Source organism: Lysinibacillus sp. LK3 (assembly GCF_001043675.1).
Classification (GTDB): domain Bacteria; phylum Bacillota; class Bacilli; order Bacillales_A; family Planococcaceae; genus Lysinibacillus; species Lysinibacillus capsici.
The window spans coordinates 1-57,671 of the sequence record NZ_LDUJ01000003.1; the positions used below are offsets into that span (position 1 = coordinate 1).

At 36.9% G+C, this 57,671-nt stretch carries 41 protein-coding genes, 1 rRNA gene, 2 pseudogenes and 1 riboswitch (1 of these 45 running past the window's edge); of the genes and pseudogenes, 14 read left to right on the plus strand and 30 right to left on the minus strand.

Going from position 1 to position 57,671, the window contains the following annotated elements; all coding sequences use genetic code 11:
• The 9 genes from VK91_RS03080 to hutH form a co-directional block, all read right to left on the minus strand.
• Positions 1-300, minus strand: a 16S ribosomal RNA gene (locus VK91_RS03080); the annotation flags it as partial.
• A gap of 390 nt (positions 301-690) precedes the next feature.
• Complete coding sequence (locus VK91_RS03085; RefSeq protein ID WP_048390703.1) at positions 691-2,544, minus strand: SLC13 family permease; 1,854 nt, start codon at positions 2,542-2,544, stop codon at positions 691-693.
• Positions 2,545-2,713: 169 nt separating this feature from the next.
• On the minus strand, positions 2,714-3,328 hold the full coding sequence (gene nadD / locus VK91_RS03090) for a nicotinate-nucleotide adenylyltransferase (RefSeq protein WP_048390705.1): 615 nt from the start codon (positions 3,326-3,328) through the stop codon (positions 2,714-2,716).
• A 25-nt stretch (positions 3,329-3,353) separates the two neighbouring features.
• The gene (locus tag VK91_RS03095; RefSeq protein WP_048390708.1) at positions 3,354-4,811 is read right to left on the minus strand and encodes a nicotinate phosphoribosyltransferase; all 1,458 of its coding nucleotides are present in this window, start codon (positions 4,809-4,811) and stop codon (positions 3,354-3,356) included.
• A 19-nt stretch (positions 4,812-4,830) separates the two neighbouring features.
• Positions 4,831-5,385 carry a cysteine hydrolase family protein gene (locus VK91_RS03100; RefSeq protein WP_048390710.1) on the minus strand — a complete coding sequence of 185 codons (555 nt, stop codon included), beginning with the start codon at positions 5,383-5,385 and terminating at the stop codon, positions 4,831-4,833.
• Positions 5,386-5,465: 80 nt separating this feature from the next.
• Entirely contained in the window at positions 5,466-6,266 is an 801-nt protein-coding gene (locus VK91_RS03105) for an NUDIX domain-containing protein (protein ID WP_048390712.1), read from the minus strand.
• Between the two features lie 152 nt (positions 6,267-6,418).
• Positions 6,419-7,696, minus strand: coding sequence for an imidazolonepropionase (hutI, locus tag VK91_RS03110; protein WP_048390714.1), 1,278 nt, complete (start codon positions 7,694-7,696; stop codon positions 6,419-6,421).
• Positions 7,693-9,363 (minus strand): urocanate hydratase, encoded by a 1,671-nt coding sequence (gene hutU / locus VK91_RS03115; protein ID WP_004233805.1) that lies wholly within the window; start codon positions 9,361-9,363, stop codon positions 7,693-7,695. Before hutU ends, hutI begins: the two co-directional genes overlap by 4 nt.
• Before the next feature lie 166 nt (positions 9,364-9,529).
• The gene (gene hutH / locus VK91_RS03120; protein WP_048390715.1) at positions 9,530-11,044 is read right to left on the minus strand and encodes a histidine ammonia-lyase; all 1,515 of its coding nucleotides are present in this window, start codon (positions 11,042-11,044) and stop codon (positions 9,530-9,532) included.
• Between the two features lie 281 nt (positions 11,045-11,325).
• On the opposite strand from hutH, the gene VK91_RS03125 reads away from it, so the two are divergent.
• Both VK91_RS03125 and VK91_RS03130 read left to right on the plus strand, forming a co-directional pair.
• Positions 11,326-12,780, plus strand: coding sequence for a response regulator transcription factor (locus VK91_RS03125; protein WP_048390716.1), 1,455 nt, complete (start codon positions 11,326-11,328; stop codon positions 12,778-12,780).
• A gap of 287 nt (positions 12,781-13,067) precedes the next feature.
• Positions 13,068-14,573, plus strand: a complete 1,506-nt coding sequence (locus VK91_RS03130; protein ID WP_048390717.1) for a catalase — start codon at positions 13,068-13,070, stop codon at positions 14,571-14,573.
• A gap of 123 nt (positions 14,574-14,696) precedes the next feature.
• On the opposite strand, the gene thiC is transcribed toward VK91_RS03130, so the two are convergent.
• The 3 genes from thiC to VK91_RS03145 form a co-directional block, all read right to left on the minus strand.
• Entirely contained in the window at positions 14,697-16,475 is a 1,779-nt protein-coding gene (thiC, locus tag VK91_RS03135) for a phosphomethylpyrimidine synthase ThiC (protein WP_048390718.1), read from the minus strand.
• 140 nt (positions 16,476-16,615) lie between these two features.
• A riboswitch (TPP riboswitch) is annotated at positions 16,616-16,730 on the minus strand.
• Positions 16,731-16,790: 60 nt separating this feature from the next.
• The gene (locus VK91_RS03140; RefSeq protein ID WP_048390721.1) at positions 16,791-17,720 is read right to left on the minus strand and encodes an AEC family transporter; all 930 of its coding nucleotides are present in this window, start codon (positions 17,718-17,720) and stop codon (positions 16,791-16,793) included.
• A 110-nt stretch (positions 17,721-17,830) separates the two neighbouring features.
• A complete protein-coding gene (locus tag VK91_RS03145) occupies positions 17,831-19,930 on the minus strand; it encodes a methyl-accepting chemotaxis protein (protein ID WP_048390723.1) in 2,100 nt (699 codons plus the stop codon).
• Between the two features lie 255 nt (positions 19,931-20,185).
• On the opposite strand from VK91_RS03145, the gene VK91_RS03150 reads away from it, so the two are divergent.
• The gene (locus VK91_RS03150; protein ID WP_048390725.1) at positions 20,186-21,817 is read left to right on the plus strand and encodes an FIVAR domain-containing protein; all 1,632 of its coding nucleotides are present in this window, start codon (positions 20,186-20,188) and stop codon (positions 21,815-21,817) included.
• Between the two features lie 58 nt (positions 21,818-21,875).
• Here the strand turns inward: VK91_RS03150 and VK91_RS23000 are convergent, their stop codons facing one another.
• Both VK91_RS23000 and VK91_RS23005 read right to left on the minus strand, forming a co-directional pair.
• A complete protein-coding gene (locus VK91_RS23000) occupies positions 21,876-22,091 on the minus strand; it encodes a hypothetical protein (RefSeq protein WP_231595568.1) in 216 nt (71 codons plus the stop codon).
• Between the two features lie 56 nt (positions 22,092-22,147).
• Complete coding sequence (locus VK91_RS23005; RefSeq protein ID WP_048390729.1) at positions 22,148-22,495, minus strand: hypothetical protein; 348 nt, start codon at positions 22,493-22,495, stop codon at positions 22,148-22,150.
• 1,377 nt (positions 22,496-23,872) lie between these two features.
• On the opposite strand from VK91_RS23005, the gene VK91_RS03170 reads away from it, so the two are divergent.
• A complete protein-coding gene (locus VK91_RS03170) occupies positions 23,873-25,150 on the plus strand; it encodes a hypothetical protein (RefSeq protein WP_048390733.1) in 1,278 nt (425 codons plus the stop codon).
• 185 nt (positions 25,151-25,335) lie between these two features.
• Here the strand turns inward: VK91_RS03170 and VK91_RS03175 are convergent, their stop codons facing one another.
• From VK91_RS03175 to VK91_RS03185, 3 genes are all read right to left on the minus strand, one after another.
• Positions 25,336-27,258 (minus strand): AraC family transcriptional regulator, encoded by a 1,923-nt coding sequence (locus VK91_RS03175; protein WP_048390735.1) that lies wholly within the window; start codon positions 27,256-27,258, stop codon positions 25,336-25,338.
• Positions 27,259-27,437: 179 nt separating this feature from the next.
• A complete protein-coding gene (locus VK91_RS03180) occupies positions 27,438-28,382 on the minus strand; it encodes an ABC transporter substrate-binding protein (RefSeq protein ID WP_048390736.1) in 945 nt (314 codons plus the stop codon).
• Between the two features lie 101 nt (positions 28,383-28,483).
• Positions 28,484-30,049 carry an ABC transporter substrate-binding protein gene (locus VK91_RS03185; RefSeq protein ID WP_048390738.1) on the minus strand — a complete coding sequence of 522 codons (1,566 nt, stop codon included), beginning with the start codon at positions 30,047-30,049 and terminating at the stop codon, positions 28,484-28,486.
• Positions 30,050-30,148: 99 nt separating this feature from the next.
• On the opposite strand from VK91_RS03185, the gene VK91_RS03190 reads away from it, so the two are divergent.
• On the plus strand, positions 30,149-31,105 hold the full coding sequence (locus tag VK91_RS03190; RefSeq protein ID WP_048390741.1) for an ABC transporter substrate-binding protein: 957 nt from the start codon (positions 30,149-30,151) through the stop codon (positions 31,103-31,105).
• 37 nt (positions 31,106-31,142) lie between these two features.
• On the opposite strand, the pseudogene VK91_RS22345 reads toward VK91_RS03190, so the two are convergent.
• Positions 31,143-31,304 (minus strand): annotated as a pseudogene (locus VK91_RS22345) (helix-turn-helix domain-containing protein); the annotation flags it as partial.
• 97 nt (positions 31,305-31,401) lie between these two features.
• Positions 31,402-31,605 carry a hypothetical protein gene (locus VK91_RS22645; RefSeq protein WP_156181891.1) on the minus strand — a complete coding sequence of 68 codons (204 nt, stop codon included), beginning with the start codon at positions 31,603-31,605 and terminating at the stop codon, positions 31,402-31,404.
• 389 nt (positions 31,606-31,994) lie between these two features.
• Between VK91_RS22645 and VK91_RS03200 the strand changes: the two genes are divergently transcribed.
• From VK91_RS03200 to VK91_RS03220, 5 genes are all read left to right on the plus strand, one after another.
• Positions 31,995-32,951: an ABC transporter substrate-binding protein gene (locus VK91_RS03200; RefSeq protein WP_197078705.1), complete on the plus strand. Its 957-nt coding sequence runs from the start codon at positions 31,995-31,997 to the stop codon at positions 32,949-32,951.
• 97 nt (positions 32,952-33,048) lie between these two features.
• The gene (locus VK91_RS03205; protein ID WP_048390744.1) at positions 33,049-34,683 is read left to right on the plus strand and encodes a helix-turn-helix domain-containing protein; all 1,635 of its coding nucleotides are present in this window, start codon (positions 33,049-33,051) and stop codon (positions 34,681-34,683) included.
• A gap of 32 nt (positions 34,684-34,715) precedes the next feature.
• Positions 34,716-35,900 (plus strand): helix-turn-helix domain-containing protein, encoded by a 1,185-nt coding sequence (locus tag VK91_RS03210; protein WP_048390745.1) that lies wholly within the window; start codon positions 34,716-34,718, stop codon positions 35,898-35,900.
• Between the two features lie 45 nt (positions 35,901-35,945).
• The gene (locus VK91_RS03215) at positions 35,946-36,944 is read left to right on the plus strand and encodes an ABC transporter substrate-binding protein (protein WP_048390746.1); all 999 of its coding nucleotides are present in this window, start codon (positions 35,946-35,948) and stop codon (positions 36,942-36,944) included.
• The gene (locus VK91_RS03220; protein ID WP_048390747.1) at positions 36,941-37,753 is read left to right on the plus strand and encodes an alpha/beta hydrolase; all 813 of its coding nucleotides are present in this window, start codon (positions 36,941-36,943) and stop codon (positions 37,751-37,753) included. The genes VK91_RS03215 and VK91_RS03220 overlap by 4 nt, the downstream gene beginning before the upstream one ends.
• A gap of 63 nt (positions 37,754-37,816) precedes the next feature.
• Here VK91_RS03220 and VK91_RS03225 read toward each other — a convergent pair whose 3' ends face one another.
• The gene (locus VK91_RS03225) at positions 37,817-42,175 is read right to left on the minus strand and encodes an S-layer homology domain-containing protein (protein ID WP_048390748.1); all 4,359 of its coding nucleotides are present in this window, start codon (positions 42,173-42,175) and stop codon (positions 37,817-37,819) included.
• Positions 42,176-42,482: 307 nt separating this feature from the next.
• Positions 42,483-43,109: a nitroreductase family protein gene (locus VK91_RS03230; protein ID WP_048390749.1), complete on the minus strand. Its 627-nt coding sequence runs from the start codon at positions 43,107-43,109 to the stop codon at positions 42,483-42,485.
• Between the two features lie 125 nt (positions 43,110-43,234).
• Here VK91_RS03230 and VK91_RS03235 point away from each other — a divergent pair, with 125 nt between their 5' ends.
• Positions 43,235-43,591, plus strand: coding sequence for a helix-turn-helix domain-containing protein (locus tag VK91_RS03235; RefSeq protein ID WP_048390751.1), 357 nt, complete (start codon positions 43,235-43,237; stop codon positions 43,589-43,591).
• Positions 43,592-43,945: 354 nt separating this feature from the next.
• Here VK91_RS03235 and VK91_RS03240 read toward each other — a convergent pair whose 3' ends face one another.
• Positions 43,946-45,514, minus strand: a complete 1,569-nt coding sequence (locus VK91_RS03240) for a sensor domain-containing diguanylate cyclase (protein ID WP_048390753.1) — start codon at positions 45,512-45,514, stop codon at positions 43,946-43,948.
• Between the two features lie 507 nt (positions 45,515-46,021).
• Here VK91_RS03240 and VK91_RS03245 point away from each other — a divergent pair.
• The gene (locus VK91_RS03245) at positions 46,022-47,206 is read left to right on the plus strand and encodes a CaiB/BaiF CoA-transferase family protein (protein WP_048390754.1); all 1,185 of its coding nucleotides are present in this window, start codon (positions 46,022-46,024) and stop codon (positions 47,204-47,206) included.
• 39 nt (positions 47,207-47,245) lie between these two features.
• Here the strand turns inward: VK91_RS03245 and VK91_RS03250 are convergent, their stop codons facing one another.
• The 4 genes and pseudogenes from VK91_RS03250 to VK91_RS03265 form a co-directional block, all read right to left on the minus strand.
• Positions 47,246-48,721, minus strand: coding sequence for a hypothetical protein (locus VK91_RS03250; RefSeq protein ID WP_048390757.1), 1,476 nt, complete (start codon positions 48,719-48,721; stop codon positions 47,246-47,248).
• Positions 48,722-48,919: 198 nt separating this feature from the next.
• Positions 48,920-49,474 carry an HPP family protein gene (locus VK91_RS03255; RefSeq protein ID WP_048390759.1) on the minus strand — a complete coding sequence of 185 codons (555 nt, stop codon included), beginning with the start codon at positions 49,472-49,474 and terminating at the stop codon, positions 48,920-48,922.
• Between the two features lie 199 nt (positions 49,475-49,673).
• A pseudogene (locus tag VK91_RS03260) lies at positions 49,674-51,006 on the minus strand (acetamidase/formamidase family protein).
• Positions 51,007-51,102: 96 nt separating this feature from the next.
• Positions 51,103-51,717, minus strand: a complete 615-nt coding sequence (locus tag VK91_RS03265; RefSeq protein ID WP_048390761.1) for a PH domain-containing protein — start codon at positions 51,715-51,717, stop codon at positions 51,103-51,105.
• A gap of 215 nt (positions 51,718-51,932) precedes the next feature.
• Between VK91_RS03265 and VK91_RS03270 the strand changes: the two genes are divergently transcribed.
• Both VK91_RS03270 and VK91_RS03275 read left to right on the plus strand, forming a co-directional pair.
• A complete protein-coding gene (locus tag VK91_RS03270; protein ID WP_048390763.1) occupies positions 51,933-52,655 on the plus strand; it encodes a response regulator transcription factor in 723 nt (240 codons plus the stop codon).
• Positions 52,652-54,037, plus strand: coding sequence for a HAMP domain-containing sensor histidine kinase (locus VK91_RS03275; RefSeq protein ID WP_048390765.1), 1,386 nt, complete (start codon positions 52,652-52,654; stop codon positions 54,035-54,037). The genes VK91_RS03270 and VK91_RS03275 overlap by 4 nt, the downstream gene beginning before the upstream one ends.
• 107 nt (positions 54,038-54,144) lie before the next feature.
• On the opposite strand, the gene VK91_RS03280 is transcribed toward VK91_RS03275, so the two are convergent.
• From VK91_RS03280 to VK91_RS03295, 4 genes are all read right to left on the minus strand, one after another.
• Entirely contained in the window at positions 54,145-54,504 is a 360-nt protein-coding gene (locus VK91_RS03280; RefSeq protein WP_004233888.1) for a YxeA family protein, read from the minus strand.
• A 1-nt stretch (position 54,505) separates the two neighbouring features.
• On the minus strand, positions 54,506-56,374 hold the full coding sequence (locus VK91_RS03285; RefSeq protein ID WP_048390768.1) for an ABC transporter permease: 1,869 nt from the start codon (positions 56,372-56,374) through the stop codon (positions 54,506-54,508).
• Positions 56,361-57,128, minus strand: a complete 768-nt coding sequence (locus tag VK91_RS03290; protein ID WP_048390770.1) for an ABC transporter ATP-binding protein — start codon at positions 57,126-57,128, stop codon at positions 56,361-56,363. The genes VK91_RS03285 and VK91_RS03290 overlap by 14 nt, the downstream gene beginning before the upstream one ends.
• 151 nt (positions 57,129-57,279) lie before the next feature.
• Positions 57,280-57,671 carry the 3' portion of a glutathione peroxidase gene (locus tag VK91_RS03295; protein ID WP_048390772.1) on the minus strand. The gene runs 85 nt beyond the window's last position, so only the last 392 of its 477 coding nucleotides appear in the window; its start codon lies off the right edge, out of view; the stop codon is at positions 57,280-57,282.

Genomic DNA, 57,671 nt, shown 5'->3' on the forward strand with positions numbered 1-57,671 from the left:
CGGCTACGCATCGTCGCCTTGGTGAGCCGTTACCTCACCAACTAGCTAATGCGCCGCGGGCCCATCCTATAGCGACAGCCGAAACCGTCTTTCAGTCTTTCACCATGAAGCAAAAGAGATTATTCGGTATTAGCCCCGGTTTCCCGGAGTTATCCCAAACTATAGGGTAGGTTGCCCACGTGTTACTCACCCGTCCGCCGCTAACGTCAAAGGAGCAAGCTCCTTTTCTGTTCGCTCGACTTGCATGTATTAGGCACGCCGCCAGCGTTCGTCCTGAGCCAGGATCAAACTCTCCATAAAAGAAATTTGATTAGCTCAAATTGTTTTGCTGGCATCATGTTTGATGTCCAAAATTGTGTTTCGTTCACTAGCAAAACTAGCTACTTAAAACTTTATTGATTACGTTTTGCTTGTTCAGTTTTCAAGGTTCATGTTTTGCTTTATTTTAGCGTGTCACCCTGGCGACTTGTATAATACTACACCCTTATTTTTAAAAGGTCAACACTTTTTAATAAAAAACTTTATTATTTTTATTACCAAAGTAAAACTTCCTATATTAGTAACTATAAAATCTATTCACAAGCTAGTTCAATATTAGACCATGAACTAGAAAATAATTTTATCATAATTTCCTACAAAAAAATAATAGATCTTTAAAAAAACAAAAAACTCGGTAAAGAAACCGAGTTTTTAAAATGGGAAAAAGAACGGGATGGCTATCATCATCACAATAAACATAACAAGCTGTAACGGAACCCCTATTCTTACGAAATCCATAAATTTATAGCCCCCCGCCGTCATTACCAGTGCATTCGTAGGGGAAGCAATTGGCGTAGCAAATGCCATACTTGCTGCAACTGCGACTGCAATCATAAATGTTGTGGGACTAACCTCCATTGCAATGGCTGCACTCATGGCAATGGGTGCAAACAATACAGCAGTTGCCGTATTGCTAATAAATTGACCGAAAATAGCTGTCAAAATATAAACTCCTATGAGTACACCGTATGGTCCGAAACCACCTAAAGCATTAATAATACCATCAGATAAAATGGTCATGCCCCCTGTTTTTTCTAACGCTGTCGCCATTGGTAACATCGCAGCCACTAACACAATACTTTCAAAATTCATATTGCTATAGGCATCTTCCATGTTTCTCAAGCAGCCTGTTAAAATCATAAGTACAGCGCCAATCATCACAGAAATGACAGCAGGGAAAACTTCAAATGCCATCAAAATAATCATGAATAACATAATAATCCCCGCAATTCCAGCTTTGCCTGTAGCTGCTGCCACACTTGCGTGTTCTTTCGGCTGTCCTACAACCACGACATCTTGCGTTTCTCTTGCTAACAAAAGAATTTCATCCCATGCTCCCTGTACTAATATTGCGTCTCCAAATTTTAATTTGTGAGACACCATATCCTGAAGCTTGTAACCACCCTTACGATTAATACCAATGATATTTAGATTGTATTTTTCCCGGAACCCAAGGGAACTAACCGTTTCATTGATAAAGCTCGAATTTGGGGTAAGCAATACCTCTGCAATACCCAGATGCTTCGATACCAATTCATCGGCTTCTCCTTCAACTAATCCTTGCATCTCAAGATGATAATCCTCAACAAAACGCCGAATATCCTCTATTTCTCCTTGAACATATAACTCATCCTTGGCATGAATGACACTAGTTGGTCCTGCCATTTCTTGATAAGTCATCGGTAGTAAATTAATGCCCTCCTGTGATTTCCGATGAATTTTCATCATACAAAGCATATACTTAGCTGGTAGTTTTAATTCCGCTAACGATGTTTCAATAATAGGTGACTCCTCAGGAACGGAGATTTTAAATAGACGATTATTTAAATCATATTGTTTAATAATTTTTTTCGGCGAAAGTTTATAGCCTTCATTGGTCTGTGTACGGTTTTGATCCTTTGGTAATAAAATATTTCTTACAAGTACTAAATAGGAAATGCCAGCAATCATCCCCACGATACCAATAGGAGTTACTTCAAAAAAGCCAAGTTTGTTATAGCCTCGATCAACCAATAACTGACTGACAATTAAATTGGTTGGGGACGCAATCAGTGTCATCAGACCAGAAAGACTTGCTACATAGGAGAGTGGTAGTAGAAATTTAGAAGGGCTGACTTTCATGCTTATTGCTATACTTACAACGATTGGCATCATTAAGGCGACAGTACCCGTATTACTCATAAATGCACCAACCGATCCTACAATAATAAGCAGTAGCACAAATAACTTCAGCTCACTATTGCCTGACCATTTTAGTAATAGTTGCCCCGCCATGCCTGCCAGGCCCGTACGTAAAATCCCTGCACCCACGACAAATAACCCTGCAATCATTAAAACTACAGAGTTTGAAAAACCAGCTAATGCCTCCGCGGGCGTCAAAATATCCATAATGACAAATGCTAATAGTGACACAATTGCTACAAGATCTGCTCGTATTTTATTGGTCACAAATGCGAAAATTGTTGCTCCTAAAATAAGAAATGTTAATGTAAGCTGCACATTCATGAATTCCTTTCTAACATTAATCATTATTAAAAATTGACAGCAAAAAATTGTACTTCATTACTATTTTTATTATAGCTTACCCTGAGCTCTATATGATAAAATTCACCATCTTTTCAAAATTAAAATAAGTGTGGTAGTCATCCACACTTATAATGATAGCTTCACTATTTTATTTTTGGTAAAGATGATGTTCTTTAATATAGTTGTAACAAGCAGTAGGCAAGAGGTATCTCGGTTCTCCTCCCATTGCGAATTCTTCTCGAATATAGGTAGAGCTAATTTCCATCGCTAGCCCTTTATCTATAAGATGAAATCTTCCATCATCATTATTTCTTAAAATCGGAGAACGACTAATGGTTGATAGCATATCAATGCCATGTCGTGCCATTACAATAAATTTATTCTCCGCTACTAATGCGTCGCCCTTTTTCCATAAACCTGCACCAATATCCACTAGTAAATCAGCACCCATAATAAAATGCACCTCATCCTCTGGGTTCTTCTCTCTAAAGTATTTCATAGTGTCATATGTGTAGATATTCCAGCCTTCTTGATCCATCTCATAGGAATCTGCGATAAAACGATCATCCTTAGCAATAGCTAACTGAAGCATATTCCAACGATGTGTATCAGCTGTTTTGATGGTTTTATCTTTGCGTTTATTTGAACAAGGCAAAAAAATAACCTTATCTAACTTACACCGATGTGCTACAGTGCTTGCTGTCCAAAGATGGACATTGGTAATGGGATCAAATGATGAACCATAAATACCTATTCTCGCCATCGTATCTACCTCCTAGCAGTTACTTTTAAATACGTTGTGAAACCTTTTCTTTTATTGCCTGTATGCTTGCCATTTTATTGTCCCAACATACTTGACTTAAATCGACTGGATATTCTTCAGGATTCATTGTTCGTTTATACTCACACCACAATAAATGTAAGTTTTCCTGTACATATTTTTGTATTTCTTGAATAGTTGGCTCCTCATAAACAATATTTCCATTTTCTATAATACTTTCATGTAACTCTTTCGCCGTAAAATTTGTAACAAATTTACTAATATACGTATGAATAGGGTGGAACATTTTCAATCTTTCTTCTTGCTGTATGTTTTCATTATCTAACGCAATATAATCTCCTTCAGCATGACCATTCTCCGCATTAATAATACGGTAAACACGTTTACGTCCAGGTGTAGTCACTTTCTCAGGATTTGCTGAAATTTTAATGGTATCAACTAGTTCTCCACTTTCGTTTTCTATCGAAACTAATTTGTATACTCCTCCAAGAGCTGCTTGATCATAGGCTGTAATCAGCTTAGTTCCGATACCCCAAGCATCAATTTGCGCCCCTTGTGACTTTAAATGCATAATTGTATATTCATCCAAATCATTCGAAGCCATAATTTTAGTTGCAGTAAATCCTGCATCATCTAGCATTTTCCTTGCCTGTTTTGAGAGATAGGCTAAATCTCCACTGTCTAAACGGATACCAATAAAATTAATTTGATTCCCTAGCTCCTTCGCTACGCGGATAGCATTAGGAACACCAGAACGTAGTGTGTCATAAGTATCTACTAGGAAAACACAGTCTTTATGGGCTGCTGCGTATTTTTTAAACGCAGTATATTCATCTCGATAGGTTTGAATCATCGCATGGGCATGTGTTCCTGACACAGGAATACCAAATAATTTTCCTGCTCTTACATTGCTTGTTGCAGAGAATCCACCTATATAAGCAGCACGAGTTCCCCAAATAGCAGCATCAAATTCATGTGCGCGGCGGGTTCCAAATTCCATTACAACATCCTCACCCGTCACTTGTTTGATACGTGAAGCTTTTGTCGCAATCAGGGTTTGGTAATTAACGATATTTAACAACGGCGTTTCAATTAATTGAGCCTCTGCTAATGGTGCTTCAATTCGCAGGATAGGCTCGTTTGCAAAGACCAATTCTCCCTCTCTCATCCCCTTAATTGTCCCTGTAAATTTAAGTTCTTTTAGGTATTCAAGAAATTCCTCGGGATACTTCCCCTCTTCTCGTAAATATTGAATATCGCTTTGAGAGAAACCAAAGTTATTAATAAACTCAATCACTTTTTTCAATCCAGCGAAAACTCCATAGCCATTGCCAAATGGAAGCTTTCTAAAATATAGTTCGAAAACAGCTTTACGTTGATGAACACCATCTTGCCAATAAGTTTGAACCATATTAATTTGGTATAGGTCCGTGTGTAACATGAAACTATCATCTACATATTTCATATTTTCCCCTCCATTCATGTCAAATAATAGTCGCACCTAGAGTATGCTCGAAATGATTTAACGCCCACTCATGTCCAGCTTGATTAAAAGAGGCGACAGCATTTTTATGAATGACGATATCGAACCCTTTATTATAAGCATCTACTGCTGTATGAAGAACACAAATATCTGTACAAACGCCGATTAAATGCAGCTCAGCAATTCCTCTTTCACGCAATTTCAATTCTAAATCTGTTCCTGCAAAAGCAGAATAACGCGTTTTATCAATGTAATAGACGAAATCTTGGTCTTTATTTTCTTCATATAATGAGTTTAATGCACCATATAACTCTCTACCTTCTGTATGACGAATATTATGAGGTGGAAATAGCTTTGTTTCTGGATGATAAATATCTCCCTTTTCATGAAGATCTATCGCAAATACTGTAAAATCCCCCCTCTTAATAAACTCCTTTGTTAAATCAACATTTGCACGTTCGAGCAATTGCCCAGGCTCTCCGCAAGTAAGAGCCCCATCCGTCGCTACGAAATCCACTGTATAATCAATATTAATTAATGCACGCTTTTTCATCATTTCATCACTCCAGTTTTTAATTAGTAATACTTAAATTACAAATTACTTTCTTTAAAATAATCAGGAAAGACGGATCTTTCCTAATGATAGATAGACTCTACCATTTCGAAATCATTAAATGTATAGAGCTGGGAAGGCCGGAACGAATTTCTTTTTGTTTTCTTTGGTTTTCCTTCTTCATCCAATGCTTTTTCGATAAATGGTAATTTAGGTGCTTTTGTAAAGAATACGGAATCGTTAGAGATTCGTGGATCTTCTCCAACTGTTAGAAGTACTCGTTGCAATTCTGATAATGTAAACTCTTGTGGTAAAAAGTTTTTAGCAACAGTTGTCTGAATCATATCCCTTTTAATAAAATGCAACGCATCGGAAATGATTTTTCGGTGATCGAAAGCTAATGGAAGCGTAAATACACTTTCTATATCAAACAGTTCTACATCGTCTGCATCATCATTCGCTTGACGTTGCTCAATATATGTCTCAGGAACAATGGCATAAAATGCATTTGAAATCATCCAACCACGTGGATCTCGATCGATCTCATCATAAACACCAAAATGTTGAACATGTAAACCTTCTACATTTGTTTCTTCTTTTAATTCTCTCTTTGCTGCGATAAAGGCAGTTTCTTTTTGATTTGCATCTACAAAGCCCCCAGGAAGTGCCCATTTTCCTCCTTCAATATTGGGATTTCCTTCAGCATCCCTAGTAGCACGCTTAATTAACATAATCTTTAGCGTCATGTTTGGCGGTGCTTTTTCCTCTGTTTTCTCTGAGGTAATTGTAAAAATAGCAATATCTGCGGTATATCCATCGGGTGTTTGATATTTTGAAGAATCATAATGTGCAAGCACTTCTTCTTCGGTACGAAATTTTGTCATTGTATAACCCCTTCTATAATTACAAGGTTCAGGTAATTTGTAATTCGTTAATTACTATTTATTAGAATTATAATCTTTCATCAAAGCATTTGCAACTAATTTATAAAAAAAGCATAAATAAAGCTACTCCGCCTTATTTATGCCCATTATTATTATTGATCTTTCAGCAGAATTCCGTTTTGTACAACAACTTGCCCATTTTTGATTACTGTATGTGTATGATTCATGCCGTAGAAATATTGCAGTTGCTTGTAATTAGCAACATCAAGGATAAGTACGTCAGCTTTTTTATGTGCTTCAAGGGAACCAATTTGCTCGCCTCGATTTAGGGCATATGCTGCATTAATTGTTGTTGCCGTTAATACTTCCTCCAATGTCATACCCATATGCATGCAAGCTAAATTCATAATGAAGGGTAGGCTCATTGTTGGGGATGACCCAGGGTTAAAGTCTGTTGATATCGCCACAGGCACTCCCTCGTCAATCATTAGACGCCCTCTTGCAAAAGGTGCACGTAAAAAGAATGCAGTACCTGGCAGCAATACAGCAATTGTACCCGCTTCAGCCATTTTTCGAATTCCCTTATCAGAAGCAACTAACAAATGCTCCGCAGAAATGGCCTCTACTTCCGCAGCCAGCTCGGCGCCTTGATAAGGTTCGATTTCATCCGCATGTATTTTTGGGGTTAAGCCTAGTGCTTTTCCAGCCTCTAAAATGCGTCGGGATTGTTCGGGTGTAAAGACGCCTTTTTCACAAAATACATCATTAAATTCAGCCAACTCTAGTTCTGCTACTTTTGGCAGCATCTCATGGACCACCACATCCACAAATTCATCCTCACGCCCCTTATAATCACGAGGAACTGCATGGGCTCCCATAAACGTGCTAATGACATCAATGTGATGTGCAGCTTGTAATTCTTTTGCGACCTCTAGCTGTTTCTTTTCCGTTTCCCAGTCCAAGCCATACCCTGATTTTGCTTCAACTGTTGTTACGCCATGCTTTAAAAATACATCTAAATGCTGCATCGTTTTTTCATATAATTCATCAAAGCTTGTTTCTCGTGTATGCTTTGTTGTAGCATGAATGCCACCGCCTGCATTCATGATTTCCATATAGGTAGAACCATTTAATCTCATATTAAACTCTTGCTCGCGTGTTCCACCATGCACTAAATGTGTATGACAATCCACTAAGCCAGGCATAACAATCTTACCAGTAGCATCAATCGTTTCTGCCTTCTTTATTAATTCTGGGAAGTCAGCTTCTAATTGCTCATACGCTCCTACTGCTACAATACGCTCTTCTTCAATTAGAACACTGCCATATTCTATTACTGCAATTTCCTGCATTTGTTCTTTTGTACGTGGTCCTTGTACATTACTTTTCAAGGTAATTACTTCATTTGCATTTTTTATTAGAATGGTCACTTCACATCACCCTTTAACATTGGTATATGGACACCTTTGTTTTTTGCTGTATTGATAGCAATATCGTAGCCTGCATCAGCATGACGAGCAACGCCCATTCCAGGGTCTGAAACCAATACACGTGCAATTTTTTCAGCGGCAAGCTCTGATCCATCTGCTACTAAGACTTGACCTGCATGCTGTGAATAACCCATTCCTACACCACCACCATGGTGTACGCTTACCCAGCTTGCACCACTCGCAGTATTAACAAGAGCATTTAAAATTGGCCAATCCGATACCGCATCCGAACCATCTAGCATTCCTTCTGTTTCACGATTTGGTGATGCTACAGAACCTGAATCTAAGTGATCGCGACCAAAGACAATTGGTGCTGATAATTCACCATTTGCAACCATTTCATTGACCTTTAATGCAAAACGATGACGATCACCATAACCCAACCAGCAAATGCGTGCAGGTAGCCCTTGCCATTTCACCATTTTTTGTGCCATATCAATCCAATTGACTAGACCCTCATCTTCAGCAAACATCTCTTTTGCCAGTGCATCTGTTTTATATATATCCTCAGGGTTTCCTGAAAGCGCCGCCCAACGGAATGGGCCCTTTCCTTCACAGAATAACGGACGAATATACGCTGGTACAAAGCCTGGGAAATCAAAGGCATTTGTCACACCCATTTCTTTGGCATAGGCACGAATGTTATTCCCATAATCAAATACTTCTGCGCCTGCCTCTTGGAACTCTAGCATTGTACGAACATGCTCTGCCATTGTTTCTTTTGCTTTACGCTCATATGTTTTTACATCCTCTTTGCGAAGTTTTAGCGCTTCTTCAAAGGTCATGCCATTAGGTACATAACCATTAATCGGATCATGTGCAGATGTTTGGTCTGTCACAAAATCTGGAATAATTCCACGATTCAACAACTCACGATTAACATCAGCACAGTTACCAACAAGGCCAATGGATGCTGGCTCATTTTGGTCACGTAATTTATTAACTAATGCAATTGCTTCATCTACAGTTTCTACAATATAATCACAGTAACCTTCTTTGATTTTACGTTCAATGCGAGCACGTTCAACTTCAACAACTAAGATTACAGCCCCAGCCATTTTCCCTGCTAATGGCTGTGCACCACTCATACCGCCCATACCACCTGTAAGGATGAATTTACCACGTAAATCAGCAGTGCCAAATACCTTTTTGCCTGCTTCTACAAAGGACAGATAAGTTCCTTGTAAAATTCCTTGAGCACCAATATAAATCCAACTCCCAGCAGTCATTTGGCCATACATCATTAAGTCTCTTTCTTCTAATTCATAAAAGTGATCCCAATTTGCCCATGCTGGTACAAGGTTTGAGTTGGCAATCAACACTCGAGGGGAATGCTCATGTGTACGGAATACAGCTACGGGCTTTCCAGATTGGATTAATAGAGTCTCATCATTCTCTAATTCTTTCAAAGATGCAATGATTTGTTCATAGCTTTCCCAGTTACGAGCAGCCTTACCAATACCCCCATAAACTATCAGTTCATCTGGATTCTCTGCTACCTCTGGGTCAAGATTGTTCATTAACATACGCATTGCTGCTTCCTGTGTCCATCCCTTACATGTTAGTTCATTTCCACGTGGTGCACGAATATCTGTCTTAAATACCATTAAAAACACGCTCCTTTTCCTATTAAAAAAATGTGAATGTTGCTGTCTAAAGCTATTAATAACTGAATATTCAGACTTAAATACATATAAATATTTTCAAAGCAGAGGCTACTCGGTGTATAACCGAGCGACGCCTTTGCTCTTTCATATCAAAATTTAAACTAATTTACACATACTCATTTACTAAATCATTACTTGATAGTAAATATTTCGCCAATGCTTCAATTTCATCGCCAATTGGTTGATCGGCTAATAATGGTGGGCAAAATTCTCGCACTTTCTTTAAGAATTTACTTGTAGTAGGAGATAATTGCTCTTCTGCCTTGTCTAAATGAATAGCCTGTGATGCACAAATCAATTCGATAGCTATAACGCGAGCAGCGTTGTGAACAATCTGACGTACTTGACGTGCCGAAGTTGTTCCCATACTTACATGATCCTCTTGGTTACCTGATGTAGGAATAGAATCCACACTCGAAGGATGTGCTAAAACTTTATTTTCTGAGACAATAGAGGCTGCTGTATATTGAGCAATCATAAGCCCACATTCAATCCCAGGGTTTGTTGCTAGAAACGGTGGCAGCCCTTCATTAAGTTGAGGGTTTACCATACGTTCTGTACGTCGTTCTGAAATATTGGCCCACTCACATACACCTATTTTCAAAAAGTCCATTGCCAAGGCTATTGGCTGTCCATGGAAATGCCCACCCGATAAAACCTCCCCGCTTTCTAAAACGATTGGATTATCAGTTGTTGCATTCATTTCAGTTTGAACACGGTCCTGTGCGTAGAAAAATGACTGCCAAGAAGCACCATGTACTTGCGGTATACAACGTAGTGAATAAGCATCCTGCATGCGAATTTCACCCTGCTTTGTCACACGTTTACTGCCATCGAGCCACTTACGAATACGCCCGCCCACTAGTTCTAACTCTGGATGTGGTCTTACTGCTAAAAGTGCTGGATCAAATGCCGAGGTAATGCCCTTTAAAGCTTCCAGTGTTAAGCTAGCAGCCATATCCGCTGCAAGACCGATTCGTTCAGCTTCATTGACCGTTAATACACCTATACCCGTCATAGCTTGTGTACCGTTAACTAATGCTAGCCCCTCTTTAGCTTGAAGTCTAACAGGGGTTAATCCTGCTTGCTTTAGCGCGTCACTACCACTCATGATTTCTCCGTTAAACTCAGCCTTTCCTTCTCCCACTAACACTAATGCCAAATGTGATAAAGGCGCTAAATCACCACTTGCTCCTACTGAACCTTGTGACGGAACAATTGGATGAACACCTTTATTAATAAGATTCAACAATAGTTGGACAGTTTCCTCACGAATGCCAGAAAATCCTCTGGCCAAAGCATTGGCACGTAACACCATCATTGCACGTACAACATCTGTTGGGAATGGTTCACCAACACCGGTTGCATCTGATCGTAATAAATTTAGCTGCAATAGCTCAATGTCTTCTTCTTCAATTTTTATATTGCTGAGTTTACCAAACCCTGTATTCACACCATAAATTGTTTGGCCTTCAGCTAAACGCTTTTCGATACGCTCTCTACTTAAACGAATACGTTCCAAACTCTCTGTAGCAAGCGCAACTGTTGCTTGCCCCTTCACGATTTCCTCTATTTGTTGTCTTGATAATGTATTGCCATCAAGCTCGATGATTGACTTCACATGACATCCCCCTATTCCCTATATGGCTATGTAAATAAATTATCTTCATTCATATTTTCGTAATATGAAAACATCAGTCTCAAACTTTTTAAGCGTTTTCATAACAAAAGTTGGCTTCTGCTGATGATCAATTACTCTATTTACATTGTACTAACTACCTTTTTCAGAATATAGAGAATTTTAATAGAGAAAACAAGACTTTTTTCAGATTACTATGTTATTTTTATTAATATAACCGTACTTTTATATGAAACTAGAATATTTTAAGAAGGGCTGATGGTATGAAGCTGTTATTAATTGATCGCGATCCAACCGACCTAGCAGGAATAAAGTGGTTTTTACATACATATTTCCCTGGAGATGTTTTTATTGAAATGTGTACAAGTATTTCAGAGGTGTCTCATAGCATTAGACAATTTGAACCTGATGCCATACTGTTAAATATCGATATATTTCCTAATAATCGCCTAGCAGCTCTTTATCGCGATATACAAAAGCTTTCTGGTGCCATTTTAGCAATGACAACTGAGCCATTATTTAAAAATGCTTTGAAGGCAATTGATTTACAAGTGGCTCATCTTTTTGTGAAGCCTATTGATTTAGAGCTATTAAAGAAAAAACTCACAACCATTTCTCTTCGCACACCACAGATTACAGAAGATGCTCAAGAGACTACAAACGATTCCTTTTATAATCAATTATTTTTAGATAATAAATCAAGTTCAATTGAGACAACATTACATTTCACAATGATTGAACCCGAGCATACTGAAACCTTCAATAAGCTTTACAATTGGCTTCAACAAACACCGATTCACTTTCATATGAAAACCTACCCTCTATCTAATAGAATCGTATGTCTTTTTCAAACAAATGATATAAGGATTGTGGAAAAAGATGTACGTACACTTATGAAGGAATGGCGTTTGATTAGTAATAGTTCTTTAAATATCGGCATATATGATGGAACACCTACAACCATTAAAACTATGTATACATTAACAAAGCGTGCACTACATCAAAGTTTTTATGAGGGCTTTGGCCATATTTTTTATGCGAGCAAACAATATGAAACTCAGCCCTTTGATCCCTTACTGACACCAGAAGAGCAACAATTACTAATAAGTAGTTTGGAAGATGGAAACCTAGAGGCCGTTAAAACATTTTTATATCGGCTTTCTAATGAAGGCATATATTATGAGCAAGACGATTTACGCATTCATTTGACGAGTGTCTTAGCACAAATTAGACGCTTTATGCTGAAATATAAATTACATGAAAAAGCGGTTATCGAACAACACTACCGTCAGCTATTTCATTTAATCATTGAGCATCCTATATTTTATACGATACTCAATGGGATTATTTCTTTCACGCAGACATTAATTGAGTTAGCAAGGGAAGCTCGAATAGAGAAACGAGCTGATTATGTTGAACTAGCTATAGAAATAATTGATCAACAATTTAAAGATAGCGCACTGTCTCTTCCCTTTGTCGCTCATAAGCTTGGAATAAGCCCCAATTATTTAAGTACAATTTTCTCAAGAAAACAAGGCTTGCCATTTAAGCGCTATTTACAGCAAGTAAGAATTCATCATGCCACAAAAATGCTGCGAGAAACAGATTTTGCTATTAGCGAAATCGCTCATTTAAACGGTTTTGATGATCCAAATTATTTCATAAAATTATTTAAGCAACAAATTGGTATTACGCCTAACCGATATAGAAAAAATTAAAAGATTAATTTTCAATTAGTTGATTTTATTTTCAATAAAGATTTTATCATGATGTCATTATCTTGATCTTAATATGACAATTATCTATAAAATTGAGATTAAATAAAATAAATTTAAGTTAAAAACTATGTATAAACCCTATGTCTAGCGCATATATTTATAGTTTATACTTAAATACAAAAATTCTTTAACGATAATTATTATAATGTACTAGCAATTCTATTTTGTATTTGTTATAGTTATAGACGAAGAGTTTGACTCACATTTTTTTCAGGAGGTAAACTAATATGACAAACGCAAATGATCGTAGCCGTCGCTTTACAACAGCAGGTGGTGCTCCAGTAGTAAGTAACCATGACTCTATGTCAGCAGGTCCACGTGGCCCTCTTTTACTTCAGGATGTATGGTTAGTTGAAAAACTAGCAAATTTCAACCGTGAAGTGATTCCAGAACGTCGTATGCACGCAAAGGGCTCAGGTGCATTTGGTACTTTTACTGTAACGCATGATATTTCACAATATACTAAAGCGAAAATCTTCTCAGAGATCGGCAAGAAAACTGAAATGTTCGCACGTTTCTCTACAGTAGCGGGTGAGCGTGGTGCAGCAGATGCAGAGCGAGATATTCGTGGCTTCGCCCTTAAATTCTATACAGAAGATGGAAACTGGGATTTAGTAGGGAACAATACACCTGTATTCTTCTTCCGTGACCCGTTACACTTTACAGATTTAAACCATGTGGTAAAACGGGACCCACGTACAAATATGAAAAATGCCAACTCTAACTGGGATTTCTGGACTTCATTACCTGAAGCACTTCACCAAGTGACAATTGTTATGTCTGACCGTGGTATTCCAGCTGGTTACCGTAATATGCACGGATTTGGTTCTCATACGTATAGCTTTATCAATGCTAATAATGAACGTGTTTGGGTTAAATTCCACTTCCGTACAGAGCAAGGCATTAAGAACTTAACTGGTGCCGAGGCTAATGAGATTATTGGTCAAGACCGCGAATCTTCACAACGTGATTTATATGAAGCAATTGAAAAAGGCGATTTCCCTAAATGGAAAATGTACATTCAGGTAATGACAGAGGAACAAGCTCGTGAGCTACCATACAACCCATTTGATTTAACAAAGGTATGGTATAAAAAAGACTTCCCATTAATTCCTGTAGGTGAATTCGAGTTAAACAAAAATCCAGACAACTACTTTGCAGAAGTTGAACAAGCTGCATTCGCACCATCTAACATTGTTCCTGGCATCAGCTTCTCACCAGATAAAATGTTACAAGGTCGTATCTTTGCATATGCGGATGCCCAACGCTATCGTCTTGGTGTAAACCACTATATGCTTCCTGTCAACGCACCAAAATGTCCATTCCGTACTTTCCACCGAGATGGAGCAATGCGCTTTGATGGCAATCTTGGTTCGACATTAAGCTATGAACCAAATAGCTATGGTGAGTGGGAGCATAATTTAGACCATAAAGAGCCTGAATTACGTATTGATGGTCATGCAGGTATTCATGATTTCCGTGAAGACGATAATAATTACTTTGAACAACCAGGTAAACTATTCCGTCTATTGACTTCGGAAGAGCAGCAACGCTTATTTGAAAATACCGCGAACGATATGGCTTCTGTTGAAGAATTCATCAAACGCCGTCACATCCTTCACTGCTATCTAGCTGACCCAGCATATGGTGAAGGTGTCGCTAAAGCGATGGGTCTTTCCTTAGAAGGTATGGACCTTACAAATCCATATGTAAAACAACCAACAAACGTTTAATATTCCACTTTATTATTGATATCCAAATCCAACTTTTACTCCATGTGAATCCACTATTCACATGGAGTTTTTTTATTAAGAAAAGGCCTATGTCTATTTTTTTGACATAAGCCTTTTCTTTCATTATTGATAAATTTGACTGCCTGCTTTTTTAAACTCCTCAGCCTTTTCTTTCATACCTTGATGGATCGCTTCAGTCGTATTCAAATCCTTATCTTTCGCATAATTACGAATATCCTGTGAAATTCTCATGCTACAGAATTTAGGCCCACACATAGAACAAAAGTGTGCTGTTTTTGCTCCCTCTGCTGGCAGTGTCTCATCATGATATTCCACTGCACGCTCGGGATCTAGTGACAGATTGAATTGATCACGCCAACGGAACTCAAAGCGCGCTTTAGACAGTGCATCGTCTCGTTGTTGTGCACCTGGATGACCTTTTGCTAAATCAGCAGCATGTGCAGCAATTTTATAAGTGATAACGCCCACACGAACGTCCTCGCGATTCGGTAAACCAAGATGCTCTTTCGGTGTCACATAACAAAGCATCGCTGTACCAAACCAGCCAATCATGGCTGCCCCAATGGCTGATGTAATGTGGTCATAACCTGGAGCAATATCTGTTGTGAGTGGTCCTAATGTATAGAAGGGAGCTTCCTTACAAACCTCTAATTGCTTGTCCATGTTTTCTTTAATCAAATGCATTGGTACATGACCTGGTCCCTCAACCATTACCTGAACATCATGCTGCCAAGCAATCTGTGTTAGCTCGCCTAGTGTTTCAAGCTCTGCAAATTGTGCCTCATCATTGGCATCTGCAATTGAGCCTGGGCGTAAACCATCACCTAAGGAAAAAGCAACATCATAGGCTTTCATAATTTCACAGATTTCCTCAAAGTGTGTATACAGGAAATTCTCTTGATGATGATATAAACACCACTGTGCCATTATAGAGCCACCTCGAGATACAATACCTGTCACACGATTTGCTGTTAGTGGTACATAGCGTAAAAGGACACCTGCATGAATGGTGAAGTAATCCACACCCTGCTCAGCTTGTTCAATGAGAGTATCACGATAAACCTCCCACGTTAAATCCTCTGCTACACCATTTACCTTTTCTAAAGCCTGATAAATTGGCACTGTTCCCACTGGCACTGCCGCATTTCGAATAATCCATTCTCTAGTTGTATGAATATGTTTACCAGTCGATAAATCCATAATATTATCTGCGCCCCATCGAGTTGCCCAGGTCATTTTCTCAACTTCTTCTGCAATGGAAGAAGATACAGCAGAATTCCCGATATTCGCATTGATCTTTACATGAAAATTACGCCCAATAATCATTGGCTCTGCCTCAGGGTGATTAATATTAGAAGGCATTATAGCACGCCCAGCTGCAATTTCTGAACGTACAAATTCAGGATCCATATTTTCACGAATCGCTACAAACTCCATTTCAGGCGTTATAATTCCCTTTCGTGCATAGTGAAGCTGTGTCACATTTTTACCTTTTTTAGCACGCAAAGGCTTTCTCGCCAACTCAGGGAAGACATTTTCTTGAATACGCGGGTCATCAACATGACGAAAGCCATTATCCTCCGGTTTAATGGAGCGTCCCTCATATGCTTCTACATCCCCTCGCTCTTGAATCCATGCATTTCGTAAGGCAGGTAAACCTTTCGTAATATCTACTTGGTAGGCTGGATCTGTATAGGGCCCACTCGTATCATATACTCGAATAGGAGCATTTTCTTCATTTCCAAAACTGCCTGTTGTCGGACTTAATGCAATTTCTCGCATAGGTACTAGAATATCTGGGCGTGATCCTTCCACATATACTTTTTTGCTTCCTTCAAAGCTGGACATAATGGTAATATTCTTTTCACTAATTGCTGACATGAGCTACTTCTCTCCCTTAAATTTATTTTGATATAAGGACCGATTCTAGCTCACCCCAACAATCCAAAAAATAAAGGCCGAATCCAAAATAATTATTTGGATCCGGCCACGAATGTAAAGGTCTATTGATTGCATACTCTGCAATAGCTTCTTAACTTTCCCACGCTGGTATGAGCCAGATCAGGTCCAAAGGGTCAAGAAACTTCGTAGCGTTTCCCTCTCAGCCTGACTCATCAGACTCCCCTAGTTAATACTATTTAGTTTGATGCTAGTGTAGCAGATAATACTAAGAGATGGAAGTTATTTTTTATCTTACTAGGTAAATAATACTTCTGCAAAATAGATCACAATGGTTACAGTTATACAGCTTACAATGGTTGAAAATAAAACAGCTTGCGCGGCTGTTGCTGATTCTACATCATATTCCAATGCTAGACTAGAACTATTGCGGGATGTTGGAAAAGCACTAGCTATAAACAGTGATTGTGCGACGACTCCATCTAATCCCAATATATAAATAATGGCCAATGCAACAGATGGTCCAATAATTAATCGCGTAAAACAGCTGATAAAGACGGTTTTATTAAACATTGATTTCATCTCTAATTGTGATAATTGCGCACCTAAAGTAATTAGAGCCACAGCAATAAATCCATCTGCCACATGTTCTACTGGTATTTTGATAAACTGTGGAATACCGATATCAAAATAATTCATAGCGACACCTATAATAAGCGCATGAATAATAGGCATTTTAAAGAAATCCTTGATGATTGTCATACCTGACTTTGTAGAAGAAATTAAATTGTATAAACCATATGTATACGTAGTCATATTTTGAAAGATTACGAGCATGACCTGAATGGCTACTCCAATAGGTTGCGTGGCAAATATCATTTGAGCCACTGGAATACCGTAATTACCCGAGTTAATGAGCACAACACTATTTTTAAAGACAGCTGCCTCTGTTCTAGCTAAACCTAACCCTTTTGCCATAAAGTGACTGAGTATCATTTGACTACCGATAAAGAGTACAATAAATAATCCGACCTCTCCCAGTACAGTTAATTCCACATGTGTTTCATATAAATTTACAAAAACAGCTGCTGGCATAAAGCAATATGTAATAAGCTGAGACAATGCTTTTAAATTAAAGCGAAATTTCTTTTGTAGTATAGCGCCTATTACAAGTAACACTAAAATAGGTACAACAATTTGAAAGAAAATCATTCCGAGATACATCATATCAATGTCCCCCTTCCAGTGTTAATAGTAGTGTTGAATTCCTTCTAGGTCAATTTCTCCGGCTTTCACCATAAAGAAGACTGCCTCTATATTGAAGGCAGCCTTTCTTTTTAAGCAAGCTTAAATCGGTTTACAACTTCTTGTAGCTCGTTTGAAATATCGTTCATATTTTGAATAGACTCTGCTACTTTTTGTAATTCTACTTGTTGATCCATTGCAGAAGCACTTACTTGTTCCGCAGAGGCTGCTGTTTGCTCTGAAATAGCCGAAATACTTTGGATAGCCATGATTGCCTGATTTTTATGCTCTAACATGCTAGATAGTTTATTCATTAAATCACTAATAGAATTTGCAATTGAACCCGACAAATCACTGCTATCTTTAAATGCTAGTTGCGTGCTTTGTACGGACTCATTTTGAGATTGCATTAAATCTGCATTAGATGCAATCACAGCAACCGTCTGCTGAGAATTTTCAAGAATACTTTCTACTGTACTCTTAATAATTTCTGTTTCATTCTTAGATTGTTCTGCTAGCTTTCTAACTTCCTCTGCAACTACAGCAAATCCTTTACCATGTTCACCAGCACGTGCAGCCTCAATACTTGCATTTAAAGCTAGCAGATTAGTCTGCTCGGTAATGCTTTGAATCGAAGCAATAATCTGATTAATATTGGCAATATTAGAAGCTAATGATTCCATTTGCTGCTGGATACGCCCATTCATTTCATTTGTCTCCATATTACGTTCTCTTAAACTTTCAACCTCATGCAATCCTTTTTCCGTTGTTACACCTGTTTTATGAGATAGCTCATCCATTTCATTAGAAAGAGCCGTAATAGCATCAATCTGATCTGATAAATCCATCATTCGATAATTTGTTTCTTCTGTATCCTCTGATTGCTTCGAAGCTCCTTGTGCAATCTCGTTGATAGCTACGGAAACCTCCTGACTAGAAGCAACTACCTCATTAAATGCCTCATTTACCTGATTAGAAGATTGGTTCAATAACCTCGTGGAATTTAGTACAGTTTGAATCGCACTATTGGTTTTATCTAACATATTATTATAGGCCACAGCAACTGCACCAATTTCATCAGGCTTAATATATCGCTCTTCTACCTTTTGTGTTAAATCCCCTTCGGCTGCAGTTTCAATCGATGCACGTAAAAATTTAAGTGGTTTTAATTGTTTATAGATGAATAACACACTTGCAGCTGTCATCAAAACCACCATAATAATGGAAGCAATAATCGTAAATACAAATACATGATTATATGTTTCTAGAATCTTTGATTCAGCTAACACGACTTGAACAGTCCATGTTTCGTCAATACCCTCTAAAATCATTGGAGCAAAAACATTATAGGCCTTTTCCTTCAGTTGATTAGAGTCAACGTACATACTTGTTAGTTCACCATTTTCCATTGTCTTACTAATACTTGTCCAAGTAGGATCCTCTTGCATATTGCGCCCAACTAGCTCATCACCAAAACTGTTAGCTGTTAGCACACCTTTATTCGTAATAATTGCCGCATAACCGCCTTCTGGGGCATTCGATTTTGTTAAATCATTTAAAAAATCTATTGATACATCGGCAGTCAATACACCGAAAAATGTCCCGGAAGCATTGATTAATGGCACTGAAATGGTTGTCATTAATACGGATTGGCCGTTTACATTATAATCATAGGGCTCTGTCAAAACTGCACGTCTCTCTTCTTTTGGTACCCAATACCATTCAGAAATACTCTTATCATCAATACCTTCGATTAGAGCAGTCGAGATATCATTTCCGTTCTTACTTAAATAAGGGATAAAACGTTTTTTAGTATCTACTAAAGCAGCTTCAGTTGGTTCTAAAATAATAGAATCTTGCTCAAAGATTGCTCCTACTCCAAGAATGTCATTATTGCTAGCTAAATTGTTTTCCATTACGTCTATGACACCCTTGGTAGACAACGTATTATTCTTCTCCATGCTTTCTATGATACGCTTTGTTGTTTGTAATGTCGTATTGGCTTTCTTAAATCTTTCACTCATAATAGCTGCAGAAGATTCAGCCGATTGTAATGTTCCATGCTCTGCGTCTTCAACACTTTGCTTTTTTATAATAATCCCCGTTATGACAGTATAGGATAAAAATAAAATAAGAAATAATCCTATTATAAGGGAAGAAAGTTTTAAGGCAATTCCTCTTGATTTTTTCATAACTAACACCCCCACTTTTATACTAATAATAATGGATGGATGATTGTATCACAATAAAATATTTAGCGAATAAAGTAGAAAATTTACAGAATTATAGAGAAAAATACCGATACTTCACCAAACATTTATTTTTCAATATAAAGGACTAATGACTTATTTGAATGGAGATTCATAGTAAAACATCCTCTTCTAATTCTAAATTATAGAAAAATATGATATATTAACTATTAAATAGAATGATTGGAGTGACTTAAATTGAAAAATAAAGCGCTATCAACATTAATGGTCACGGCTATTACAGCGACACTAGTATTACCAATGTCTACGGCAAGTGCCACAACATCTCAAATACAATCAAATTTATATGAGACACAGGTGGCAGCAGCCAAAAAGGTAATAGGTGAATCCGTAACGATCAAAAATATAACAAAAGATACTGTGATAACATCTAACGGTACATTTAGAATTCAATCTGCATTAAAGCCCCTATTCAATACATCAAATAAAACAGCATTATCCAATGCCCGAGCAACTATTGTCGTGAGAAACGGACAAATTACCGACGTTACAGCATTAATATTAAACAAAGCAGGTACCAGCAAAAAATCTGTTTATTTTGATGGAGGTAACGCACAAATCTCTGGAGACCTCACTGTTAACGCGGACTATGTAAAAGTTCAAAACGTTAGTGTGGATGGTCAGCTTATCATTACAAACAGAGTAAAAAAAGCTGTTACACTTGATGATGTAGTAGTAAGTGAAACAATTACACTAAAACCAATTGTAACGAAAAAGGTAAGTTGGCTATACGTTACTTTAATCGATATGAAATCATCAAACATCAATTTAGCCCGTACTAAAGTCAACGTATCGTCTGATCAACTTCTTTCCAAAGTAGAGGTAGTAGGCAAAGTAGAATCCTTTGGAGCAATGGCTAATATTGAAAAACTTACAATTGATGTAACAAAAGATTTCAACCTTTATGGAGAAGGTAAAATTGAGCAAATCGTTGTAAAAGGTGGAGCTAAAGTAGCTTTAGATTCAGGGCATCTAGTAAATAATGTACAGGTGAACGATAGCCGTATCTCAGTAACGCTCCCTGTCATTGATAAAAAAGAACTTAATGCACTAATTGCATCCCCGCCATATGTACAAGTATCTGTAAACGGCTATGATATATTAAATACGGATAAATGGACAACACATACAGACCGTGCAGTATTTGATTCTGCTGTAGTGACTGCAAGAGCTGTAGCGAACAATAATAGCGCCTCTCAAGAACAAGTGAAGAACGCCATCATTCAATATAAAAATGCACTGGTAGTCTACCAGGCTGCACAAAAGAATGGCACAAAGTATGGCTACGGTGATAAGGCATCACTACAGTCTTTAATTAATTCTATTCAATATGTTACAGTGTCTTGGGATGGATCGAATATTCCATATAATTCTCAATGGACTACTCAATCAGAGAAAAACGCAATTGATTCTGCTGTTTCATCTGCTCAAGCAGTCGTAAATAATTATTATGCTACTCAAGCAGATATTGCCAATGCTATCAATAATTTAAATAATGCTATTTGGACTTATAAGAATGCCTATAAACCTGGAAATAGTGGACAATATGTTGATAAAACTTATCTACAATCACTTGTAAATCATGCAAAAGATATGTACGTGATGGTTTCAGAAAATGGGATAGGTATACCATCAACTACTAATTGGACAACATACAATGAGTGGTATATTTTTAACTCAGCCATTTCACACGCTGAATCACTTTTAGTTAATAGCAATTCGACTCAATCGGATGTGTCATATGCGGTAGATCAATTAAATAGTGCGATTTCTACCTACACGGGACAGTATAAGCCAGGTAAAAATTAGGCTGTTTGAAGTTAAAAACAGGACTCTGAAAGCTACAGAGTCCTGTTTAAAAAACTATCTAGTTAAAAGCATCTACTTGTATTATAGCATTTGCCTGCTTCCATCTACGATACCAAACCTCAACCTCCTCACTTAGTTCCACTGCCAAGTGCTCTTGAAGCATCTTTTTTAACAGCCAGTATTGCTCCTCAACGGCAGCTGAATTACTCAGTAGCTCATAAAGCTTCATTAAAGTAAAATAGTTATCTTCTGCATCAACGTATAGTTCTTGCACTTTTTCCTGCACCTTTATAGCAGCATTGTAACTTTCATTTCTTATGTAAAATTCGCTTAGTCGCTGAGCATGGTGCAACCACAGTCTCCTAAATAATCACCCGTATACATCTGGAATACTTGTTCATATTCATCGACTGTTGTCTGCTGTATTGAAGGTAATGATTTTAAGCGAGATAGCCATTGTTCTACTTCCACTACAATATTTTCAACTACTAGTTTGTAGCCAGAACTCAGCAATGGACTTAAAATCTTCACGCCCTCAACCCAATAGTTTTTTAATGTTTTCCGTATGGTATAAGTGGCTGTATAAAGCTGTTTTGATGCTTTATCAACATCAGACTCTGGCCAAAATAACTCTAGAAGCGTATCACGGAAAATCATTTCATTTTTATGCTCTAGCATGTAAGCAAAGGATGCTCCTATAAATAGACCTGTTACATATTATTTTACGCTAAATACCACCGAAAGCGACATTATTATGGCATTCATGCCAATCACTATATACAAGGTGGCTTTAATAGAGAAATAATTTTAGGAGATTTACTGACAATGGAATGCACCACAAACTTTTCCAAAGGAACTCAATTAGCAGTATGCTTAGTTTTTCTATTTTTATTCCTACCTGAATTGATGAAGGAAAATATGCGAATTCAAACCATTGATCTGTGCTACCTATTATTATTTATTTTAGCTGCTCCGATCCGTTTTTTCTTTAATACACCGAATTCTATTATTTCCTAACATGGTGTTGATAATGAGAGAAGATGGAGGAATTGTTACTCGCCTTTAGTGATTATCTATAAATGAGCTTTGATTTTAGAATGTCGATTTAACTGTACCAATTGACTACGAATTAAAACTTGACGCGCCTATAGAACAAATACGCTTTGGTGACAGAGTACAAATCATATAGGACGTACCCCCAAAAATAAAGCTATTTGTTCCTCCATTGTCGATACAAACTCTTGTGAAAAATGCTATTCAGCATAGCATTTTACTATTACAAGAAGGAGGCTCATTCCAATAAGCTGATTTTTGAATTAGGATAATATTCATTTTTAGTAACCAAAAAAGACTAGGCTTACAAAAAAGCCAAGTCTTTCTCGGTTAATTTAAGATTTAAGACATTGACAAGATTACAAATAATAGCTTACTACACTTTTCTAAACAAATCCTGAACAAGTTAAGTAATTCAATAAATCAGCCACCATACCAACATAACTTACTTGTAGATATCGTTCATATTATTAAAAAATAAAAGAACTAGATAATAGCATATCTAGTTCTTCTTCAAATTGTACGCTATGATTCTCACAATAATCACAACAATAAAAAATTAACATAACCTCCTCAACAATTTCTAAACATTAACAAGCACCTCTTGCCACTAATATTTAATATTTTGAAAGCTGTTCTGTCACATCTTGATAAAATAAAAGTGAGAATTTGTGGCCTCCTCACACACCCGCTCTCAAACATACGGTTCATCACCACAACTGCTTGGCTTGTGTTAAGGATGCATTTGGTTTGAAGCTATCATCATCTAAGCCCTTAATGAAACTGGCTGTACGATTTGTTTCAACAAGTCACAATGAGTATTTCACTTAGAGTCGAAAGATAGGCAAAAAAACTATCAACTATCTACCTATTCATCTAAAAATGCTTAAAAATATCCTAGGCTATGATAAAATTAAAACAACACCATATATTGGATAAACCTCTGCGAACCGAGGCCAATTTTATCTATAATAATTATGGAAATAGGAGGTTTCTCATCATATGAAAAATAAAAAAAAATTAGTATTACTGTCTTTAGTGGCAGTACCCTCCCTTCTTTACAGCGCACCAGCATCGGCTACCGAAATTTCAAAGCCAGCCTACATACTTGCTAGCTACAATGCTAACGTGGCAAATGTTGTACAACTAATTAACAACATTAACAATACAACTGCTACTTTCCAAACAAATTTAGAGGCAGCTTTGAAGGCTTACAATGCTTTAACGGAAACAGAAAAACAGTATGTTACGAACTACTCCACATTGTCAGCACATCAGCAGACAAGAATTGCTTATCGTAAGCTTGCAGCACAAATTGAAGAGAAATTGTATTCTGTGGATTCTACGTCCTCTAATTATTATCAAAATGTTATTGAAACAAAAGATTGGTATAATACCCTGAATGCAGCGCAAAAAACCTTTGTAAGTGCATCTGCGCAAAAAATTCTAACTTCCTATATCGCGCCAAATACATCTGTTGACAAGGTGGTTAATAAAATTCAATTGATTAATTCATCTCGTCTCTCGTTCCATAAAGATGTAGCCAATGCCCGAGCAGAGCTTAATGCATTACGTAGGTTTTCAAATATTTCTTTACCTGTAGGTATCGAGCAACAATTACTTGATGCAGAACAGCTGGTTGTAAAGGATAAGGCAGCAGCTAAAGAAGTTGAAAACGCTATTGCAGCTTTATCACCAAAAACATCGACAGCTCAGGATGTGCAGGCAGTCAAAACTTCTTTTGAAGCATTAACACCTGTTCAACAGCAACTCGTCCCAAATGTATGGACTTTAGTGGATTTTGTACAAGGAAAACACACACTTCCTACAAAAGATAACATCCCTAAAACACCTGTTTTATCTGATGCAGCAGCTGTCCCAGGGAAAACTACAGCTATGACAAAAAATAAAAATATCTATAAAGCCAAAATTAATGTAGCCGCATCAGAAAATGACACGGAACGTTTTATTCTAACAACAAAAGACAAAATGACCATTATCATTCCTCCACTTTATACACTTGTCAATGAAGATGAAGGGGTGATGGACATTCAAGTTACAAAAAGGGGCAATCGCATTACACTTATAGCAACATTAAACAAGGAACCAGTAACTTTTGATGCTAATATGGAAATCATTATAGAAGGCTTACCAGCCAATTCTTCCTTCAATCGCTCAAATGGTTTTGGCAAGCAAGTTCCAGCTGACTTTATCATCAGTGGAAATCGTCATATTATCCAAACTACTACTCCTGGCACGTTCCAAATCATAAGAAATTAAATTAAAGCACTAAAGAAACAATGTTGGTTTCTTTAGTGCTTTCTTTTTGGAAAATAATCTCTATTATTACAAGTGCACTTCGAAGTCAAATAATCAAATTTATCTCATCGTAAATAAAAATATAACCGCTCCATAAATGTTATGTATCAATAAACATTTATGAGGTAAACCATTCTTATTTTAACTTATTTAGTTGTAGCAACTAGTTGATCCACAATGAAATCTAGCTGTTTTGATAATGAATAAATGTCGTTGTAGTAACAAAAACCAAAATCCATTTCGATAAGCCTTCCTTCTTTAATGGCAGGAATGTTAGCCCAAACTGGATGATCTGTTAAATCTACCATTCCTTCATAAGATGAGCGGAACACATAATCTCCTGCATAATTTGTTAATACTTCTAATGAAACATCGATTGCCTCATTGGTGTTGTTTTTATCATCTATTTTCTTTTGAATAATATCTGGTGCTTTTATTCCTAAATACTCATAAATAGCTTGAGAACCACGTCCAAAGGTATAACTTGTTACAACAGACATTTTTCCTTTGCCGCCTTCCATAATACTAACCGTTCTATCTGAAATACCTGCCTCTTCTAGCTTCTCTTGGCTATCCTCTACTTTTGTATAGAAATTAGCTAAAAGCTCTTTTGCTTCTTTCTCTTTCCCTAGTACTTCACCAATCTTTGTTAAACGTTCATCTAGAGAGGTTGAGAAATCGATCATGACAGTAGGTGCAATTTTCTCCATTTGATCGTAAAGCTCATTCTTACTTGGGATAATGATGACATCAGGTTTTAATTGGATTACTGCCTCGACATTTGGTTCAAACCATTCACCTAAACTTTCAACTGTTTTTAATTCTTCCTCAAATGCTGCTCCCTCTTGTATTTTAGAAGAACCCACTGGTGTCACATCAAATGCTAGTACATCACCTGTATAATACATCACCACTACTCGCTCAGGGTTAACAGGTATTTCTACGTCTCCTTTCATAGTAGAGACAGTTTTTGTTTGTGATTCGCTTACTGTTTGAGTGGTAGAGGCTTGTTTTTCCCCGCCCTGTGTACTGGTTGATGCCCCACTACTGCAAGCACTTAATAAAAGCGTCAGACATAGAAAGAGTGTTGTAAAAGCTGATAATCCTCTTTTATTCATTGGTTCATACTTCCTTTCATTATATTGATAACCATTCTCAATATAATCTTGGAAGCTCCAATCGACAATGGAGTATCTTTCAGACATTGAAGGACTATCTTTTATCAGATCACTTACTTTTTGCTTTTGACGGAATTTTGTAGGAGAAACGCCTACTCTCTTTTTGAAAAGTCTACTAAAATAATAGACATCACTATAGCCCACACCCATAGCGATATCGCGTAAGCTAGCATTTGTCTTCTCAAGCAAAATAGAAGCTTTTTCAATCCGTAGCTGAATTAAATATTCAATCGGGCTGCAACCTAATTGTTGCTTGAATTGAATGGATAAATGAGATGGACTATAGCGCAATGCCTTCGCAATGGATTCTAAGGTCAATGGCTGTGCATAATTTTGCTCTAGGTAGGCTTTAATTTGACTAGAGACATTTAGTTTTTGAATGTCGACACTGTCCTGATCTAACTGCATGAAAATTTCATTTAATAATTGATAGAATAGCGATTTAACAGTAAATTTGCTGAGGCTATTGGCATTTTCCCACTTCTTATACATAAAATATATTTTTTCAAACATTGTAATAGGTGAGTTAGGAACAAGACTGTATTGATAGTTGAAAGGATTATTTGTTTGTAAAGCCCTTGCTATCATTTTATTTAAGGTTAAAGGAATGGAAGCTCGATAAAATATTAAAAAATATTCAAAGCCTTTGTCTGTAGCCATTATTTGTAGTGTGGTGCCCTTTCCACCGTGAATAAGATGAAAGCTCTCTAGTGTATAGTTTATTAAATCGATTTGAACTTCCGCACCACCACCTGTGGCATAAAGAAACATATTTGCAGGCAATTTATATGATTTTCCGATTTCCTCAGGTTTGAATAGCTCATATCTTATATCGAGCACTTTGATCGTTGCGTGATTCCAAAGAAATAGAAACTCCTCTTTTGGTAGCATCCTACATCATTCCTTCCAATTCTTCACTACCTACAAGTTTATTATAATTGATAATCGTTCTCAATATAAACCTGTATAAGCATAGAAAAATCACTCAAACAATCCAATGCCTGAGTGATTTTATGGAATTTCATTTAATTTTATTTAGTATGTTGTACTAGCATTTTCAATTATTTAGCTTATTTTTTATTCGTGAGCCAGTTTGTTAATTCCTCTACCTGAGCCAACACGGCTGTTGGGTCATAATACCATGAACGCTCCTCAGGCCAAACATAAAGATGATCATTTTTTACTGCTGGCAAGCTACCCCATATTGGATCTTTCTTAAAATCTTCAACTGTACGATCATCTGAAGTCAAAATAATGTAGTCTCCTGCATAATCTGCCAGCACCTCTTCGGAAATTTCAGCCCACTGCTTTTCCATCATTTCATCTGCTACTTTAGCAGGTGGTTTGCGACCAAGTGCCTGATAGACTGGTTGCCCACCACGTCCAAAATTATCACCATATGCATAATACGTTTTGCCTGCGTCCTCCATAATAGAGAAGCTTGCATCCTTTGGAATAATCGCATCTACCTGTGCTTTGGCATCGGCAATCTTTTGATCATATTGCGCCAGCCAATCCTTAGCTTCTTGCTCTTTGCCAAGCAACTCACCGAAATAAGTAAGTTCTTCGTGCGCATCCTTTAATTCACCATAGGGAATGACAACTGTAGGAGCAATTTTACTTAAAGCATCATAATTTTCCCCATTGCCAGTAATAATCAAGTCAGGTTTGAGCGCGATAATCTTCTCAATCGACGGTTTCCCATAGTCACCGATTTCTTCTACATCTTTTAATGCATCCTTTAAATAATAGTTTTCAAGTGCCAACCCAGGAGCTCCCACAGGTTTCACATCTAATACAAGCAAACTTGCAATATACTCCTCTGCTACAATACGCTGAGGACTAGTCGGAATAACAACCTCACCATTTGTCGTCTGAACAGTTTTTGCCTCTGCTTCTTTTGTATCTTGCACTGTAGTCGGACTAGAATTTTTCTCCTTTTCTCCACAAGCCGTTAACAGAAGTAATATTAAAAGAAATAGTGGCGCTATGAATTTTCTATTTTGTGTCAGCAATTTTTTCCCTCCATACATACCAGTTGATAACCATTCTCACAAATTGTAGAAGATTGTAAAATAACTGTCTATGTATGAAAGTGATTTGTTGCTCTGTATATTTATGATGTTAATACTTCCATTAATTTTTGTAATTGCATAGCTGTAGATAATGGGTCATAGCCATAAAATAATTCATACTGATTCAAAAAGTACACCTGTTTCTTTTGAACCGCTGTAAGTGACTGCCATTTTTCCGAATGTAATACCCTCAAGAGATGCTCTTTTCCAAAATCTTTTGTAGGAAGAGCAGTGACGAATATATAATCAGCTTGAAAATAAGCAATATCTTCAATATCTACTGTTAAGTAACCTGTTTGTTCAATATTTCGTGTGACAATCGCAGCTGGTCGACTAAAGCCCAAATCTTCGTACAGTATATGACTCCCTCTTCCATGACTACTATTTAAACAATATGCTTGATGACTACCTATTTCCCAAACAATAGCAGTCCCTCTTGCTCCATGTTGTTGGTCAAGAATATCGTTACACTGAGCTATCTGTTCATCATATTGCTGGAGCCAGCTCTTACATACTTCTTGTCTATCAACGATATGGGCAATCAACCCAAATTGCTCTCGCCAGCTTAATTCTCTACATGGTAGCTCGAATATAGGAGCTACTGACAGTAATAATGGTTTTTCATCACCACCACTGTAGTTAATAATGATATCAGGACAGGCTGCGGTGATTGCCTGATAATTTGAAGCAATATCATACTCATAGCCTTTCAGTTTATGCGTATTATGGACAGGCTTGATACCCTCTAGAAATGGAGAGTATACACCCAACACCGGCGTAATACCAAGAGCTAGTAAGCATGCTGTATGATTGGTATTGAGTGCAAGGACACGCTTCGATTTCTGATAATAGACTGTTGGTGATACACCTACTTTTTCTTTAAATTTCCGACTTAAATAAGTTCCTTCATTGTAGCCAACTTCCTCGGCAAGCTCATCTAATTTAGGCATTGTAAACAATAGCCTTTTCTGTGATTCTCGTATTCTTAGCCATGTTATATATTCACTATATGTATAGCCTGTGTGCTTATGAAACGTACGAGAAAAATGCTCTGGACTTACTTGTGCTTTTTTGGCCATCTGCTCTCTTGTTAATTCTTCACGGAAATGTAGATGAATACAATGAAGTACTTTATCAATCCATAGTCCTTCTTTTTTTTGATTATTTTCACGTAAAAGGCTGTATAGCACTTCTAGCATTTCACCAAATAATTTTTGTAAACGAAATGGATTATTGCTCTCAGTGTTTGCTTCTTTTTCTACTTCTTTAGCTAATTTCATCAGTCGATAGGAGCATTGCTCAATTAAGATAGAAGCTTGCAATAAACGATCAATTTTGTAGCCATAAACACGATATTGAATGATGATCCCTCTGCTTTCACATGTTTCTAGAAGATGAAAATCGTCAGTATTATCTAAAAGCATAACAGAATTTGAACTAAGCCTAATGTGCCTACCTTGAAGCGTACACTCTATATATCCCTCATATACTATGACCATAAATGGGTAGGTGAATTGTGTTTCTATGTCACTTAACATTTCATTTAATTTCACTATTTGTATAGGTTGATAAAAAATATGGGACAGTAGTTGATTGTCTTTGTACATTTAAACGCTATCTCCTAAACATCAAATTGATATTGATTATCATTTTCATTATAATGAAATAGAATAATAGAAATCAATTGAAATAGGAGGCTTATAGCTTTGAAAAAATTTATAAAAAAGAATGCCTTTTTAACTGGCATTTTAATTATTTCCATCCTTTTGACTGCATGCGGAACTCAATCTTCTTCCACAATAGAGAAGGCAAAGGAAGAAAACTCCAATCGAGTATTAACAGATTCAATAGCACATGAAGTGACCATTCCTAAAAATCCCCAACGCATCATAGCTCCTTATCTAGAAGATCACCTTGTAGCATTAGGTTTAAAGCCCGTTGCACAATGGTCCGTAAAGGGTGGGACTTCTATCCAAGACTATCTCCAGGATTCATTAAAGGATATTCCAACAATTGAATTCGATCTTCCCTATGAAGCTGTGACAAGCTTTAATCCAGATTTTATTGTAATCGGTTCTCCTGAAATTGCTGAAGGTGAAAAATATAAGCAATATAGCAAAATTGCACCTACGTATGTGATGGGAACGGAGGATAATAATTGGCGCAATAAACTATTAAAAATGGGCGAAATTTTTGGTCAAACAGATAAGGCAAAGGAAGTTCTAGCAGATTATGATCAATTCGCTAAAGAAGCAAAAGAAGAAATTCACAACAAAGTCGGGAAGCCTTCAGCCACTGTGATCTGGAATATCAATAATTCAATCTATATGGTCAGTGACACAGCTTCTAGCGGTGTTGTTCTTTATGAGGATCTTGGGTTACAAACGCCAAGCCTTGTGAAAGAGATGTCAGCTTCTGCTGCTGGTGATTGGTCGCAAGTTTCTTTAGAAAAATTCGTTCAAATAGATGCTGACTATCTTTTTGTTATTAACAGTGATAGTGCAGGTAGCTCTGAATTGCTAAGCGATCCTCTGCTAGCTAATATACCTGCCATTAAAAATGGTCATGTTTATGAATTCGAATCAAGTTCGAGCTGGTTATATTCAGGTGCTATAGCCAATCGTCAAATTATTGAAAATGTATTGGATAGCATAGTGAAATAAAAAAATCCCTTCAGCTTTGTTTAAAAGCTGAAGGGTATTATTGTGATCTGTATCTGATAAAGTCTCGAGGATTCAGCCCATATTTCTCCTTAAAAACCGCAGCAAAATGGCTCGGATTAGAATAGCCAACAGCATTCGCTACTTCCATAACATTCATTGTCCCGCTTTGTAATAAATAACATGCCTTCTCCAAACGTTGTTTTTCTGTATAGAACTTGGTTGCTTAATTGTACAAAACGCTAACAATACGACGATTAGTGTCAAAACCGCGAAAATTAGCCATGCTCCTCTCCAACCTAACTCAGAAGTTGATGAAGCAAGAAAGGTACCATCAAACCTGTTAAAAGCATTCCTATCCCGGCTCCACGCATTAACAGTCCCATGACAGTACCTCGTTTCTTAGGATACAGGTTAATGGCTATCGATAGTAGTGGCGTATAGACAAGTGCACTCCCAGCAAGCAAGGAACAATGTGATGGTTGCCCTCCAGAAATTTGCAACAAACACCAGTCCTATTAACCCTAACTAAGTAACCAGATTGAGTGGTCGTGAAATTCATTCCCTCCTGCATAAACGGCAATATAACTCCATATGCCATGCGACCAAATCCCGTAGTTGTAACAATTAATAGCATTCCTGTTATGACAAACATCCAACAATTTTTCATTTTTTACCCCCTTTCATTACACACGAATCTTAGTCCAATGAAAGGTCCATTCTCCACCAATGGAAGGATACTTATACGGTAAAACAGATTTTATTTTAAAGTTACAGTTAGATTTTTGGATAAACCTTAATGGCCCTTTTTCATTTTATCCATTGTTCTAGGCCATTGACTAATTTATGCTAACCTATATCGATAATGATTATCATTTACGGAGGAAGAGACATGAAAAAATTAAAGCGACATATGCTCATTTATAGCCTATTATTACTGGTTAGTATCATACTAGCTGCTTGTGGTTCTACCAATGAAGAAACGAAGAAGGAAGAGACAACAACATCAGCATCAACCACTCGTGTTTATAAGGATTATTTAGGTCATGAGGTTGAAATTCCTGTAGATCCTGAGAGAGTGGTTTATCATGGAGAAGGATACGGTGATTTACTTGCATTGAATATCAAAACAGTTGGTGCTGGCTTCTCTTGGATTACAAATTACGCTTGGGAAGATCGCGTAAAAGATGTGGAGGACGTTGGTTTTCCTATTAATGTGGAAAAAACATTGTCATTAAAGCCTGATCTTATCATTATTGGTACTTCAGATGAAAAAACATATTCACAGCTTTCTAAAATCGCCCCTACTATCGTGTTTGATACTTTTGCACCCTTAAACCAACGTTTAACAGAGCTGGGCGATATACTTAATAAAAAAGAAGAAGCAACTCAATGGATGGATGCTTATACAGAAAAAGCGGATAAAATGTGGGAGTCGCTTGTAGCTGATGACATCATTAAACCAGATGAAACGGCATCGGTTTTAACATATTATCCAGGAGATCGATTATTTGTCATGGCACGTGCTGGACTTTCTCAAGTTTTATACGATTCAAATGTGCTTAAGCCTGGCGACAAAATACAAAAAATTCTTGATGATGGAACAGGCTTTGCTGAAATCTCCACAGAACTTCTTCCTGAATATGCTGGTGATCGAATTTTCATCCTCACACCAGTCGATGATGAAGCAAAACAATCGACAAAAGAAATGATGGAAAGTCCAATTTGGAAGAACCTACCGGCAGTGAAGAACGGTCATGTCTACACATTTGATATTGAAAAAAGTGATAGCGATGCCTCAACAAGAGAATGGCTGTTATCACAATTACCTACTATGTTAAAAAAATAACTAACAAGAGACATTTCATCTTTGTTGAAATGTCTCTTTACTTTTTATACAATACAGTTAATTGATAATCATTTTCATTTACTAAGGAAGTGAACAGATGGAAGACAATAAATCAGCTTCTATTAACAATGATTTACTATTTCATTTAGAAGATATTGACTGTATTTCGCAGAGCTATCCGTTTATCTCGACTTCTCATCATACGATGATACTTTTTACAAATGGCTGTGGGACATTAACGATTGATGATATACCCTATTTGGTTACGAAAGGAAAAATTTTTCTTGTTCAGCCCCATTCTATGATTGATTTATCGGATATAAATCATGGTTACCGTTTCTATAAAATTGCCTTTTCAGCCTTTCAGCTAAAACATAAGCACCCTTCCCCACATCTAGGATCTATTTTTTCTGATGAAGTGGAATATACAATTTATCCGTATACACGATTAATTCGTCTTAGCGAAGATCTGTATAATTTAAATCCTAAATTGGATTTTCTTAAACAACAAGGAGTCTTGTATGAACTCTTAAATTTATTATTTGAACATCAGCTTCATATGAACTACCAGTTGACAATGACAAAGGCGGTTGAAGAAACTATCGACTATATACATAACTATTTTCAACAGCCTTTAACAGTGAAAAAGCTAGCGGAACTCGCTCGTATAGCTCAATGGCAATATAGTACGATCTTCCAAACCTTAACTGGGAAGAAACCGCTTGATTATATTACAGATTTACGTCTTACAAATGCCAAGGAATTATTACTACAAACAAATGAGCCATTAAAAGATATTGCGCAGCAAGTGGGATTTGATGATGAATATTATTTTAATCGCCGCTTCCGACAGGTAATTGGAATACCTCCAAAACAGTTTGCACGACAATATAAACAAAAAACTGTTGTAAAAGATTGGACAGGACACGAGGTAGCCATTCCTCGTTCACCGCATCGTGTTATTTATCATGGAGAAACGTTTGGGGATATGTTGATTTTTGATGTGCAGCCAATAGGTGGTAACAAAAACTCTATTAGTAAATCCTTCTATAAAAACCATGTTCCTTATATTCAAGATGTTGCCTTTCCAATCAATCTTGAAAAATCTTCGAAGCTGAACCCTGATTTAATTATCTTTACAAATAATGACGAGCAGCAATATCAAGCACTATCTTCTATTGCACCAACAGTTACCCTAAATTCCTGGGATTCATTGGAGGAACGCGTTCTTTTATTAGGGCAGTGGCTTAGCCAACAACAGCGTGCAGAAGATTGGCTAGAATATTTTAAAATCCAAGAAAATACTATGTGGCAGCAGCTACAAACAGTGATAGAGCCTGGCGAAACAGCATCTGTTTTGACTTTTGATCATGGCAAACGCCTTTTTATTATGGGCTGTACAGGTCTATCCCCTGCTCTTTTTCATCCAGATGGTTTTCAACCTCACCCACAAGTCAAAAAGCTACTTCAAGCAGGCGAAGGGTATAGAGAAATACCAATAGATCACTTACCTCAGTATGCTGGTGACCGTATCTTTATGTTGTTATCTGATAAACCCGAATCGCAAATGGCTACGATGGAATTGATTAATAGCGATATGTGGAAAGGACTTCCTGCTGTACAAACTAACCATGCTTATTTAGTGGATGCAACAAAGTGGAATTACGGAGATGCCTTTACAAGAGAGAAGTTACTCGGTGCATTACCAAAACTATTGGTTACTGCCAAGTAATTCTCATACTTATAATAAGGGGTGACATTTATATGGAAACGGGAAGTATAACAGATACGACAACTCAAATATCATTAAAGGATATTCGAGATTATATTGCTAAAAACCATCATCAACCTCTCACGATTAAGCATCTAGCACTCATTTCGGGTCTGAGTTCCAGTTACTTTGGAGAGGCATTTAAAAAGGCATTCGGTCAAAGTGCCACAGATTATTTAACGGCGCTACGTATCGGACATGCCAAGCAATTACTGCGTGATACCGATTTATTACTTCGTGAGATTGCTAGAAAAGTAGGTTACAGTGACGAATTTTATTTTAGCCGAAAATTTAAAAAGGAAGTTGGGATTTCACCTTCTGCTTATAGTGAGATGGCTCGCCAGCGTATTTCTACTTTTTCCGTCTCCGCTACTGGAAATTTATTAGCGCTTGGTATCATACCAGTTGCGGCTCCGCTGAATGCTAAATGGAGTCCTTATTATTACAATCATTATCAAGAGAAAATTCCCGTGCATGTTAATATATTTGATACAGAATCAGAGGATAACTTCAAAAAATTAGCCTCCGCTAAGCCAGATATTCATATTTTTCAAGAGGAACCCTCCCTCTCCATGCTTAATTGGCTTCAAACTATTGGCATCAAAAGTGTCTTTATACAAGCGAAGGATTGGCGAACACAGCTGAGAGAAATAGCTGTAGCTGTTAAAAAGCAAAGCGTAGGTGAGCACTTCATTCAAACATATGAACAAAAGGTATTACAGGCGAGATTAGAAATTAATCAAGTTGCTGAAAATGATACGTTTGCTGTTCTTCGTTTATGCGGTGATCAATTATTTATGTATTGTAATAAAGGGATTCAGGATGTACTGTATACAGATTTACAGCTTCGCTCTGTCGATACTCACCAACAAACATATAATGAGCATATTACACTTGATCAGCTAGTAAATATAGACCCTGACCGTTTGCTATTTATCATTTGTCCCGATTCACCAACCCGAAATTATTGGCTTACTCTACAATACCTTGATCGTTGGAAAGAGCTCCGTGCTGTAAAAAATGGACATGTCTATGTTTTACCTTCGAATCCTTGGTTCGAATACTCAGCTATTGCTATAAACCGAATGCTAGATGAAATGTTACTTATGCTAACCGGAAAAAATCCAAATCCTTTTCCTGTCCCCGTCCATGGTAACGTATCAGACAGTGATTTATAATTCTATTTGAGAATGATTATCACCGGAAGGAGACTTTGATGAACAATGAAACAAAATTGTCCTATTCAATGTCATACAATTATAAAATCTGCCTATTTATCAGCGATGTTTTTGCTTACTATCGGCATACTTTCCGCCTGCAATACCCAATCAAGCAATAAAGTGGAACAGGTAGAATTGCAGGCATCCTCAGAAAGTACAAAGGAGCAAAGTATTTATCCATTAACACTAAAAGATGAGGTTGGTAATGAGGTAACACTACCAGCTAAGCCTACTAAAATTTTTGCACCTGTCATGGAGGATTCTTTACTAGCTCTTGGTATCAAGCCTACTATGCAATGGTCTAATGGTGTTAAGCCACAGCTTTATTTACAAGATCAGCTACAGGGTATACCAGAAATTAGCTTTGCAAGCGGTCCCCCATCAGCCGAAGCCATTATGGCAGATAAACCAGACTTAATTATTTTGCACAATTCATTTTATGTGGAAAATGGCACCTATGAAAAATATGCAAAAATCGCACCAACCTATGTTTTTAATAATGCTGCAAGTGATTTAGAAGGCTCTATTAAAGTTTTAGGGCAACTACTTGATGAAACAGACAAGGCTGAGCAAGCCATACAGGATTATCAAGAAAAAGTAGATGTAGCAAAAACAAAGCTATCCTCTATAACAGAGGGTAAAAAAATTGCGTTAATTCGCTTTAATGCAAAAGGTATGTTTTTCATGACAGATGAGTATTTTAGTGGGTATGTCTTAACACATGAATTAGGATTTGAACAAAGCAGCTACGTGAAAAATGGTGCCTTCGAAGTATCATTGGAGATTCTACCTGAACTGGATGCCGATTATATTTTCCTAATCAATGATGGTAATCTTGGGGATGAATTTTTAAATGAGTTGAAGAACAGTAAAATTTGGCAAAGTACAGCAGCCTTCAAAAACAATCAAGTATTTGAGACATCCGCGGATTACTGGCTAAATGGCGGTATTCATGCTCAAGGAAAAGTGATAGAAGATGTATTGGAGTTTTTAGCGCCATGATAACAATGACAAAGAAACCTTATACATCAGAAAACTACTTTGAAGTTGCCATGACATCTCGTCAACAGCTAGATTATCGCATTTTAATTGCAAGCCCAACAGATGAACCACCAGCAGATGGGTATACGGTCATCTACGCCTTAGATGGGGACGCCCTTTTTCCAACACTTGCAGAGGCAGTGAAATTACAAACACGTAAACCAAAAGGCTATGATCCTATTCTTGTTATTGGCATCGGTTATCCCTCAAAGGAACCTTTTGATATGGAGCGACGCTGTCTCGATTTTACACTACCTGTTACCAAAGAACATCTGCCACCACGTCCAGATGGAACGCCTTGGCCTCCAAATGGCAAAGCTAATGAGTTCTTAGATTTTATTGAACATGAGCTAATGCCTGCTATAGCAAAGGAATGGCCTATCAATAAAAAGAAGCAAGCGATTGTTGGTCATTCCTTAGGCGGTCTTTTCACACTATATGCTTTATGTGCAAAACCTCACTTATTCAGTCACATTGTAGCTGGCAGTCCCTCTGTTTGGTGGGCTGACAATGCAGTACTAAAAGTAATAGACAGATGTTTTGATGATTGGAACGGTCAGCATGCTATCAATCTCTTACTCACAATAGGTGCTAACGAGTTGCCAGATATGTTAGAGGGAGCTGATCTAGCGGCTGAACGACTGAAGCGTTTAAGCGACCAAAACATTCATACTAATTATGTGAAGTTTGATGAGGTGGACCATGTGAGTGTCCTACCTTGTATGCTTGGCCGCCTTCCACGGTTTTTGGATTCTAACTCAAGGAAATAAAGAGAAATTAATAATAAACAAAAACCAAGTAGACTTGTATAAATCTACTTGGTTTTTTAATAATTATTGTATTGAAGGGTCTTTATAACCAACCTTTGCATAGAACTTATGGAAATTACCATACTTGTCTTCTAATACAATTGTCACCCAGTCTCCGTTGAAGAATTTGGCTGGATGTGTTAGTTCTTTTGTAACACGAGCAACATTAGTAGCAACTGTTCCTGTTCCCTTTGCTAAAGAACTGTCTGTACCATGTACAACCGCTTGAATCACTTGTGAAGGTGTTCTATTAGCAATAACTGTTTCATTTGTTCCTGCAGTATCGGATAAATAATAGTACTTCAGTGATTCGCCATTCTCATAGAATTGTTGAGCAGAACCTAGTAAATCAAATGTCGCTTGAACTTTTCTATCGTCACCCAATGTATTCAGGTAGCCGAGTTTAATTTCCATAAACTTCGCATCCAATGTTCTGTATAAGTATTGTGCCTTATCAACGAACTTATGGCCTTCATAGCCTGGAATCACAAAGTCTCGAGTACTATCTTTCATTGTAACTGTTATTGTTTGATTTGCGTCATTAGATGTTTTCGATTTAATAATGAGCTTACTAGCTTTCGTTGTATCTGTTCCAGTAGTATAAGTAACAGGGGCATATTTAGCTGTCACATCAATCTCATTACCATTGGAATCTTTTGTCGTAATCGTCATAATATCTGCTAAATTAACAACAACTGTATCACCTGTACTTACAAGTTTAGACTTACCATTTTCATCACGCATAATTGTTTCACTAAAAGTAATGGTAAATGTATCGTCGCTGTTACGATAAATAAGACCTGGATAATATTTGTTATCCAATGGGGAAACCATGCCAATGCTTGGTGGTGTTCCATCAGAGTAGAAATCTTGTTTCATTAATCCTGTTGAAGTTCTATCGTGATCATTATATGGAACATTAGCTTTATAAATTGTAAAGTTTCCAGGTGTGTCCTCTGCTCCAACATAAACCACATATTCAGTATGTGGCTTTAAAGTAACGCCTCTGGCATCAACCGTCCCTGACAGACCTTTTCCAATCTTTTCAACAGATGGACTACTTTTGAGTTTTGTTTCTAAATATTTTTCATCTGCTGGAGCGGTTAAATTAGCATCAGGATTATCAATTAATATACCATCCTTATCTTTAATTCTTTTTTCCACAAACCAGTAATGAACTTTTGCTGTTTCATTTGTCTCAAAGCTAATAGTTGCTTTTGTATCATCATTCTCTTTTGGCTTAATCTCTAAATTACGAATTAAAGGTGCCTTAGTATCTTCGAATACTGTCTTAGGACCTGCGATTTTAGAAAGTTCTCCTCCACGATCTCTTAGTACCATGTAAATAGAATAGCTATTAAACGGATCGAGTTTATTTTGTTCCACAGATACAGGGAATTTTTGCGTAGCTGTTTCTAAATCTGCTGTCCCTGAGCCACGTTGAATATATATATCTTTTCCACCAATTTGGAAATAACCAGATTTACCAGTGTCACCTGCAAATTCATTAATGAAATCTCGTTCAGTAATTTTATGATCTGTTAAATATTGTTGGAAGGTCTTCGTTTCGCCATTATCTATTACTGTATTAGGTAGTATCATATAGTAATACGTTCCCGCTTTATTAGGCTCAAATTCGATTTCAGCTCTACGGAAACCATCAGATTCATCCGCTTTATTCACTGGATCTTTTATTGTTATCTTTGGTTCCACAGTGTCTTCATGTTTATACTCAGCATAGTTACGAACCGGGTCACCTGGCTTCACTGTGCCAGTATTTTCAAACGCATTATCCGCTAAATCTTTAACACCTGGTAATACTGTTACACGCAACGTATCACCATTAACAAACCCCGTATCAGATGGTATTGTTAATAAAACTTTTTTATCTCCTGCTTTATACTCTACAGCTGATGGTTTGATTCCTTTTTCTCCAGTTACGTTAACAATAACTGTACCCGTTAATAAATAATTGTTAATATCGTTCGCACTTACTGGATCTAATGCTTCACTAACAGTAAGTTCAAACTGATTATTGCTTTTCCTTACTAACTTTCCTTGTTCTACATATGGATGAACACTATCAAGCGCACCAGTTTTAAAATCTTTTACCGCAGGAGGGTCTATCGAAAAGTTACCTGAATTATCTTTCATCACAACGTAAAGCTGATATTCTGTTTCTGCATCTAATCCCGTTAGAATGCCTTTTATGCCAAGTTCAACAGCTTTTGCTTCGCCTTTTCCTGTTGGGTTAGCAACGATGTCAGCCGTTGTTGGATCAGTTGCTGTTGTTTTCTTACGTATATAATAGTAATAGTCTCCTGGTTCACTGGCTGTAAAAGTAAATTCAGCACGTGTTCCTCCATGTAATGGCGTAACTTGGAGGGATTTCACTACTGGTGGTGAAGCATCTTTCATTTGGAACTCTTGAGAAACTATGTCCGATGCATTTTTCGAGCCATCCACAACCATAATGTAGATAACATATTCCTTTTTCTCACCTAAATTAGAAACCTTAATTGAGTTTGTTCCTTTGATGGCTGCCGCAGTTCCATGTGCTACGTTCTTATTTGAGAGACGGTTAACCATTTCACTTTTATTTGGTGCCTCTGCGCCCTTTTCACGCACAATATAATAGTACGTACCGACTTCATCAGAAGTGAAATCTGCTTGAATTTCGCTACCATTTAGTACTTTTACATTTGTAATACTAATGATTGGTTTTGTTTTATCATCAGGATTTTGATTCTCATTTTCCTCTTTATCAATTGGTTTGCCATCTGGATCAGTAATATTGCCTATATTATCTTTATCATCGAGGAAATCGTCGAAGATATTATTTGGTGATCCATCCTTAGGTAAGATGACCTTATCAATATACGTATAATCTCCAATATCAATTTTGCCATATGAATTATCAACAAATAATGTGCCAATTCGTCCATCAATATACAGCTCTAGATCTGTGTAGCTATTGTAATTGATCCAATCGATATTTCCTGAACCATAAATTGTAAGTTTTGTTTCTGTATTTAAATTTAACGTACCAATATCACCTTGAATTTCAAACTCACGCACATTTCCAATGATGTCTACACGTGGTAGTTTTGTATTTGTTTCAATTTTTGTACCTGTTTGAGATACTACTAGTCGAGAAACACTGCTGTTATAAAATTCTAGGTACTTCTCAACGTTTTTCATTTCCTCTTTTTCTTTAGACCAGTTAACAAATGGCTTATCATTTTCAGTATTTGGTTTTGTCCAATTTTGAAGATCGTTCGAATTGTTATTTGACGAATCATCGCCTTTATTGTTATCTGGGTTTGACCAATTAATAAATGAAATATTGTTACTTGCCACACGACCAAGAGCTAATGGTTGATTGTAAGTAGCCCCTAAATGCAATGGTGGGCGAACGGTTTCGTTGACAAACATTGTCCCTGTCAGCGTCATATTCGAGAATTCTATATAATTACCATTTACTACAATCGTTGCACCAAAAGAACCGTAATTTCCGTCAAAATCTAGAGAACGTGTGCTTGTCCCACTTGCATTAAGGGTCAATTTTGAAATGGAGCGAATTCCCTTACTCGATAAATCCCCCTCAATGAATGCACCTTTTAACACCGGAGCATTATATTCGTTAAAAATATGAGCAAGACTCTCTGGAATTGTATATGACTGGCCATTTATATAAACTGCGTCATCATCCACATTTGTGATTTTGTAAGATGTTTCATTACTTTTCTTCTCTTGTGAACCCACTACAAACGAAGCAAACTGTCCGCGAGTAACAGGATCAAATGGAGAAAATGTAACAGGAGTTGTGCCCTTTGTAATATTCAAATCGATTAAAGTTTGAATATAGATGGCATTGTTTGTTTTGCTATTCACATCTTTAAAAATATTATTGTACGTAGGGGATACCTCTAGATGGAATCCAACTACAACCATTTTGGCTAGTTCCCCTCTAGTCAACACTTCATTCGGCATAAACATGCCATTTGAATAGCCCGACATAATACCTGCATTTTGCAATGCCGCTACGTATTTATAATATTGATTGCCCTTTGGAACATCCTTATAGTAAGGATCTTGGATATTTTTTGTATCCAATTTTAACGCTGTTGCCAGCATTTTCGCTGCCTCTCCACGAGTTACACTGACATCAGGACGGAAAGTATTATCCGCAAAACCGCTCATTACGCCCTGAGAATATAGTTTTAATATTTCATTATAATTGTCCGAGTATTGGTTAATATCCGTAAAGGGAGAAGTAGCCGCTGCTGCATTTGGTGGAGGTACTACAACAGCAATCCCACTTGAAGCAAATACTGTTGCAATCAAGGCTTTATTTACTTTTTGGATTTTAGATTTATCCATTCCACTCTTCCTTTCGTTTATGTATTTTGATACGTACAAATATCATTTGCTCATATCCTTTATATCGACCAAAGACTAGTGAACCTTCATAGATAAATCTAAAATAGTAGGGTAAATTTCTTCTAGAGTTAGAGACTAAAATACGATTTCTTTACTATGCGAGTCCATTAGCTTTCCATCACTGAATATTTAAAAATTCATAGTTTGCAATACATAAAAAAGAAGCCATTAAAGATAGATTCATAATTGGCTTCTCTTTATTAGATATTAATTTTGGACTTTTAAAAGTTCGGTTAGTTTAAAAACACTAAATTATTTCATTTTTATAAATTACCTTGTTTACATTATGCCTAACAGTCTTATGACCTGCTTTTATACCTTTACCAATAGCAATCAGCATAACATCAAGATACCTATCAGAAATATTTAAGATCTCTTTCAATTTCTTAGAATCGTAGCCCGACATCGTAATTGTGTCAAAACCAGCTTCATTCGCTAACAAAACTAAGGACATTGAGGCAAGACTTACATCTCTAGTTAACTCTAACTTTAGATCTTCTTTTGTCTTACTTTCATAATAATTTATTGCAGCATTCGCAAGATAGTCTCTTAATGATTCATCAAAATAACCTGCTTGGTACCCCTCCTCATGAATTTTAATAATATTACCTTTGTTAAATGCCTGATAGTCGCCCAACATGACGATTAACGTTGAAGCTTCTACTATTTGCTGTTGATTAAAAGCTATAGGTAGTAATAAATTTCTTAAGTTCGCATCCTCGATTATTAAGTATCGCGTTGCTTGAATATTATTTCCGTTAGGCGACTTACTTGCACTGTCAACTAAGGCAGTCAATGTTTCTGAACTAATTTTATAATTTGAATCATAATGTCTAACTGAACGTCTTTTTTCTAAAATATCTTTTACACTCATTATGAACAACTCCTAAGTTTTTATTGTATTGCGCCTCTAATTATAGTAAGCAATAATAAATAAGAAAATAACGCACAAAAAAGAGGTATAGCCACATTTTTGTGCCTATTTAGGAGAGGAAGCACATGGTTAACTATAATACAGGAATCAATATTTTTATGGATATTGCAGGTGGCAAATGGAAAGGATTAATACTATTTTTCTTGAGTCAACAATCAGTAAGGACGAAAGAGTTTTATGAATTAATACCCGGAATTACGCAAAAAGTTCTAACCGATCAATTGAAGCAGTTAGAAAGAGACGGACTTGTTCGGAGAGAAATATTTAAAGAAGTACCACCAAAAGTAGAATATAGTTTAACAGATTTAGGAGAGTCATTTATACCCGTTTTAAATACAATGTGTACATGGGGAAATGATTATGCACGTTTAAAGGGAATTGCCAAGGAGCAACAAATTTGTTGTCATCAAAAGGAAAGCTAAGTTTTCCTTAATGGCTCCTTATACTAATCACCTTTCTATAATTCGTATCAAAACCACAGCTTGTCACTTTGTTAGAATATCCCACAAAATGTAAAAAAGCCAAGGAGCATCGGTGCTCGCTTGGCTTTTGACGATATATAGGCATACATCTAGTCGTACTTGGGGTGTCATAAGGGAAAGGGGGATAACCTTACGTCTTGTCAAGTCGATCAAGAGATGTGGCCCGAGTTACATATCATTTGAACATAATTTAAAAGTCATGTGGCTGATGACTTATATACAGCTTGCCCAAATGATGTTTGCATTAATCATTACCCCAAAAATTAGGGTTGTAAGCTCTTTTGTTATATTTTTTTATTCCTTTTTTGAGACTCCAACTTTTACCTGATTTCGCCCTTCTTGTTTCGCAAGGTAAAGTGCGTCATCAGCCGCTTCAATTAGCGCTTCAGTTGTATGTGCCATTGCTGGATAGGCAGCTATTCCTGCAGATAATGTTATTGGTCTACCACATGGACTGACCGTATCGGCCAAAGTTTTTCGTAATTGTTCTGCGACTAGTGTGGCTTCCTCTATCATCGTGTTCGGCAGAAGTATGACAAATTCCTCGCCACCGTAACGGCAACATACATCGCCTTCACGAGCTACTGATTCCATTTGTCTAGCCAAAAATTGTAAAACTTTATCACCTACTGCATGTCCATATGTATCATTCACACTTTTAAAGTGGTCTAAATCTAACAAAATAATGGCATGTGGTACCTTACTCGCTAACCATTCAGCAAGCATTGAATCCATTGTACGTCGGTTCGTAATCCCCGTCAGTGGATCAACAGTAGATTGATCTTTGAAAAAGGAGACCTGTCCATGTAGAAACGATAAACTTCGAACCAATGCATTCTTCAAAGAATAGGCTTCAAAGTACCATCCACTAACAGATTTTAAACCTTCTACATTTTTCTTATCTAAACTTTCTTCTGTTAATGATGCTAATTGTTGTAAGGGATTCGCAATACGTGCTGCAGCCCAAAGTACAATGATAATGGAAACAAACATAAGAGGCACAGATTTTATAATGACCTCCTGTACACGATCAAATGAAGGGGCTAATGCAACTTCTAAAGGTTTCTGCGCAACAACTCCCCACCCTGTCGATGCCACTGCACTATAGCCAGCTAGCATTTTCACTCCTTTTGTATTCTCAACTAGTTGGGCACCATCCTTGCCAGATGTAACAGCTTGAACGACTTTATTTTTTGTTACAATGTCATTAATACGACTTGGATCTTGATGATAGATAACTCGTCCTTCTGAATCAACTACATATACGTAAGAACCATCCTTACTATAATGTTCTCCCAACAAGGTTTTAAAGGCATTAGGTTCCTTTAAATAAATAGTGCCAGCAATCATTCCTAGATATTCATTGGACTCCGAGAAAATAGGATGCGATATAAAAATGATGAGCCGCCCTGTCATCGCCTCATATGGCTTAGAAATAATTGGTGTCTTTTTGGCTAATGCCTCTTTAGCGCCAATTGATGTTAAAATCTCTCCTTTAATTTCTATAGATGGCGGAGAGACAGATAAAACAAGTCCCTTTGAATTTGTTATAACCACCGAATTGAACATTTGATTTTGCAATCTCAAACGCTCTGTTTCCTGATTCAATACTTGTTCATCATCCATTTTCGTCCTAACCTGATCCGCGCTATATCCTAATATTTGGAAAGCTTCGTGGAGATAGGAATCAGCAGTTGAGGCCAATTTTTGAGCATAAACTCTATTCGTTTCTAGCGTATTTTCCTTAATGGAATCAATGTTCATCCTGTAGCCGCCCCAAACACTACCTATGCTTGTTAAAAAGAATGCTGCCATTGCTACGCCCATTATAAGATGCTTTAATTTTAATCGGTGCGATTTCATTTTTCCCCTCCTATTTATGATTTTTTAATATGTATATTTTGAGAGATTCTTAAACAATTAGTGCCTATTATAAGCAAAGACTCCTATAGGTAAAAGTAACATGTATTAATTGTGTAAGAAGAATCCAACACACCACTAGGATTGTATCAATAAACGAGGTTGTATCATATAGAATCTGGCAAACAAAATTCCAACATTTTAGTTATTTAGATTAAAAATTGCAACAGCTGACGCTAATTATCTGAAATTTGATAGAAAATCTAAATTCTAAATTTTTTTACTTTTATTGTTATTCTGACATATAAAAGTTGAAGCGTTTATTCTATAATAAAAATTAGCATAGGCAAGTTAAGATTTAATCTGTTATAATACTCATTAAAATATAATAAACTGTAATAATACAGTATATAGAATTCGCTTTTCACACAATGGGGATTATGAGAAAAGCGCTACTCGCCATCATCATCCAGATGGTTGTGTAGCCTACACAAAAAGGGGTTGGAAGATTTGGGTATTTTAAAGGGGTTAAAAATTCTCGATTTTTCTGCATTACTACCAGGACCAATGGCGACAATGATATTTGCTGATTTAGGAGCAGATGTCATCCATGTTGAATCTTCAAAGCGGGTTGATTTAACGCGAATTATGCCTCCCTATGACGATGATCACGAGGCATATATCCATCAACATTTAAATCGATCAAAAAAATCTATAACGCTAAATTTAAAATCACCAGAAGCTATCGACATTGTTAAATCACTTGTACAGGAGTATGACGTTATTATCGAAGGATTTCGACCTGGTGTAATGCAGCGACTTGGCATCGGCTATGAAGCGCTTAAAGAAATAAATCCTAAGGTTATTTATTGTGCGATTACTGGCTACGGACAAACAGGGCCTTATAGTAATCGACCAGGACATGATAATAACTATCTATCCTTAGCTGGCTTACTCGACTATTCCCGCCATAAGGATAAAAAGCCTGTTTCCATGGGCGTTCAATTAGCAGACATAGCTGGAGGGACAATGCATGCAGCAATAGGTGTGCTGGCTGCTGCCCTTCATCGTGAAAAAACAGGAGAGGGACAGTTCATCGATATTAGTATGACAGATGCTGTCTTTTCACTTAATGCTATGTATGGTGCAGCATTTATTGGAGGTGGACGTGTACCACAGCCAGAGCAAGAAATTTTAAATGGAGGCAGTTACTATGATTTTTACAAAACAAAGGATGGGCGCTTTTTCTCTGTCGGTAGTTTAGAGCCTCAATTTCGCAAATTGCTATGTGAAGCACTCGATATTCCCGAATTGATCGATAATACCTTCAATGACTCCTACTATACGCAAATTCGTTTTAAAGAGGCTGTTCACGATGCCTTCTTGTCCAAGACATATGAGGAATGGCTTGAAGTGTTTAACGAGGATTTTGAAGGTTGTGTAGAGCCAGTTCTAACATTTCCTGAAGCATGTGAGCATCCACAGCTAAAGGCACGAGAAATGATTGTGACTATACCCAAAAGCGATGGCACTATGCAAAAACAAATTGCCTCTCCGTTTAAATTTGATGGTACGCAGCCTGAATACAAGCATGTTGGTGCTAAATTAGGCGAGCATAATGAGGAAGTTTTACTATCTCTGGGCTTTAATGCTGAACAAATCAAGGCTTTGAAGGAAAAAGGTGTTTTAGAGTAAAAAAAGGTGTCTAATACTGTGATGTATTAGACACCTTTTTTATACATACGCACTAATAAACATACGTAGGTTTTCAAAATGATCATCTATTAGTAGATATTTTTTGTAAATCTCCATTAACTTTTCAAAAAGCTCGTACTGCTCTGTTACAAACAAAACTCTTAAAATATTTAACATATGCAGGGAGGCACTTTGTGCTACAACATAGTATGGTGCATTTGGTTGACGATAATTGCGTCGCCACTCTTCCACAGACAAACCAATATGTTGTAGAGAGTTATTCACATGAAGTGCTATATCCTGTTGAACATATGCTTCAATTGCAATAAGCTGTTCACTACTAAAGTTTTTTTGTACTAATGAAGAATTAATTTTTTTATTCGATGCTAAAACATGCTCTTTTAATAAAAGTAAGCCATCCTCATAACGTGCCATTTTTACATAATGCTCTAGTAGAATGGCATATAAATTTTCTAAATAATTTAACTGATAATTTTTAATAATGGCAGGTGGTGTTGGTTTACGATTTGGTAATAGCTCTTTATACTCTAGTAATATTTCAATGGCATAATTATTTATTCGTTCATCCTCTAATAAATATTCACCATAATGTATAACCTTTTCACTCTGCTGTTCTCTATTTGCTATATGAAATAAAATATAGGCAATTAACACTTTTTCCTTCTCTGATAGTGCATACATCGAGTAGCGCCATTCCGCTTCAAATGAGGTAATAAACGATTTGACACTATTAAAATCACCTTCTGATAAGCAATAATGAGTAACAATTTGATAAAGACGTAACTGTTTCTTTGCCAAACAGCTAGCATTATGCTTATCCACATGAGTTATACACTTATCCAGTATCGCTTTATAGTTATTCACAAAGTTATCCACATGTTCACAATTTTCTCTCACAGAATGCTCGAAATGTCCCATTATTTCATAAAGAAATGTGAATTGCTCTAAAGGTTTGTGGATAAGCAGTGAATAAACTTTTTTTGTGAAAAGCCAATGCCAAAAAGATGCATGCTCTTTATACATCATATGCACTAAATATTCATCTTGAAATTTATATAAAATAATTGATTGTAGCTCATTAACTGGCATAGCTATTTGCATTCGTTTCCCAAAGACTAACCAAATTAATCGTTCTAAGTCTATTGTATGTTGTGCAAAAAGCTGCTCAAAAAAAGTATCTTTACCTTTTTGAGTATAGAAAAAAGCACTGAGACGCTCATTCACAAATTTTGAATCTAAACCATATTTGTCAAAATATATTTGCATTTCTGTTGATACATGACCCCAATATTTACGTGCTGTGGAAAAGGCAATATTCTTAGCCGTTTCTTCGTTTACTAAAAATAGATTGGGTGAAAGCGAAGTACCAAGTATTTTTGGATCTTCTTGCAGATTTGACTCTGCTTCCAGCCAAGTTGCTAGTATATTTTCAGCACCCTTTTTACTTTTTTGTTTATAAGCCATGAATAATTGCTCATCACAGTCCAACAGCATAAAAATGGATCCTCCCATCAATTTCTACCAACAAAGATCTTCCCCTATCATTCAAATACATGATTTTTACACTCTTTCTTCAATATAACAAATCTTAACTAACATATGCTAAAAAAATATGGGTATGCATAGCAAAAACGTTAACAATATAAAAAACCACCTATATAAGTGAACACACTTTATAGATGGATATCATCTTTACCAAAACAACGGATATTTTCTTTTTTCTCGTAAATTATTGATCAACAAACCGAAAAATACAATTATGACTGCTCCAATTAATACAGGGGTTAGTAAATAACTCCAACCATAACCTCCTAAAATAATAATTATAGGATTGGCGCCTGCTGGAGGATGTATGACACCTAAAAAGGCCATAAAAAATATAGTTAATCCGACACCAAGACTAATAGACAATATATTGGAGCCTAGTAATGAATACATGGCCAACCCGATAAATGCCGAAATAAAATGACCTCCAATTATATTTCGGGGCTGGGACAAAGGTGCATTCCAGACGACAAATACAAGAACGCAGCTACCGCCTAATGATGCCATTAACCAAGGTGAATTGGTAATGTTAGTTAACCATAGCAACACAAAAATGCATATTAATCCTCCTATTGCTCCAGTAAAGGCATCAGCAAAATTTGTTCGAGATGGAGCATGACCTCCTCCTCTCATTTTTAATATAAAAGGTTTTATACTATTCTTTTTCTCTATTTTGTTTTCCACACCTATAATTTCTGTCATTAGACACCAACTTTTCTCTTCTATACTCATCTGTTTTATATAAGGTCCTGTTACTCATTGTTAAACTTTAACTATTATATCAACACAAAAATAGATTTCAATCCAAACTTCAAATTTCAGATAAACATTTACTTATCTGACTTGTAGCTCATACAAAAAAGCAAACTTTTAAAAGTTTGCTTTTTCAAGAAATCATTTATTAGTCATATTGTTTTTTAATAGTTTTATATATTCTTACCTTTTTCAATACAGTTTTAGGTACTTGGAAAGTGGCTGTGACAACTCCTGGATGGCGTCCGATTTCAATGGAGCCTGTGATAGTTGCTCTATTTAAAACCTCTGGTTCGCTCATCTCAAATAGCTTCGCAGCTCGACTAATCGCGTTATCAGTCGCCTCATTTAACGTTTTACCAGAACCAATCACCGACACTGGGAATGCATCCTCTACCTGTTTAACACCAAACTCCTCCGCTAGCTCACGTGCGCGACGTTTTTCTTCCTTTGTAAAGGGTTTGGCTGTATAAGGTAAGTCTTCTACATTTGGTAGTAAAATTGGGCCTTCCAAAGCTACTTTCTTCAATACCTTAACTTGAAGCTGCACAATACCCGCTACATCGGTTGTATGTCCTGCAATCTCGCCGTCCCCTTGCATAGCATGCATGTCTCCAATATATACACCACCGCCTGGTACCTTGACTGGACAAATAATAGTCGCACCTTCTCGTACTCGGCTGATATCCATATGTCCATCGGTACGATGTAAATCCAATTCTTCTTGAGTAAAAGCATATTCATGTGGTGCTCCAATTAAAAATGAACCAAAGTCACCTGCATTATGTGAATCAGGCATCGCTTTAGAAGGGGCCTAAAAATGGTCGCATTCTCGCCAATACACCTACTAAGTCGCTTGGAGCCAATGCAACAACAGGATTTTGTACAGAATTTTCAGGTGTTCTCATGTAGTTTCTAGCATCAAGTGCAATTCGTCTAGCACCCTCTCGTCCAACAGTTACACCCATTTGCCCTTTATGATCGAGTGCCATCGTATAGCCGTTTGTCATTTTAAAGGGTGCCGTTTCTGTATCACATGTAGAACATCGAATTGCATGTGGGCCTATTCCTTTTACAACTGTGCTTGGATGAAGCTTGCCACAGCCTGGACATTTTACTGAAACAAACGGATCACCAATGAATCGATCTACAATTGCTTCATCATGGCCAGACGAAGTTGCAAGAGATGTGACCTGAATAGATTTAATTTTTATAACAATGGCGTCACCTACCTCTGCACCTTCTACAAACACGGGCTTTGTTACTTCATGTCCTCCACGAATAGTAGGAGTAAGCATGGGTCCCCAACATCCAGGTGTTGTATTGGCAATAATCGTTCCACCATCCTTAAGCGGCCCTAACATCTTCTGTGATGGATCTAAAATACCATCAATAAACTCATTTACGAACAATGTTTCAGCAGCTTGAGGTTGCTGTATAAAATCATCACTTTCTACCTCTTCTTTTTCTAGCACATGCATGTCGTTTGTCATTTTCTAATCACGCTCCTAGAATAATTTTTATGTATATCGTTATATGTTAAAAATGCTCTCTACACTTGCAGAGAGCTATTTTTATCAATTGTTCATATATAAATCAAAAATATGTGAGAAGTCTTCTTTTTTATACTTATCTTTATGATCGATCATCCAAGTATTCGCAAAGCTTGTAATTTCTTTGAATGACGACGCAGGAGATATATTGTCATTGCCAATTCGACCAAGTGATGATGATGCTATGTTTAAACTTTTTTCCGCTACTTCTAGCTTATAAGCATTGTTCTTTTGTTCATAGCTAATGGCATGTAGTGCTTTATATAAATCTTTAATGTCATCAATAAAGCGTTTATGAATGTCGATGGATAGTGGGGAATTGCCGATTGTAAACTTAATTTCGACATCAAGGTCGATTGTTCCTGCTGTTTCGAGAAAAACTTCTGTCACAGTATACATTGAATAGTCATAGCGTCGCAGTAATCGTTTCTTGCTCATAGCACTTTCGCCATCTACATGAATAATTGCACGATTTGTAAAGCAATACTCATCAGCCTTCGTTTTAATTAAAAAGTAAATTTTTTCATCAATTTCATGTAAGATAAAATCATCTGCATCTGTCTTATCATAGTCCTCTCTTGGCACAACCACACCAATATCTGAAAGTCCAAGTGCATCTGCTGCTATTTTTTTAAACATCGTCATTCCTCCTAATTTGTAATACTCTTTTTACGCTTTAGAATCTGTAAAGGTTTCACCATGTATTGATTTATATAAAAAATGTACTTCTTCTCTTGTAGAATAAAAGCATTTACTGGTTAAGCTATACAACCCAACATTTCCTCTTTTCTATACATTTCATTTATAATAATTGTCAGTAAAGATTCTTCCAAATCGAAAGGTCGTGTGAACAAGTGCAAGAACCAACCATTTTAGTAGTGGATGATGAGGCAGATTTAGCGAATCTACTAAAAGTAAGCTTACAAAAAGAGGGCTACAAACAAATTTATACAGCTGGTACCATTCACGATGCATGGACAAGCTTTCAACAAACAACACCCGATATTATACTTCTAGATGTCATGCTTCCCGATGGTGAGGGCTACGATTTATGTAGACGTATCCGTGAAGTATCCCATGTCCCTGTGCTCTTTATGTCTGCTAAAAATGAGGAAATTGATAAAATTTTAGGACTAGCCATTGGCGGAGACGATTATATTACAAAACCTTTTAGCCCGAAAGAAGTAGCCTATCGTGTGAAGGCGCAACTACGTAGAGCTGGCTATCAAACACAAGATACCATAACGAATATTGTTGAAAAAGCACTACAAATTGGACCATTTCAGTTGAATGCCGATGAAACTGAAGTCCATAAAAATGGCGTATTATTGGAGTTAACAGCTAAGGAAATTGGATTAATGGCGTGCTTTATGCACAATCCCAATCGAATCTTAAGTAAAGAAACATTATTTGAACGTGTATGGGGAGAGGATTTCTTCGGTTCTGATAACACTGTTATGGTGCATATTCGCCGGTTGCGTGAAAAAATTGAGGAGGATGCCTCTAATCCTCTATATATCACAACTGTAAAAGGACTTGGCTATAAGTTTGTCATGCCAAAAGAGGCACAAGAATGAAGTGGAAATTAACCGCTCGCTTTCTCCTTTCCGTACTTTCTATCGTCATCATTGTTATTTTCGTCAATACAGCTATCTTCATGGGACTCCTTACTTATCGGCTAGCAACTGACTCTGAAGGCGTTTCTGCCACAGAAGAGGAACACTTTGTGCGGGAATTTCAAAAATATATCGAGATAAAAAATGGAGCAACTTCCATACGTGCAGAAGGAATCGAACAATTGCATCAAAGAAATGCGTGGATACAATTGCTTAATGAAAATGGTCAAGTGATTGATGCTCATTTTGCACCAGATAAAGCACCATTGCACTATGCACCTATCGACTTAATTCAAGTATATAAATATAAAGAATTCGATTCTGATACTACGGTGTATATTGGCAGTAAGGATTCCATTAGTTATTTAATCGGTATTAAAGGTAGCGGTGTTACAAGGTTTGTTACGCATGTTTCTGGCACATCACTCTTACAGTTTATAGGGAAATTTGGCTTGTTCATCGTGATTGCGGACTTGTTAGTAGCTACATTAGTAGGGTGGCTTTTTGGTCGTACATTAACGAAACCTCTTTATGCGATGATAGATCGCATTCATCATTTAAAGAATCATGATCATACGTCTATTAAGTCTCCTGGTGGTGTCTACAAGCCGGTTTTTGAAAACTTAAATGAAGTATCACGAGAATTGGCAGCCCATGAACAGGAGCGAAAGAGACTAGAGATTATGCGTGAAGAATGGATTAGTAATGTCTCACACGATATGAAAACACCACTTGCCTCTATTCGAGGTTATGCAGAACTATTGAATGATGCACAAATAACAAATAATGAGCAAATGGAGTATGCACAAATTATAGAAAAGCAATCATTGCATATGCAAAATCTACTGGATGACTTAAATTTAACGATGCGTTTAAGACATCAACAGCTTCCACTTACACTAAATGAAGTGAACATGGTGCCTTTTATTCGAGAGATAGTGATTGAAACATTAAATACACCACAATATGAACAAGCTAATCTTATGTTTGAGGCGACAACCGAGAAAAGTCTGCATCAAATAGATGAACATTTTATGCGCAGAGCTATCATGAACTTTTTACACAATGCATTGCTTCATAATGCTCCCGATGTATCTGTCCATGTGTCTGTTGATGAGCATACTCTTACAATTTCTGATAATGGCAAGGGGATAGACCCAGAGGATCTAGAACATATTTTTGAACGCTATTACCGAGGCACAAATACGGACAATACTGCTGGGACTGGTTTAGGTACAGCTATTGCTAGAGATATCATTGAGGCTCATGGAGGAACAGTAACCATCACCTCGGAAAAAGGAAAAGGTACATGCGTTATTATTGATCTACAAAAGGAATACTAAATAAATAAACTAAATTTAACCAGTTGAATTTAAACGCTAAATACTTTAGCACTGAACTTTCGTGTTTGAAAAGAAGGAGTCTCAAATGTTGAGACTCCCACTTTGTGCTATTTCATTTGATCCTGTACTTTAGCAGGTAATTCATGGAATTTCACTTCATCAAATGAAGTAACTTCTGTTTCCTTTTTCACGTAAAGCTTTAAATAAGCATCCTGGCGTAAATTTTTATGAGCGGAAAACTTTAATGTTTTCTCTTCCCCATTTTTATCGTAAGTAGGTAGCTCGTACCAATACATTTTAAAGATTTCACCACTATCTGCTTTATACTCCTCTACCTCACCATCAGCCGTGATATGAACATAGTAGGTATCTTTATTTAATCGGTTAAAATCTACAGTCATCAATACAATTAACCCTGCTACGAATAAGATAAACAATGCACCTATTCCGAAAAATACTTTTTTCATATTAATTCCCCTGTCTCACTATTTTATAAAACGAACGAACGGTAAAGATATAATAAATAAAGTAAATAGCTGAATAAGCAATCATCCACAAGATGACTGGTTTTGTAATATTCATGTTAAATAGCTGTGAAAATGCTAGTAATGCAAACACACTATGTGCAATACCCACAATAAGTGGCGCACTAAAGATAACAGCGACCTGTCCTGCTACTGTCTTTAAGATTTGCTGACTATTTACACCAATTTTATTTAAAATAGCATATTTTGCCTGATCTTCTTCGGCTTCCGTTAAAATTTTGAAGTAGATAATACTGCCTGTTGCCGCTAGGAAGACCAATCCTAGGAAGCTTCCCACAAACAATAGGGCACCAACTGTTGCTAAACTATCCTCATAGCTTTGCGGTACACTAGAAAATGATTCTTGTTGTTCAGATGACAACTGTTGGTAAATGTCTTTCGACACGTCCTGTTGTTTCAAATCATTGTCCAATCCAACAACCTGCATCATAATCTCATCGGCATCAGTAGCTTTAAACTCTTGATCATTCACAACGAGAACTGTTCCAGCTGCTATAAAGTTTAACACGCTTTCCGTGTACATCTTTTCTACATGGAAGGAGTCTCCGTTTTGTAACTTAAAGTCCTCTCCTGTAAAATCATGTGAAAATCGTTCATCATAGGCTGCATCCAGTAAAATCGTAGAGCCCTCTGCAATGTGTAGCTCTTTATCCTTGCCTTGTAATTTCGCTAAGCGATTATAGTCCGATTCCTTAAGTAATGTATATTCGAAAAATGAGAATTCATTATCCACACGTAAATTTTTCACAGCCAGTGCTTCATTATATAAGACATCCTGTTGTGAAAATTCTACTGTCTCGCCTTTCCACATAAATGTGTTTGGCAGCATCTGACGTACAGAAGCTTCTGCATTATAATACATACCGAAGACACCGCCACCTGCTGTAATCGTAGTGGCACTTAAAATTGCAATGATTGACAACGATTTGGCATTAGCTCGAATACGATACAATAATTGAGAAACACCGATTAAATTTAAACCCTTCCAGGACCATGATGTTGCTTTCTTTAATGCTGTTAATACAAAGACACTCACACTATGGAATAGAAGGTATGTCCCTGCAATTGTTACCCCTATAACCATTAATGGCGTACCTAATACCGTAAAGAATCTCCATATTTCACTCGTAAACATATCAGAGGCAGCTGTATAATAACCAAATGCAATAAGTACAGTGCCAAGTAAAGCAGCTACTAATGATGCACGTGGAATTTGCTCTCCCTGTTTGTCTGCATGGAATAAATCAATTAGTTTAAATTGATAAATCACACGGTAACCTTGTAAGGATGTGAATAAAAACAGTAGTGTAAAAATGCCCGTTGTATTAATTAGCGCCTCCATTGAAAATGTCAGGCTACCAACCACTTCATAGCCCATTAAGCGTACTAGTATCATTAATAGCCCTTGGGACATAAAGAAACCTAGAAGGATACCAAACACAAGAGAGACAAGCCCTATGACTAAATTTTCAAAAAAGAGCATTAAGCCAATTTTTTGCTTACGTACACCTAGTAACGAGTAAAGGGCTACTTCCTTTTTCCGCTTCTTCATAAAAAACGAGTTGGAATAGGCCATAAAGATGACAATGAAGAACAGAAGTACGACTGACGAGGCACTCATCAATCCTTTAATTTGTTGTGACGATTGCTTTAAGGCTGAAAGATCATCATTATATTTGAGCGTCACAAACGTAAAGTAAATAACGATACTAAATACCATTGAGGCAATATATAAAAAGTAATTCGATAAATTGCGTTGAATATTTTTACGCGCTAAACTAAATAACGTCATTTACTCCACCCCCGATGCTAGATAGCACCTGCAAGATCTCTTGGAAAAATTGCTTCCTCGTTAGAGTCCCACGTTGAATTTCCTTAGATAGCTGTCCATCCTGAATAAATAGAATGCGCTGGCAGAAGCTAGCTGCAAAGGCATCATGTGTAACCATCATAATCGTTGCGGCTTGAGATTGGTTTAAATCACTTAAGCTTTCTAATAAATCGGTTGCAGATTTTGAATCTAGCGCACCTGTAGGCTCATCGGCAAAAATTAGTTTTGGTTCTGTCACTAATGCTCGCGACGAGGCTGTACGCTGCTTTTGCCCACCTGAAATTTGATAAGGATATTTGTTTAATAAATCACTAATTCCAAACAATGCAGCAATTCGATCAACTCTTGCATTAATAGCCTTTATCGGCATTTTTGCAATCGCTAGTGGTAAAACAATATTTTCTCGCACTGTTAAAGAATCGAGCAAGTTATAATCCTGGAAAATAAACCCTAAATTATCTCGACGAAAATCCGCTAATTCAGCATCCTTCATACGTGCCAAATTAGTGTCTTCAATAATAATTTCACCAGTTGTTGGCGTATCAATCGTTGCTAATACATTAAGAAGCGTAGATTTTCCAGCCCCAGAAGGACCCATTACCCCAACAAACTCTCCCTTTTCTACTTCAAATGATATATTCGATAGCGCTGTAAAAGTATTTGCGCCTTTGCCGTAATTTTTCCCAACGTTTTGTACCTTTAATAATGGCGTCATATACGCTCACCTCTTCTTTCTGACTTTAGTATACGACCTCAAACTTACAGCAAATTTGTCGCAAGCTTACATCAACCTTAAATCATCTGCTTTTTGAAATTTGTAGACAAAAAAAAATTCATACACAAACTGTGCATGAATCTTTTCTAATCTATTGTGCTAATACTTTTTGAATATCTTCCTCAAAGCTACTTGGCTTATCTGCTGAGGCGTATCGTCCAACAACCTCTCCATTACGGTTTACAAGGAATTTTGTAAAGTTCCATTTAACACTATTGCCTAAAAATCCTTTGGAATGGGAAGTAAGATAATCGAAAATAGGATGTGCTTCTTTACCATTCACCTTCACGATCTCATGCATCGGGAACGTCACTCCATATGTTAGTCGACATTGGGAAGCCGCTTCTTCAGCTGACGCTAGCTCTTGTTTAAATTGATTTGATGGAAAACCAAGTACAACCAGACCTTGCTCCTGATATTTTTCATAGAGACCTTCTAATTCTTCAAATTGTGGTGTAAAGCCACATTTGGAAGCTGTATTAA

Excerpts from the sequence above, each read along its gene's own strand:
- VK91_RS03085 (WP_048390703.1), bottom strand. The coding sequence starts at position 2,544 with ATGAATGTGCAGCTTACATTAACATTTCTTATTTTAGGAGCAACAATT.
- nadD (WP_048390705.1), bottom strand. The coding sequence starts at position 3,328 with ATGGCGAGAATAGGTATTTATGGTTCATCATTTGATCCCATTACCAAT.
- VK91_RS03095 (WP_048390708.1), bottom strand. The coding sequence starts at position 4,811 with ATGAAATATGTAGATGATAGTTTCATGTTACACACGGACCTATACCAA.
- VK91_RS03100 (WP_048390710.1), bottom strand. The coding sequence starts at position 5,385 with ATGATGAAAAAGCGTGCATTAATTAATATTGATTATACAGTGGATTTC.
- VK91_RS03105 (WP_048390712.1), bottom strand. The coding sequence starts at position 6,266 with ATGACAAAATTTCGTACCGAAGAAGAAGTGCTTGCACATTATGATTCT.
- hutU (WP_004233805.1), bottom strand. The coding sequence starts at position 9,363 with ATGGTATTTAAGACAGATATTCGTGCACCACGTGGAAATGAACTAACA.
- VK91_RS03125 (WP_048390716.1), top strand. The coding sequence starts at position 11,326 with ATGAAGCTGTTATTAATTGATCGCGATCCAACCGACCTAGCAGGAATA.
- VK91_RS03130 (WP_048390717.1), top strand. The coding sequence starts at position 13,068 with ATGACAAACGCAAATGATCGTAGCCGTCGCTTTACAACAGCAGGTGGT.
- thiC (WP_048390718.1), bottom strand. The coding sequence starts at position 16,475 with ATGTCAGCAATTAGTGAAAAGAATATTACCATTATGTCCAGCTTTGAA.
- VK91_RS03140 (WP_048390721.1), bottom strand. The coding sequence starts at position 17,720 with ATGATGTATCTCGGAATGATTTTCTTTCAAATTGTTGTACCTATTTTA.
- VK91_RS03145 (WP_048390723.1), bottom strand. The coding sequence starts at position 19,930 with ATGAAAAAATCAAGAGGAATTGCCTTAAAACTTTCTTCCCTTATAATA.
- VK91_RS23005 (WP_048390729.1), bottom strand. The coding sequence starts at position 22,495 with ATGCTAGAGCATAAAAATGAAATGATTTTCCGTGATACGCTTCTAGAG.
- VK91_RS03170 (WP_048390733.1), top strand. The coding sequence starts at position 23,873 with ATGAAAAATAAAAAAAAATTAGTATTACTGTCTTTAGTGGCAGTACCC.
- VK91_RS03175 (WP_048390735.1), bottom strand. The coding sequence starts at position 27,258 with ATGCTACCAAAAGAGGAGTTTCTATTTCTTTGGAATCACGCAACGATC.
- VK91_RS03185 (WP_048390738.1), bottom strand. The coding sequence starts at position 30,049 with ATGTACAAAGACAATCAACTACTGTCCCATATTTTTTATCAACCTATA.
- VK91_RS03200 (WP_197078705.1), top strand. The coding sequence starts at position 31,995 with ATGAAAAAATTAAAGCGACATATGCTCATTTATAGCCTATTATTACTG.
- VK91_RS03205 (WP_048390744.1), top strand. The coding sequence starts at position 33,049 with ATGGAAGACAATAAATCAGCTTCTATTAACAATGATTTACTATTTCAT.
- VK91_RS03210 (WP_048390745.1), top strand. The coding sequence starts at position 34,716 with ATGGAAACGGGAAGTATAACAGATACGACAACTCAAATATCATTAAAG.
- VK91_RS03215 (WP_048390746.1), top strand. The coding sequence starts at position 35,946 with ATGAAACAAAATTGTCCTATTCAATGTCATACAATTATAAAATCTGCC.
- VK91_RS03220 (WP_048390747.1), top strand. The coding sequence starts at position 36,941 with ATGATAACAATGACAAAGAAACCTTATACATCAGAAAACTACTTTGAA.
- VK91_RS03225 (WP_048390748.1), bottom strand. The coding sequence starts at position 42,175 with ATGGATAAATCTAAAATCCAAAAAGTAAATAAAGCCTTGATTGCAACA.
- VK91_RS03230 (WP_048390749.1), bottom strand. The coding sequence starts at position 43,109 with ATGAGTGTAAAAGATATTTTAGAAAAAAGACGTTCAGTTAGACATTAT.
- VK91_RS03235 (WP_048390751.1), top strand. The coding sequence starts at position 43,235 with ATGGTTAACTATAATACAGGAATCAATATTTTTATGGATATTGCAGGT.
- VK91_RS03240 (WP_048390753.1), bottom strand. The coding sequence starts at position 45,514 with ATGAAATCGCACCGATTAAAATTAAAGCATCTTATAATGGGCGTAGCA.
- VK91_RS03250 (WP_048390757.1), bottom strand. The coding sequence starts at position 48,721 with ATGCTGTTGGACTGTGATGAGCAATTATTCATGGCTTATAAACAAAAA.
- VK91_RS03255 (WP_048390759.1), bottom strand. The coding sequence starts at position 49,474 with ATGACAGAAATTATAGGTGTGGAAAACAAAATAGAGAAAAAGAATAGT.
- VK91_RS03265 (WP_048390761.1), bottom strand. The coding sequence starts at position 51,717 with ATGTTTAAAAAAATAGCAGCAGATGCACTTGGACTTTCAGATATTGGT.
- VK91_RS03275 (WP_048390765.1), top strand. The coding sequence starts at position 52,652 with ATGAAGTGGAAATTAACCGCTCGCTTTCTCCTTTCCGTACTTTCTATC.
- VK91_RS03280 (WP_004233888.1), bottom strand. The coding sequence starts at position 54,504 with ATGAAAAAAGTATTTTTCGGAATAGGTGCATTGTTTATCTTATTCGTA.
- VK91_RS03285 (WP_048390768.1), bottom strand. The coding sequence starts at position 56,374 with ATGACGTTATTTAGTTTAGCGCGTAAAAATATTCAACGCAATTTATCG.
- VK91_RS03290 (WP_048390770.1), bottom strand. The coding sequence starts at position 57,128 with ATGACGCCATTATTAAAGGTACAAAACGTTGGGAAAAATTACGGCAAA.